This window comes from Lysobacter arseniciresistens ZS79 (assembly GCF_000768335.1).
GTDB classification, from domain to species: Bacteria; Pseudomonadota; Gammaproteobacteria; order Xanthomonadales; family Xanthomonadaceae; genus Novilysobacter; species Novilysobacter arseniciresistens.
The window spans coordinates 1-57,451 of record NZ_AVPT01000015.1 but is presented as its reverse complement, the minus strand read 5'-3'; the positions used below and the strand labels follow the sequence as shown (position 1 = coordinate 57,451).

The window sequence follows — 57,451 nt, the reverse complement described above, 5'->3', positions numbered from 1 at the left end:
CGACCGCGATCGGCGCGTCGGTGGCCAGGCACAGGGTGCTGACGAGGTCGTCGGCGAGGCCGTGCGCGAGCCTGGCCAGGGTGTTGGCGGTGGCCGGCGCGACCACGATCCGGTCGGGCCAGCGGGCCAGTTCGATATGGCCCATCGCGGCCTCGGCGGCCTCGTCCCACAGCGAACTGCGCACCGGGCGCCCGGACAGGGCCTGGAAGGTGGTGGCGCCGACGAAGCGCTGGGCGTTCGCGGTCATCGCCACCTGCACGGTGGCGCCGGCGTCGCCGAGCCGGCGCACCAGCTGGGCGGCCTTGTAGGCGGCGATGCCGCCGCAGACGCACAGCAGGATCTTCTGGTCTTGCAACGGGTCCACGTCAGGACTTTCCTACCGCCGGAGCGGCGCCCAGCTTACCCGAAGCCGCGGCGTCGCCCGATCGCCGGACCCCGCCGCGACGGGGACGATACGGCTCAGGAAGCGGGGCGGCGTGTCCGCCCCCGGCCCGCAAACCGATCCCGGACACCGGGTTCCTCCTTTCCCCGTCCTCCGCCCCGCTTCCGCCTTCCAACCGCCCATGCACATCCGCGACTGGCCCGCCGACGAACGTCCCCGCGAGAAGCTGCTGTCACGCGGCGCCGGCGCGCTGTCGGATGCCGAGCTGCTGGCGATCTTCCTCGGCTCCGGCCTGCGCGGCCGCGACGCGGTCGGCACCGCGCGCGAACTGCTGCAGGCGCACGGCCCGCTGCGACGGCTGCTGGAGCGCCCGGCGTCGGAACTCGCCAAGCTGCCGGGGCTGGGCCCGGCGCGTTCATGCGCGCTGGCGGCGGCGCTCGAGCTCGGTCAGCGCCACCTGTCGGCCGACCTCGAGCGCGGCGCCGCCCTGAGCGACCCGCAGGCGGCCGGCCGCTACTTCGCCCAGCGCCTGCGCGGACTGCCGCACGAGGTGTTCGCGGTGCTGTTCCTCGACAACCGGCACCGCTCGATCGCGTTCGAGGAGATGTTCCGCGGCACCCTCGACGGCACCGAGGTGCACCCGCGCGAAGTGGTGCGGCGGGCGCTGGCGCACAACGCGGCGGCGGTGATCGTCCGAGGTTAAGTTGTCAACATGGAAGTTGCATGCACCGTAGATCATTGATTCTTCTAATGATTTCTATTGCTTTTCACTATCAGACTGTTACACGAAAGGTGTTGCAGGAGGACCCGGTCTCCCGTGGGATAGCTTTCACGGTAGCCACGGGGTCGAATCCCCGTGGGGACGCCAACTAAAAATATTGAAAATCACGCATTTACGACGAGAGCCGCGCAAGCGGCCTTCTTCGTTTTTGGGACTTCGGTAACGGATCGGTAACTCTCCCCCGGCTCCCGCGCGCGGCGGCTCCGGGCGAGGCCCGAGTGCGGCTAGATTTGAAGGATGCGGCCCCGTGGCGCGCGGCTATTCGCGACAACCGAATCCCTACCGAACATGATCACTTGCGTCGTCGTCGGCGCTTCAAGGGTCAGTTCGTGCGGGATAGGTTCAAGGTCAACCATCACATCAATCACGTCATCCGGGTTGGACGTGAGGTAGATCGCAAGGTCGTGGTAACTCAGCCTCCATGCGTTCTCAGGCATCCAAACCGCGAAGGCCATCGGGTAGAACTTCATCAACCAGTACATGGCTTTTCCACCATTGCTGATGTCCAAAGACCCTGCGTCCCGGATCAATGCCTGTCGGCGGTAGGGATACGCCCAGTAATAGAAGTTGACCCCTGCCGGGACGGGCAGCGCCGCGTCTAGGAAGAAGTCGCGCCATTCCTCGGTGCGCGGCCCCTTCAAGTAACGATCGACCCCGACTGCTACCAAGTGGCCCCAGATGGCACGCATCAAGAGTGCGGGCTTTGTGGGCACTGTCATTGTGGTCGGCAACATCAAGTCAGAAGCGAGCAAGCTGCTCACGCGATTGGTGAAGTCGATCAGCACCGGATCGTACCTGCCGCCAAGCAGTGTGTTGTTGCACCGCGCGCACAGAGTCCGGTACTTCACGCCATCTTGGGCCTTCGTCTTGATCGCCTTCCCAGCGTCGAGACGATGCGTGACGTGCTGAAGCTCCATCGCCGTTGGGCGGACGCAGCCCTTGGGCGGGGTGTGATCCTCGGTGAGAGGGCCGTCAATGCCGCAGATATTGCAGGGGCCGGACTTCGCACCGCGAGTGACCATGTGCAGCGGCATGGCTAGGACTCCTGCTATGGAAGATCGCGCAAGAACGCCGCAAACAAGCGACTGTCCGCGCTGTTAGTGGCGAATCGGGTGAGCTGCTGAATGTTCTGCCGAGTCAGCAAGCGCCTTCCGGCAGCGACAATGCTGCGAAGCCGCTCAAGGTTCGCATCAAGCTCGCCACCTACCTTCGAAAGCTCCCGGAGTCGCTTGTCCTGCAGGCTCTCAATGTCAGCTTCCGCAAGAGCTGTCAGGAACGGCTCAATAGCCCCGAGAATCTCCCGAAGTCCATTGCCAGGGGCAAGCGCGGGGAATCCGTCGAGCTGACCCACGCGATCCTCTACAACAAATGGGACGTTCCGACGCAGGTGTTCAAGACCCTTGATGTCCACCGCAGCGGATCATTCTTCGCGCTCTTGCTTGGTCGCCGCGCGCTCAATAATGAGGATGCCATCGCCGCGCCGTACTGCTTGGCGAACCGCGTTGATGAGCGGCGTCGGAAGAGCGGTTGATTTGCCAGTGAGCTGACTAACACGGGTATTGATCCACGCCGCGCCATGTCGCTCAGTCCTGATGGTGGCGACTTCTGTCGTGATGCCGGGGAGTCGATTCTTCAGCTCTCCCAAGAACTCGCGGTTCTGCTGCGCCCTGACAGCGGCAAGGAAGACGCGGCTCATCTGTGTGAACTCTACGTCGAAGTGCTTCTTGCCGCAGATGCGCCCGATATTTGTAGCCCTTCCATCTGCCGCCACAACAAGGAATCCGTTGCCGTGGGGCTGGTGACAAGTCGAAAGACCGCATGGGATCAGAGCATCGAACGTGTAGCTGCCGATGATCTCTTTGAGCTTCACCGTCTTGGGGTCAATGTCCGCAGTGAATCCCGGGACAGACTCGATGTCATCCCAAGTCGCAATGCGAACAAGTCCCCGCTCGCTGTTGAGTGTGATCATGCGCTTACCAAGCCCCCGAAATCCGGGGAGCACTCAAGGTCAGCTTGTGCACTTCACCGAGGTCATTCAACAGACTCAGGCCATCCAACTTCTTTGGGTACTTCTTGAACCAACGATCAACTGCGTTCAGAAGATCCACGTTCCCAGCTCGATCAAATAGTGAGTCAACAAGTTCGTTAGTCAGCTCAATGTTGGGCATCGTGAAGTAATCGCCGGGCGCGTGCAGTTCGTCGATGGATTCTGATTCCACAGACAACGGGCGCTGAAACATTTTGCGCGGCACGCTGCTGGGATAGCCCTTGCCGTCCATGGATTCGTTGAAGATCGGCGCCATGAAGTCGATCACCTGGGTTTCGGTCTGAACCCACATATGGAATCCATCTCGATCAGACGTGACCATGCCATCTTCGTTCTTCGCAATGCTGATGACTGAAGGCGCAAGATCTGTGCACAGCAGGAAAGCGCCCGCTACCGCACGAGCTGGAATCTTGTAGTGCTTGTTAAGGATCAGCGCCCCAGCGGCAGCAAAGAACATGCACGCGAAAGGTGTGTTTGCCCTTCCTTCAAGCACGGAATAAATGATCTCGTAGATGCGGTTGTATTCAGGGAGCGTGAGTTGGAGCTTCGGCGAAGACGCCTTGTCCTTGGCCATGTGATCTTCCCCCCCGGTCGTGCCGCCCCCGGGCGGCATCAACCGAGTATTGGGGCTTGCCGGAATGGACTCAAGTCACCGCTCCCAAGTGATCTTGAGCTCATTCGCCCACTCCTGCCGCAGGCATCCATAGCCGAGCGCCCGCCCAGTGGCTTGGGGCCGCTCGTGTCCGCGGCGTTGATGCCCTTGGCGTCGCGAGCCAGCATCGCTGTGCCGAATGGCCGCTTCGGGTCGGGAGCGACCACTTAAACGAACGTCGGCTCCCGGCCAGAAGCAGACGTCAGACCGACCATAGGGAGTATCGGTTCTGAATTATTTTTTTTTCGGAGCTATCGTAGGACAAAGTGCTGACACAAGCGCTAGGGGAGCGGGTATATGGCAGCGCCACAAATCCGACGCTTTGAGCTGACTCGATTCCGAGGAATTGAGGCGTTGGTGTGGTGGCCCGCGCCGGGCGTCAATTTGATCCTCGGAGGGGGTGACGTTGGCAAGTCCACGCTGCTCGAGGCGATCGCGCTTCTGTTGTACCCGACCAATGGTTTTGTGCTGAGCGATACCGATTACTTCAATCGCCTGGTAGAGAACGAGCTGCTCATTGAAGCGGTGATGTCGCTGCCCGACGCTTCGGGGATACACGATCAATCTTGGACCGCGTGGCCATGGGAATGGGATGGCGAACAAGCGGTACTCCCCGACCCGGAGGCCGACGGGCCAGTCCGTGATCCGGTATACCGCGTGCGAGTTCGCGGCACCTCGGAATTGGATCTGGCGTATGAAGTGATCCAGCCCGATGGCAGCGTGGTCTCATTCCCTACCGCGCTGCGCAGACGCATCGGCCTGGTACGACTGGCGGCCGATGACCGCAGTGATCGTGACCTGCGCTTGATCCAGGGCGGTGCCTTGGATCGCTTGCTCGATGATCGAGCTCTCCGCGCAAGGCTGGGCCGGCACCTCGCACAGGACGGGCTGCAAGGTCAGCTAGTCGATGATGCGCGCGCACGCTTGACCGCTCTGGATGTCGACTTGACGAACCGTCATTTGCCGCACGGTTTGGGCTTGGGTTTTGTCGGCGGACCTGGTGTCTCGATCAACTCGCTGGTCGGGCTGACTTCAGACAAGGACGGCGTCGCCCTGCCGATGACGAGCTGGGGCGCGGGAACGCGCCGGCTTGCGGCGCTCACCATCGCCGACAACTTGCAGGATGGGGCGCCGATCATCCTCATTGATGAAATCGAGCGGGGCCTGGAACCGTATCGACAAGCTGCACTCATGCGCACGCTCGACGAGCGACCATCCCAGACAATGGTCACGACCCACAGCGGTTTTGCGATCACGGCAGCGACAGGGGCCACACTGTGGCATCTGGACGCTGCAGGCAGCATTGGAAAACTTCCGACCGAAAAGGTGAGCGCCCTTCAGCAGCGCGACCCTGCTGCTCTCTTGTCGCGGCTTACCGTCATTGTTGAAGGCATTACGGAGGTCGGCTTTCTCGAAGTACTGCTTGAGCGGCACGTAGCCCCCAACTGGGGGGCATATGGGTTGTACATCGCTGACGGGGGCGGCAACGATCGGGTCCTGCAGCTCTTGGAGGGCTTGCTGTCCGGGGGCGTGCGGTTCGCCGGCATGGCCGACCGAGAGGCTGGGAACCCGGCTCCAGAGCGTTGGGCGCGCGTCCAGCGGGCTTCGGGCGATCGTCTGCTCCGCTGGAATGAAGGCAACCTGGAATCCAACGTACTGCCTCTGTTTGGTGTCCAACGCCTACAAACGTTGATCACCGATCCCGACAACCGCAAGACAGGCCAACGCCGGAGATCGTTGATCGACCGCCTCGGGCTGGCCCCAGAAGCGACGCTTGAGCAGATATCAGTTGCCGCCGGCGATGGATTGATGCAGGTCGTGGTGGAGGCAGCGCTCGGCAACATACCTCCGGACATCGTGGGCGATGAACGAAGGAAGATGTTCAAGGGACACGCTTCGCAATGGTTCAAATCGCACGCCGGTGGGCGTGAGCTTGCGAACAAGGTTTTCGAGCTCGATCTCTGGCCAAGGCTGGAGCCACGCTTTGCGCGTTTTCTCGCCGTTCTCCGCCAGGCAGTCCATGACTGACCTGGACGTTGCGGCCGCGCTGAGGTCCGACGCGCAACTCGTCGTCATCGAAGCACCCGCTGGATGTGGCAAGACGTACCAGGCCGCAGACTACGCTCGCTGGCTTGGGGAGCAGCTGCCCATCCGGCGTGCACTGATCTTGACCCATACACATGCAGCCTGCGATGTGTTCCGTGCTCGCGCACCGGCTGATGCACGACGCTTGCAGGTGGGTACTTTCGATGGCTTCATCACGCAAATAGCCGCGATATACCACCAAAGTCTGAGGCTCCCTCAAGACGTTGCCCGATGGGCCATCGAGCAACCCCTGGAAGGCTTCGCAGCGCTGGGTGAGCTGGTCAGCCAGCTGTTGGCACGCTCTCACGCGATCCGGAGCGCGGTCGTGTCCCGATATCCCGTCATCGTCTGCGACGAACATCAGGATACCAACGCGGCGCAGCACCGCATCGCGCTGCAACTTCTCGATGCGGGAGCCAAGTTGCGTGTTTTCGGGGATCCTCGCCAAGCCATTTATGGAACGACCAATGCAGAGCGTTCGGCACATCGTGCGCGGTGGCAGTCACTGCGCGAACGCGCCACACGCTACGAGCCACTGGAATTCCCGCATCGCTGGACGGATGGGTCCCGCGCGTTAGGCGACTGGGTCCTTGCCGCACGGGCAGCGCTTGAGGAGGGGGTCCCAATTGATCTGCGCGGTGATCTGCCTCAAGGACTTCGGATAGTGGAGGCCACCAATGACGGGAATCGCGGCCAGTTTCGCCTGGATGCAGAAGCGGCAACGGTGCGAGCCCTCGTGCGGCAATCCGACTCCCTCCTGGTCCTCGCACCGACGCAGAATCTGGTTGGCAACCTACATGCCTTTTTTGGCAGGACCATTCGCATTTGGGAAGGGCATTCGCGCGACGCGCTCCGGGAACTATCTCAGACCTGCGCCGACAACCCTGGGAATGTGCAGGTCCTCGCCGGGGCAGCGTGCGACTTCATCCAGACCGTGACGACCGGGTTTACTGCCGAGCGGAGGCAACAATGTCTTCGCGAGATCGCCGATGGCACCCCAAGGGCACGCAGAGGCATTCCTGCCGAGATGCAGGCAATCGCACGATGCATCCTTGAGGCGCCGGTTCATGTGGGCGTCGCTCGTGCCCTCCAACGACTCATGCTGGCGGCTACGCCGCAGGGTGTACTGTCCAGCATCAAGGTCGACCATCACCGGGAACTCCGCGAGGCGTCCCGGCTCGATCAGTTTACGGATGCCATCCAAGGACAGACGGAGCTGACACGGCGCAGAACCTGCGCCGGCGCTAGCATGCCAAATCGTGTTATCTCCACGATTCATAAGGCCAAGGGCCTGGAGCGCCGTGACGTCGTAATCATGCCGTGTGACGCGAGCACCTTCTCTAGCACCGATTACAAACGCTGCGTGGCGTATGTGGCCCTGAGTCGGGCGACACATTCGTTGACCCTCGTCATCAGCCCCGTGCGCCCGCCGCCCTTCTTCGTGTTGCATTAGGACGGCTGGGAACGGACTAAAGCGTTCATCCTCAATCTAGATCGCAACCGGCATGGAATACAGACTAAAGATCAAGGCGCTCGGGGTTTTCCCCTCTGTAGAGATTGACGAGGGGAAGTTTTTCTCGCTTTGCCAGTCCCGACGTGCCTTGTCCAATGCCTTGCTGGGTGAAGAGGCATACGACCTGCTGGTCTCTAATCATGAAGAGTTCGAGCGCGAACTCGCCAGCCTCGCCGTAGGCCGAATGATGCGCAGCGAGTACAGCTACGAGGCGTTCTTTGCCATCAAAGCTGTACTTGCCAGACGCTTAGCGAACTTGGTCACGGCCGGTCGTATTTATGTCGACCAAGCCCCGCGGTATCACGCCCAAACGATGGGGCTCCGTTCAGAGCTTCGCCTTGCACGCACTTCGATGAATCGCGAGTACGATCGCAGCTTCGCGTATCGGTTCATGGAGACCTACCGAAACCATGTGCAGCATTACTCGTCGACCGTTGACTCAATTTCCCTCGGGGGCGCGCGCGACAAGGCGACACAACAACTTGCCTATGTAGTTGAGCCCTATGCCGAGAAGGCAAAGCTCGGACTGAACAGAAAATTCAAGAAGGATGTGCTCGACGAGATGCCCGACAAGGTCGATCTTCGCCGGATGGCGCGCGGCTACCTGGCCGCTTTGAGCGTAGTGCACGCCGAGTTGAGAAATCGATCAAAACCTGTCATCGATGAAGCGAAGACCGTCATCGAAACGGCGATCGCAGAGTACGAACGCGAACTAGGCAAGAAGCCGGCGGGGTTGTTTGCCATCCAGGAGGAGAACGGTAAAGAGCTGGCGTGCTTTCCCCTACTTACGGATTGGCACAGAGCGTTCGAGCTCCTTATCGAACGCAACCACGGCTACAAAGACCTGGAGCGGCACTACGTGACCACGCAATTTAGAGCTTGATGCAACTGCGTTGGATAGGTGTGGCGTTGTCGATTCCGAGAAGCAGGGGTCGGTACTGATTGGGACGTCCGCTGAGGGTCGGAAGCGGACCACGCGCGCGAGCGATTTGAAATTGTTATCGGGGGTAGGGAGGCGGAGCTGCGATCTTGACGCTCCTCGCTGCAACGGTACGCACCGAGCCTGACCGTTCGAGAGCTTCGGCTTGTCTTGGTGTATCCCGGCGCACTGGTTTTTGTGCGTGGATAGCACCGTCGGAGTCTTTGCTGTGGGCCGCTAGCACCCGGCGGCGACCGTGTCGGTTATGCCGCCCCCCAGAATCTGACGTAGTGCAGACGCTGGTGGGTGTGCGGCGCGATCGGGAGGAAGGTGCCGACATGGTTGAGGCGTGTCGGTCAGCGATCATCGCTTCCTGGCTCACATTGAGTCAGAGGACGCCGTTGTTATGGCACTGGTTCAGCGGAACTGACGTGGATCTTCTTCCTGCAAGGGCGGTCTTTGGTTCGGTGCCGCGCGCCCTGTGACGGCGAGCTGTTCGAATTGGTCGAAGACCCGGATGCAGACCAACACGCCCAGCATGGTTGAGCAGTGCTTGGCGTCCACCATCGCGGCGGTCCAGGCGCGGTGGAGCGTTGGGTGGCGCGTGTTCGCGGCCGGACTGGCGATCAGGTCGCCGCACTGGTCGTTCTCTCGCAACTCGACGCGATACTTCATGCCGGCGACCTTCGGATTTAAGGGACGCCCCGGCGCAGTCTTTCGATTCCGTTCGACCGGACTCCGCTGCGCTATCTGCAGCTTTAGTGGTGGCCTAGCGCCGGGGCAGGCATAGCTTGCCGGCGGCGCCCTGTTGGATCAGTCGGTCGAGGCCGCGCCGCAGGGTCAGGGTTTTCCTACCAACCCAGAACTACCGGTGCGGCGACCTCCTTTCGAATCCGGGTCTCCCACTTGCACGCCCAAGCGGTGACATAGCGGATCGCTGTCGCTTCGCTGGCGAAAAACTCGCTACGACGGTAAAGCACGAAGTCGATGCGCCAACCGTCCGTGAGGCGAGACAGTACGGCCAACATCCGGTCCCTTGCGTAGAGCGCAGGGCCGTTGAGGTAGGGCCGCCAGTCGAAGCCTTCGGGGAGCATGGATACACGATAGCGCCGGGAATCTCACGGGCTGAGAACGCCGCGGCGGAGCATGCTCCCTACCTCAGAAACCGCGCGGCCGCTCATCATGACCGAGATCCCATCAACCAGCTGGGCTGGCGTCCGCCAACAGATCGACACGCTCCGTCATCACGCCGTGGAGCTGAGGACCGCGAGTCCGGATCCCGCCGACTTCATGCCGGCGTTCTGCGGCGAAGCGGACGACATCGTCGATGCCGCTGCAGCGATCAGCGACGACGCGGTCGAAGGTGCGCATCAGGCGATCGACGAGATCCTGATGGAGCTGGGCTACATGGATGCCTCGGAGCGCCAGACGTAGACTCGGGCCAGCAGCCTGCAGGAGGTTTCCATGTGTTACTCGGCTCAGGTCTGGGCGGACTACGAAAAGTACGTTCGCCACTACGGTGCCAACATCGACATCCGTACCTTCCACGACCTCTACGTGCGCAAGCGCCAGGGCGACAAGCTGAAGACCCCCAAGGCCATGGACGTGGCATTCAAGGCCGGCGAGATCGCGGGCCTCGTGCGCGAGATCCACGGCTCCGAGGTCGCGGGCCTTGAGCAGGAACTGTTCAAGCAAAAGAAGCGACTGGCCGACGCCGAACGCACGCTTCAGACCAAGATCACGAAAAAGGCGGAAAACGACCAGCGCATTGCCGGCAACAAGGTCGAGCAGATCAAGGAACGCTTGGCCAACCTGAAGCGTACCGATGATCAGCCGCGCGACTCGCGCATCTACCCGGGCATGTACGCCCCGGTGATGGTCTGGGAGGACGGCGGACGCGTGATCAAGCCCATGCGCTACCAATGCCGGCCGGCGGGCAAGCCAGAGTTCTACGACCGCAAGTTCCCTGGCACCTACAACGCACGGCGCGATAGCCTCGAAGGCTTCTGGAAGCCGCTCTTCAGCCACTCCCACGCGGTGCTGATTGCGGACCGCTTCTACGAGAACGTCGAGACGACGGAGGGCAATGCTGTTGTGGAGTTCGCGCCCCGATCCGGCGAACCAATGCTGATCGCCTGCCTTTGGTCGCGTTGGTCTGCCGGTAACGACGAACTGCTGTCATTCGCCGCGATCACCGATGACCCCGAGCCGGAGGTGGCTGCGGCCGGGCACGACCGGACCATCATCAACATCAAGCCCGAGCACGTCGACGCTTGGCTGAACCCCAAGGCGGGTGAGCTGGAAGCGCTGTACGCGATCTTCGACGACAAGCAGCACCCGTACTACGAGCATCGCAAGGCCGCCTAGTCCTGGCCTTGAAAAGGAAGTACAAGCGTGAGATCCCTTCGAGGGTCGTGGCAAAGGCTATGCCCCGTCCTTACCGGCGATGAGGGCCATGCTTGTACCCGGAGCACCAGTCGGGGTCGATTTCCCTGTCCAGAATCGGGCCCAAGACGCCAACAGCGGTGTTGGCCAAGTTCTGGATATGCCCCACGGTCGGATAATGACGAAGCAATCGATGGGCCTCGCGGCGGACGTCTTCTGGGAGCCGCATGTCAGCGCGCAGCTCCTTGAGGAACGCGCCGGCTTGGACCAGGTTGCGCGTCAGTTCGTGGGGTCTGCTCATCGACGTTCCTTGCCTCCCATTTGGCGGCAGGTCATGGGGTCCCAGTATGTAACCATGTTTCGCGCGGTCAGTGACTGACACCCAGATTGGACGAGCTTCCCGCTGCTCCACCCCGCGTGTAGTAGCCAAGCAGTGGGCGGAGGTAGCCCGAACCGTCACTAGTGGTGTCGATCACTTCGGCCGCCGCCGTCTCTTGGAGCTACCAATGCGCCTGCTGATCCTGTCCGATCTCCACCGCGAAGTCTGGGGCGACACCCCCGTCGGCATCGATTTGGCGGTCAGTCGTCCTGACGTTGTGATCCTGGCCGGAGACATCGACAACGGTGCATCCTGCGTGCAGTGGGCCGAGCGCACTTTCCCGGGTATCCCCACGCTCTATGTCAGCGGCAACCATGAGGGCTACCGCCATCCTATCGACGAGGTCGAGCGCCGTATCGCGGAGGCCTGTGCGACGTCTTCGACGGTTGAGTATCTGCAGCAAAGAGAGGTCCTTATCGGCGGCGTACGATTTCTGGGCTGCACACTGTGGACGGACTTCGAGCTCTTCGGCGAAGACCGGCGCCACGAGGCCATGATGGCCTCGCTTCGTGCACTCAATGACTACCGTCTGATCCGACTCGCCAATCAAGGCAATCGCACTCTCCACCCGGCTGACACAGCCGAATGGCACGACAGACACGCGTTTTGGCTTCGTGAGCGGCTAGCAACACCGTTCGATGGGCCGACCGTCGTCATCACCCATATGGCGCCTTCATTGGGTTCCGTAGCGCCGCGCTACCGAGACGACGTACTCTCCTGCGCGTTCGCGTCGGGCCTTGAGGATCTCGTCTCGGAAGCGGACCTGTGGATCCATGGTCATATGCACGGCTCGTTCGACTACTCGGTTGGACCATGCCGCGTCGTGTGCAACCCACGCGGCTATCCTGGCCGAACCATGCAGGCAGAGAACACGCGGTTCGACCCGAACTACGTCATCCAGATGGGCACCCGATAGCGAGGGATGAGACCCCTTCTGGCTTAAAGGGGACATGGCAGTGGGCCGTGCGACGCTGGCAGGCCCAACCTTCGGACCAAGCTCGATGTGAGAAACGTCGAGTAACTGACCGAAAAATGGTGCCCGTCCGCGGTGCGCACCTTTGGCGGGCAAGGAAAATCAGTCCATAGCGCGCGACGGGGGCGGTTGCCGTTAGGAGGAATGAAGGAATCAGGCGATGGTGCAACCGTGGGCCTGCTCGACAAGCGGTGGCTCCCGAATTCCTGCCTTCCGGCAACCTCGTCGAAGATCTGCCGCACCGCCATCGCGGCGCATGGAGGGTCGGATCCAATGCCCCCTCAGTTGGCCGGCTCACCTGTCCAGGCCCGCACCTGGCCGAATCGCAGGGCATGCAGCTTGCGTAGAACACCTCCCGCGGGCGTGGCACGCTTCCAAAGGAAGCTTTGGAATCAATGGCCTACGTGCAATTACCCGGAATTATCCTGCCGAGGGATACATTACCCGGCCGGCCGATAATTGAGGGTAATTGGGCTAGGAAGCGGCTGCTTCCAACCCGCAGCGGGACACCTGATATCGACCGAGCAGGCCACTTGGCAGGGAACGCACAGGCGAGCAAAGGCGGGATGCGCGAACCGATCCGCCACAGCCTCCACTAGGTGCTCATCGGGGCACCAGCAATGTAGGCATCGAGCGTGATCGACTCATCCGATTAGCCGCTCAGATGTGCATCCAGGTACTCGACCACCGCAGCCTGCCGCCCTGCTCGGACCATTTCATCCGCCGTATGGCCGTCCAACTCAGCCATGGCGCAGTCCAGGTACCACGCGGCCGCGAGGCGCTCGTCGCCGTCATGGACGTCGATCGCCTTGACCAGCACTTCGACCACGGCCTTTAAATACGCATGCAGTTGAAGGCCGGGCGGCCACGCATCCAAGTCACGTACGGAGACCCCAGCCCGTTGTGCCAGCAGCTCGGGCCCCAGCCGCAGGAACACCCCGACGAGAGCCGGTGAATACCAAGCTTCTCCGGCCTCACGCAAGCGGACCGCCAGCGGCAACTCTTCCAGCCGGGGGCGCGGGCGCTCCCGCAACTCGTCCCCGACGCGCAGGCGGCCGTTTAGGCTGGTCCTGCTTTGGGCGGCCCACTCGATGGCCACGTTCATCGCCTCCTGGTCCCGGGACTGCATGCGTTCTAGGAATGCGGCCCGAAGCTCGTCGGCGCGCGTACGGGCCTCAAACGAGAGGACGTCTTGTTGGGTCGTCAAAGTGTGCGACGTATGCCGCGCCCGCTGCTGGCAGATGCCTCACTTTACGCCTGCCGACCGACGACAGTGGGACCTCCCCAATGGATTGACCCATCCACCGCACTGCCCGGCGGTCCGATTTGCAAGGCTAATCGAGAAAGGCTGCGCCACTTCTGGCCGATAGCGGACCAGAGCTTGCGACATGCGCATGAGCATGCCTCCATCTGAGCACAAGGGCCTGAAAACACGGCTAAGTTATTGAATTCGAACAATTAGCAGATCGCAAATAAAGAGTGCTAATTGAGATAGGGTGCGCTGGCCGCAAGCGGCTAAGCCGCCACTCCCGAGGTGGCCGAGGGCCTTCGGACGCTGTTTCCGATCTCCTCGTGTCCGCTTCCGACCCATAGCGGTCGTTCACCCGAATCAGGACATTCAGGCACTCGACCGACGTGCCAAATAGTGGCCCAATCAACATGGCGAGCCGGATACCCGCCACTCCTTCGGACCAAGGCAAGCCATGGCGACTTCGACTGGAAAAGAGCCATTGGCCAATGGTGACTTCCCTGGCTATGTAGTGCCACGGGACCCTTGGCTCCGGCTGTTCCTGCGCTTCCTGCGGTTCGGGGCGCTGGCCTGGGGCGGCCCGGTCGCGCAGATCGCGATGATCCGGCAGGAACTGGTCGACGAGGAGCGCTGGGTCAGCAGCGCGCAATTCAACCGCGTGCTCGCGGTCTACCAGGTGCTGCCCGGCCCCGAGGCTCACGAATTGTGCGTGTACTTCGGCATGCGCTCGCGCGGCCGCTGGGGCGGTGTGCTGGCGGGGCTGGGTTTCATGCTGCCCGGGTTTGTACTGATGTTCGCGCTGTCGTGGGCCTATGTGCGCTACGGCCTGCAGACGGAAGGCGTGGCCGCGGTATTCGCGGCGGTGCAGGTCGCGGTCGCCGCACTGATCGTGCGGGCGGTGGTGAGGATCGGCGAGCACGTGGTGACCGACCGCTGGCTGTGGGGCATCGCGATCGGCGCGACCGTGGCGCAGCTGGCCGGCATCCATTTCGGCATCGTCCTGACCGTCGCGGGCGCGGTCTACCTGCTGGCGCAACGGCAATTCCGGTGGCTGGCGTGGGCATCAGCTGCCGCGACCGCGGCCGGGGTGATCGGCTATGTGGTCGCCATGGGCGGACTGACCGGCTTGGCGGTACTGAGCGGCAGCGCAGCCGATGCCGAGCCCGTGCGCCGCGACGGCATGCCGCTGTTGGCGTTGTTCTGGTCCGGCCTGAAAGCCGGCCTGCTGACCTTCGGCGGCGCCTACACGGTGATCCCGTTCCTGCAGCGCGACGCAGTCACGCAGGGCGCGTGGATGAGCAACACCCAGTTCCTCGACGGGCTGGCGTTATCGGGCCTGCTGCCGGCGCCGCTGATCATCTTCTCGACCTTTGTCGGCTACCTGGGCGGCGGGCCATGGGGCGCGGTCATGATGACGGTCGGCATCTTCCTGCCGGCGTTCGCCTTCACCCTGGTCGGCCACGATGCGCTGGAGCGCGTGGTGCATCAACCCCGCATCCGCCTGTTCCTGGAAGGGCTCACCGCCGGTGTGGTCGGGCTGATCGCCGGCACCACGCTGGCGCTGATCAAGGTCAGCCTGACCGGATTGGAGGCGGTGATCCTGTTTGCACTGGTGCTGGCGGTGTTGTTCGCGTCGAAGGCGAAACTGGTGATTCCGGCGGTGATCGCGGCGGCTGCGTTGTGGGGGTGGCTGTAGTCCAGCGAACCCTGAATGGGATCAAATGCTCCACGCCGCTCCTTGAACCCACGCAATCTTTGCGGCATTCTGCCGCGATGTCGCTGCGAGCCCTCCACCGACGCGTGAGCCTCTGGATCCAGCGCCCGATCGGGCAACTGGCCGGCTTGCTGCTGCTGGTGGCGATGCTCTCGGCCGGCATCTCGACCGGGGAAGTCCACGCACACGCGGACGGCGACCACGCGCACGATCACGCCGCGCAACTGGCCGATGGGCTGTCCGATCACGACGATCCGCCCCGGGACCTGGATCCTGGCGACACCACGGTGCTGCACGCGCATGACGTCGGCACGACCGTTTCGACCCTGCCGACCATTCCCGTAGTGATGCTCAGCGCGCTGGTGCCTGTGGCGCCCGGCGTTCACCTGACCACCTCTCCACCGCCGTCTTCGGCGCGAACACCTCCGCACCGACCTCCGATCGCGTAACGCACCAGGCCGCCCATTGGGCGGTCCGCACTGCGTTGTCTGTCGATCACCCGGAGGTTATCCGTGAATCTGCGTTGGCTGATGGCCCTGGCGTTTGCCGGGACCTGTGGCGCCGTCCCGTCGGGACAAGCTGCTGAATTGTTGCGTCTGGAGGAGGCGGTCACCCGCAGCCTCGAATCGAATCCCATCCTCGCCGCCGAGTTGGCCGAAGTGCGCGCTGCGGAATCCCGTGCCGAGCGGGCGGCGCTGCCGACGCAGTTCGTTGTTGGGGGCGAGCTGGAGAACTTTGGCGGGACCGGCGCGGTAGGTGGCGCGCGCTACGCCGAGACCACGCTGCGGCTGAGCCGTGTGATCGAACTGGGCGGAAAGCGCGAGGCCCGGCGAGCCTTGGGCACCGCGGAGGTACTGCGTCAGCGCAACCTGGCAGACAGCGCCAAGCTTGAGATCGCCAGCCGCACGACCGCGCGTTATGTCGCGGTGGCGGCGGCCCAGCAGCAACTGGAGTTCGCCCGCGAGCGGGTGAAGCTGGCCGAGCAGACCCGGGCTGAAGTCGACCGGTGGGTAGAGGCCGCACGCAATCCCTCATCCGACCTGCGCGCCGCCGAGATCGCCGTGGCCGAGGCGGAACTGGCGGTCGAGGATGCCGAGCACGAGCTGGCCAGCGCGCGCATGACCCTTGCGGCCAGTTGGGGCGCGATCGAGCCCGACTTCACGGCCGTGACCGGAACCCTGCACGAACTGCCGCCAGTCGAACCATTCGAGATCCTCGCGGCCCGCTTGCCGATGACGCCGACGCAACGCGACGCCCTGTTGCAGGCCGACACCATCGCGGCCCGGCGGCGCGTCGCGATCACCAGCGCCACGCCCGACATCGACGTGAGCATTGGCGTGCGCCGCCTGGAGGCGCTCGATGACCAAGGCCTGGTGATGTCGGTGTCGGTGCCGCTGGGCAGCCGTCCGCGGGCCAACCTGGCGATTGCCGAAGCCGATGCGCAACTGGCGGCGGTGCAACTGCGGCGCGAGGCCCAACGTGCCGAAAGCCGTCAGGCGCTGTTCTCGCTGTATCAGGAAATGCGCCATGCCCGGACCGAGCACGATGCGCTGCTCGAAGAAATGGTGCCTAAGGCCGAACAAGCCTACGCCCTGACCCAACGCGGGTTCGAGGCTGGACGCTTCTCGTTCGTCACGCTCACGCAGGCGCAACGCACGCTGTTCGAACTGCGCGAGCGCAGCGTCGACGCGGCTGCTCGCTACCACACCCTTCTGGTCGAGGTTGAACGCCTGACCGCACTGCCTTCGGGAATTTCACCATGATGCTCAGAATCCTCGCCGCCTGCGGGCTCGCATTGATGCTTGCCGCCTGTGGCGGCGCCAACGAGCCGCAAGCAGAGAACGCCGAATCGGCCGCGGCCGCCGACTACGAACGCGGGCCGCACAACGGTCGCATGCTGCGCGATGGCAATTTCGCGCTCGAAGTCACGATCTTCGAGACCGGCGTGCCGCCGCAGTTTAGGCTGTACGCGTACGACGACGGCGAGCCGCTGGCGCCGGAAACGGTGCAGGCGCGCGTCGAGCTGCACCGGCTCGACGGGCAGGTCGATACATTCGCGTTCAAGCCGGTCGAGGGTTATCTGGTCGGCGACGGCACCGTGATCGAGCCGCACTCGTTCGACGTCAAGGTCAGTGCGACGCATGAAGGCGCGCAGCACCAATGGGAGTACGCCTCCTACGAGGGCCGCACCACAATCCGGGCGGCGGTCGCGCAGGACGCTGGCATTGAAGTGGAGGCCGCCGGACCGGCGGTGATCCGCGACACGGTGCGGCTGATGGGCCGCATCGCGATCGATGACAGCCGCCATGCCGAGATCCGGGCGCGCTTTCCCGGCACCGTGCGGGCCGTGCGCGTGCAGCAGGGCGATCGCGTGCGTCGCGGCCAGACCCTGGTCGTAGTCGAAGGCAACGACAGCATGCGCAACTATCCGGTGACCGCGCCGTTCGATGGCGTGGTGCTGTCGCGCGACACCAACGTCGGCGACTTCGCCGGCGACAACACGCTGGTCGAGATCGCCGACCTGTCGGAAGTCTGGGTGGAGCTCCATGCCATCGGCGAGGCCGCCGCGAAGCTGGAAGCCGGGCAGCCGGTGCGCGTGATGGCGGCGACCGGCGAGCTGGAAGCCGACACCCGTATCGACACGCTGCTGCCACTGGCCACCGCCGGGCAGAGCGTGGTTGCCCGCGCAAGCCTGCCCAACGCGGACGGACGCTGGCGTCCCGGCATGACTGTCAGCGCTGAGGCCACGGTCGCCGAACAACGGGTGCCGCTGGCGGTAAGGGAATCGGGGTTGCAGGGCTTCCGCGACTTCACCGTCGTGTTCGCGCAGATCGGCGAGACCTACGAGGTGCGAATGCTGGAACTGGGTGCTCGCGACGGCGAGTGGGTCGAGGTGTTGGGGGGACTCAAGCCGGGCACGAACTACGTGACCGAACAGAGCTTCCTGATCAAGGCCGACATCGAAAAATCCGGCGCCAGCCACGACCACTGAGGATCGCGCCATGCTTGAACGAATCATTCGCGCGGCGATCGCGCACCGCTGGCTGGTCCTGCTCCTTGTGCTCGGCACGGCCGGGCTGGGCATCTGGAATTACGGCCGCCTTCCGATCGATGCGGTGCCCGACATCACCAACGTCCAGGTGCAGGTCAATACCGAAGCGCCCGGGTACTCGCCGCTGGAGGCGGAACAACGCATCACCTTCCCGGTCGAGACTGCGTTAGCCGGTCTCGCCGGTCTCGATTACACCCGCTCGATCTCGCGCTATGGCCTGTCGCAGGTCACCGCGGTGTTCGAGGACGGTACCGACATCTACTTCGCCCGCCAGCAGATTGCCGAACGCCTGCAACAGGCCTCATCGCAGTTGCCGGAGGGGATCGAGCCGAGTCTCGGCCCGGTCGCCACCGGTCTGGGTGAGATCTTCATGTACACGGTCGAGTCCGAACCGGGTGCCACTGACAGCGAAGGCCAACCGTGGTCGCCCACGAGTCTGCGGACCTTGCAGGACTGGGTGGTGCGACCGCAGTTGCGGCACGTTGATGGCGTTACCGAAGTCAATACCGTCGGCGGCTACACCCGTCAGTTCCACATCACCCCCGATCCGGCCAAGCTGGTCGCCTACGGACTGAGCCTGCGCGACCTCGTGGATGCGGTCGGACGCAACAACGAGAACGTCGGCGCCGGCTACATCGAGCGCTCGGGCCAGCAGTACCTGATTCGCGTGCCGGGCCAGGTGGCCGATGCGGAAGGCATCGAGCAGATCGTGGTCGCGACCCGGGACGGTCTGCCGTTGCGGATCGGCGATGTTGCCGAAGTGGGGGAAGGCGAGGAGTTGCGCACCGGCGCGGCCACCAAGGACGGCGAGGAGGTCGTGCTTGGCACCGTGTTCATGCTGATCGGCGAGAACAGCGGCGCGGTCGCACAGCGATCCGCCGACAAGCTGGTCGAGATCGACGCCTCGCTTCCTGAGGGCGTCAACGCGACCGCCGTCTACGACCGCACCGACCTGGTCGGTCGCGCGATCGCCACGGTGCGTACCAACTTGCTGGAAGGCGCATTGCTGGTGGTGGTCGTGCTGTTCGTGCTGCTCGGCAACCTGCGTGCGGCGTTGATCACCGCGGCGGTGATTCCGCTGGCGATGCTGCTCACGATCACCGGCATGGTCGAGAATCGCATCTCTGCCAACCTGATGAGCCTGGGCGCGCTGGACTTCGGCCTGATCGTCGATGGCGCGGTGATCATCGTGGAGAACTGTCTGCGCCGCTTCGGCGAAGCCCAGCACCGCCTGGGTCGGTTGCTGACCCGCGACGAACGGCATGAGCTGGCCGCCTCCGCGGCGACCGAGGTCATCAAGCCAAGTCTGTTCGGGCTCTTCATCATCGCCGCCGTCTACCTGCCGATCTTCGCCCTGACCGGCGTCTCCGGAAAAATGTTCCATCCGATGGCGTTCACTGTGGTGATCGCGTTGACCGCGGCGATGGCCTTGTCGCTGACCTTCGTGCCGGCGGCGGTCGCGCAGTTCGTGACCGGCCGGGTCGCTGAGAAGGAAACCAAGGTGATGCGCAGCCTCAAGGGGCTGTACGCGCCATTGCTGCACAAGGCACTGGCGCTGCGCGTGGTGGTGGTCGCGGCGGCCGCGGTGATCACGATCGCGGCGGGACTGCTGGCCACGCGGCTCGGGACGGAATTCATCCCCGACCTCGACGAGGGCGACATCGCCCTGCATGCGCTGCGCATCCCCGGCACCAGCCTCACCCAGGCCCTGCACATGCAGGAGCAACTGGAAGCGCGGATCAGCCAGTTCCCGGAAGTGGACATGATCGTCGGCAAGATCGGTACCGCCGAGGTCGCCACCGATCCGATGCCACCGTCGGTCGCCGACACCTTCATCATGATGAAGGATCGTGCCGACTGGCCGGACCCGCGCAAGCCGAAGGAGGTGCTGATCCGCGAGATGGAAGCCGCGGTCGCCACCATTCCCGGCAACAAGTACGAGTTCACCCAGCCGGTGCAGATGCGCATGAACGAGTTGATCGCCGGCGTGCGTGCCGAGGTGGCGGTGAAGGTCTACGGCGATGACCTCGACCTGCTGGCGGAGCTAGGCGCGCAGATCGAGGCGGTCGCCAACGGCGTGGCCGGCGCGGCCGATGTGCAGCTCGAACAGACCACGGGCCTACCGCTGATGACCGTCACGCCTGACCGTGCGGCGTTGGCCCGGTACGGGCTTTCGGTGGCGGCCGTGCAGGACGCTGTCAGCATCGCGATGGGCGGCGCCGTGGCGGGCCAGGTGTTCGAGGGCGACCGGCGGTTCGACATTGTGGTGCGCCTGCCCGAAGGAATGCGCCAGGATCGAGAGGCGCTTGCGTCCCTGCCGATTGCGTTGCCGGACGGGCAGCGTGAGGTGCCCGATGCGAGTGCGTCGGAGGTGCCTTCGCCGACGCATGTTCCGTTGGGCGAGGTCGCCACGATCGAGGTCGCGCTCGGCCCCAACCAGATCAGCCGCGAGAACGGCAAGCGCCGCGTGGTAGTCACGGCCAATGTGCGTGACCGCGACCTGGGCTCGTTCGTCGAGGAGTTGAGGGAGCAGGTTACGCGCGAGGTGGAACTGCCGCCCGGCTACTGGGTCGACTACGGCGGCACCTTCGAGCAGTTGATCTCGGCCAGCAACCGGCTGATGGTCGTGGTTCCGGTGGTGCTGATCATGATCTTCGGCTTGCTGTTCATGGCGTTCGGCTCCGCGCGTGATGCCGCGATCGTGTTCAGCGGTGTGCCGTTGGCGCTGACCGGCGGCGTGCTGGCGCTGTGGCTGCGTGGGATTCCGTTGTCGATCTCGGCCGGCGTCGGCTTCATCGCGTTATCCGGCGTGGCCGTACTCAACGGCTTAGTCATGATCAGCTTCATCCGCAACCTGCGCGCGCAGGGCGATCCACTGCACGAGGCGGTGGTCGATGGCGCGTTGTCGCGACTGCGGCCGGTGCTGATGACGGCGCTGGTGGCCAGCCTGGGCTTCCTGCCAATGGCGCTGAATGTCGGCACCGGCGCGGAAGTGCAACGACCGCTGGCGACGGTGGTGATCGGCGGCATCGTGTCCTCGACGTTGTTGACCCTGCTGGTGCTACCGGCGTTGTATCGCCTGCTGCACCGGGATCGATCCGACCTGCGAGCGGCGGCATGATGCGACCGCCTCTTCCTGCCAGCAATCTGCGCGAGAACGCGGCTGTAACGGCCGCGCCGCTCGCACACCCCAACCCTGTTCCGGAGATCTGCATGCCCTTGAATTCACCTACGCACCGGCTGCTGGATGCAAGCCGAAAATGGCGCATTCCGCTGGCCTTCATTGCCCTGCTGCTGATGGCGACCACCGCGATCGCCCATGGCGTGGCGGAGGATGACGCCGCATTCCTGAAGAACAGCACCGGCACCCACCTGCTGGTGTTCATGTACCTCGGCGCCAAGCACATGGTGACCGGTTACGACCACCTGCTGTTCCTGTTCGGGGTGGTGTTCTTCCTGTACCGGATGCGCGACGTGGGCATCTACGTGACCCTGTTCGCGGTCGGTCACAGCCTGACGCTGCTGTACGGCGTGCTCGGCGGCGTCCACGTCAATCCGTATCTGGTCGACGCGATCATCGGCTTGTCGGTGGTCTACAAGGCGATGGACAACCTGGGCGGGTTCAAGCGCCTGTTCGGGGTGCAACCCAACACCAAGATCGCGGTCCTGATCTTCGGTTTCTTCCATGGCTTTGGCCTGGCGACCAAGCTGCAGGATTTCGAACTGTCGAGCGACGGACTGGTGCCCAACATCCTGGCGTTCAATGTCGGCGTCGAGATCGGGCAGTTGCTGGCGCTCGGCGCGATCCTCATCGCGATGGGCTTCTGGCGCCGCAGCGATGCCTTCGCTCGCCAGGCCTTTGCGGCCAACACCGTGCTGATGACCGCCGGCTTCATGCTAATCGGCTACCAGCTCACCGGCTTCTTCGTTTCGTAATTTCGAGGTAATTCCATGTCCGTTATCCATGCACAACCCCAGTCCCTTCCATCGACCGGGCGCCTGCTCAAGGCCACCGCGGTCGCCATTGCCGTGGCCGCGGTGGTCCTGGTCACCACCGTGTTGCCGGCCGAGTACGGGATCGATCCCACCGGCATCGGCACCCAGCTCGGACTGAACGTGCTGGGCGCGCCAGCGGAGGCAGCCGGGGGCGATGCGCCCGTCATCGAACCGGCGGCGGCCGCCACCGTGGCCAAGCACGATGCGAACTACCGCACCGACAGCATGTCGCTGATGTTGGCCCCGGGCAAAGGCGCGGAGATCAAGGCGCACATGAGCCAGGGCGACACCTTCGTGTTCCATTGGACCGCCGACGCCGCCGTGGCCGTCGACATGCACGGCGAGCGCGTGGATGCGGCCAAGGACGAATACACCAGCTACTGGATCGAGCGTGAGCAGAGCCAGGCATCGGGCACATTCACCGCACCGTTCGATGGCTCGCACGGCTGGTACTGGCTCAATCGTGGCGATACGCCCGTCACGGTCCAGCTCGATATCAGCGGCTTCCAGCAAGACCTGTATCGCCCCTGATCCACTTCGGTTCCAGCCGTTCCGTTCGCGCTGCAAGGCGCATTAACCTCTAGCACCAGGAGATATCCCATGAAGCATTCCGTTGTCCTGTCTCTCGCGACGCTTTCGACAACTCTGCTGTTGTCGCTGTCGGCCAACGCGCACGATCCCAAAGCGTTCGATCAGATGATGGAGGCCGAGCCGGCGGCCACGATCAGTGCCTGCGACGAGTTGGAAGTGAAGCAACATGAAAGCGCCTCCGCTGACACCGACATCAAAGACCTCAAGGCCCGTTGCGACGCCGAGAAGAAGGCCGAAAGTGCTTCGGATGCCGATCACGCTTCAGCCGGCAAGAAGTAGCGACAACCGTCAGTGCTCCGCCGGATATTAGCCGGCGGAGCTATTGACTTGAGCATGGCTACGATCAAAGTGACCGGAGAAATTTTTTTGATCGAGATCCTGCGCCACCGCAACTTCCGGCACCTGTTCCTGGCGCAGGTGGTTGCGCTGGTCGGCACCGGCCTAGCGACCGTCGCGCTGGCGCTCTTGGCTTACGACCTCGCCGGCGATCGCGCCGGTGCGGTGCTCGGTACGGCGCTCGCGATCAAAATGGCGGTGTACGTTGTGATCTCGCCGTTGGCTGGTGCGCTGGTGACGCCGCGGCATCGCAAGCGCGTGCTGGTCGTATTCGACCTGATCCGCGTGGTAATGGTGCTGGCATTGCCGTTTGTGACCGAGATCTGGCAGGTGTACCTGCTGATCGCGCTGCTGCAGACGGCCTCGGCTGGTTTCACGCCGCTGTTCCAGTCGGTGATCCCCGAAATTCTCACCGACGAACGTGACTACACCCGCGCTCTGTCGCTGTCGCGGCTGGCCTACGATCTGGAGAGTCTGCTGAGCCCGGCCTTGGCGGCCGTGCTGCTGATGGTGATCAGTTTCCACGGACTGTTTGCCGGAACAGCGGTGGGGTTCGTGCTTTCCGCTCTGCTGGTACTGGGGAGCACCTTGCCGGAACCGATCACCGTACGGGCGAACGACACGCCATACGCGCGTGCGTTGCGTGGCATGCGGATATACCTGCATACGCCCAGACTGCGCGCTCTGTTGGCTCTGAATCTCGTTGCCGCCGCTGGCGGTGCAATGGTGTTCGTCAACACCATCGTGATCATGCGTTCGACAATGGGCGGAAGCGAGCAGGACGTGGCCTGGGCGTTGGCGGCATTTGGTGGCGGTTCGATGCTGGCGGCCGTGTTGCTGCCGGGCCTTCTCGATCGCCAACACGATCGGCGCATCATGTTGTCTGCCGGCATGGTCATGGTGCTGGGCTTGGCGGCGACGGCGGCCGTGTGGCTCTTCCAGCACTGGAACTGGTGGGTGCTGGCGATCGCCTGGATCGTGCTGGGCATTGCCTATGCGGGCCTGATCACGCCCGGCGGTCGGTTGCTGCGGCGTTCGGCCAGCAGCGCGGATCTGCCGTTGCTCTTTGCGGCACAGTTCTCGCTGGTACACGCCGGCTGGATGGTCGCCTATCCACTGGCCGGTTGGCTGGGCGAAGCAGCGGGTTTCGGAACGGCATTGATCGCGCTCTGCGCTTTGGCGGCGCTTGGGCTCGTGGCCGCTTGGCTGGCGTGGCCCGCCGAGGATCCGGTAGTGCTGGCGCATCGTCATGACGATCTGCCAGCCGACCACCCTCATCTTCTGGAACACTTCGCCGACGCCGATGCGTTACGACATGCCCACCCGTACACGATCGACGACCTGCACCCGCGCTGGCCGGCCTGATCGGTTGTATCAAGTCCCGGCCTAGATGCCCGCAATACTTCCATTGGTGCGGGGTGGGTCGGCGAACAAGTCATCCGAGCCGATGCTGCCCTGTCAATCAGTTCAGTGACGTTCCAGCGAATGACCGCTTCTGGCCGGAAGCGGACGTCTGCTTTGGAAGGTTCTGGTCCTTCGCTTGTGCAGCACTGGGATAGGCAGCCCGCACGTCATCGGGCGCTGTAGGCTGTCTGCACGTCATTACCTTGGAGAAGCGCGTGGCCGACTTGCTTGATCGTTCGAAGCAGAGAGATCTGCTGTGGAAGCTCGCCTCCGCTTACCCGGAGACGGTGGATGCTGGCGACCTCGACCCCATCTGCCCGGGCAACGGTTTGCGGGTCAACATTGCATATCTGCAAGAGCACGGGCTCGTAGATGCGAAGTTTCAGCAATACATCGACCTCGGCACCCAGCTCACCTGGGGCAAGATCACTGCGAAGGGAATCGACTTCATTGCGGACGATGGCGGCCTAGGTGCGATCCTCAACGTGCAGACGATCCGCCTGCACGAAGATTCCGTTCGGGCGTTGCTGATCAAGCAGGTCGAGGCATCTGACGTTAGCCAGTCGGTTAAGGAGCGACTTGTCGACAAGCTTAAATCCATGCCGGCCGATGGCATCGGGACAATCACCGAGAAGGCCCTCGAGGCCGGACTGAAGGCGCTTCCTAACGTCGCGCATTGGCTCCAAGCGCTGCTCTAACCCCGAGACGCGACGATGCGTTCACCTGCTCTTCTGCACCTCGCCAGATTGTTTGCGGGGCGGAGGTTGTGGCGGATGCGAGAAGCCTGGACTGGCTCGCCGTCGGGACACTGGTGCGCCAATCTGCGCCTCCGACACACTCGGTGTCGGTGACCTAAGGACGTGTTCTGGGCCGTCGTATGATTGCTAGGTCCAAGGGGTGGAACATGACACCGAATGAGTTCATCGCCAAATGGCGAGGAGGCGGGAAGGAGCGTGCCGAGGCGCAGTCCTTCTTCAATGACATGTGCCTGCTTGTCGGGCACAAGACGCCCAGAGAGGCAGATCCCACCCGGTCTTGGTTCGCCTTTGAATACGGGGCGGAGAAGACGGTAGGCGGCAAGGGCTTCGCCGACGCCTGGAAGAAAGGCTTCTTCGGCTGGGAGGCCAAGGGCACCGGGCGTAGTCTTCAAGACGCCTATGCCCAGTTAAAGATGTATTCCGATGATCTGCAGAACCCCCCTCTGCTGGTTGTCTCCGACCTTCAAACAATCGAGATCCATACCAACTTCACCAACACGGTGAAGGAAGTTCATCGCTTCGTGGTGGAGGACTTGGTCCAGCCCGAGGTCCTGCGCAAGGTCCGGGCGATGTTCCACAACCCCGAAGAGTTGCGTCCCGGGACCAAACGATCCGACATCACCAAAGAGGCTGCACAGAAGTTCGCGGACCTGGCTTGGACGTTGAGACGCCGAAGCCATGCTGCCCAGGAAGTCGCCCACTTCCTCAATCGCTTGGTCTTTTGCATGTTCGCCGAGGACATCGGCCTGCTGCCGGACCAACTGTTCACACGGATGGTAACGGCGTCCCAAGACGATCCTGCCGCGTTCCAGTCGAACGCAGCCCAACTGTTTGAAGCCATGCGTACGGGAGGGCAGGCAGGCTTCGTCAAGGTTCACTGGTTCAACGGTGGCTTGTTCAACGACAACACCACCTTGCCACTGCACCGCGAGGAGCTGCGGACGCTTCTGGCTGCCTGCCATCTGTCTTGGGACCAAATCGATCCCTCGATCTTCGGCACACTTTTCGAGCGAGGCCTCGACCCGGAAAAGCGTTCCCAGTTAGGCGCTCACTACACCGACCCCGAGACGATCATGAAGGTCGTGCGACCTGTGGTCAGCCAGCCTTGGCTGATGGCCTGGGAAGAGGAAAAGGCAGTGCTGGCCGAGCTGATGAATAAGGCCAATCTGCACGGGTCTCGGCAGGGTCTGAGCAGAGCTGAGAAGAGTGCGCGCACTCAGGCCCACAACCAGGCCAAGCAGCGTTTCTCTGACTTCCTAGATCGTCTGCGTGCCTTCACGATTCTTGACCCGGCTTGTGGTTCCGGCAATTTCTTGTTCATGTCGCTGAGGGCTCTGAAAGATCTCGAGCACCGCGTCATGATTGAAGGCTCCGAGTTGGGGCTGGAGCGGCAGATCCTCGGAGTCGGGCCTGCTCAGGTCACGGGCATTGAGCTCAATGAGTACGCCGCCGAGCTCGCTCGCATCACCGTATGGATCGGTGAGCTCCAATGGATGGTTCAGAACGGCTACGGCGCGAGGAAGAACCCCATCCTCCTTCCGCTGGATCAGATCCAGTGCCGGGACGCATTGATCACCGGAAAAGTTCCTGCCGCCTGGCCGCAAGCCGATGTCATCGTGGGCAATCCGCCCTTCATCGGGAACAAGAAGCTTCTACGCGAACTAGGGGAGGAATACGTCCAAGCCTTGCGCGAAGCATACGACGGCCGTGTGTCCGAAGGGGCGGATTTCGTCTGCTACTGGTTCGAGCGTGCGATGGATGCCATCGAGAGCGGCACAACCCACCGTGCTGGCTTGGTCGCCACCAACAGCATTCGAGGCGGCGCCAATCGCCTCTCGCTAGCCCGCATCGTCGATCAGTCGCGGATTTACGACGCCTGGAGTGATCAGGAGTGGTGGGACAAGGGCACAGCGGTGCGGGTCTCACTAGTCGCCTTCGGTCAGTCCAGTGCGCCCGCGCGGCTAGATGGCCAGGAAGTACAGACGATCTATCCGGACCTCCACGCACAGGCTTTCGGTGGGGTGGAACTGGATCTAACCCAAGCCAAGTCCTTGGCTCAGAACAAGGGACTTTGCTTCCAGGGGGTGAAACTCGGTGGTCCGTTCGAAGTCCCTGCCGAGACAGCGCGGGAGTGGTTGACGCTACCCAACCCGCACGGCGAACCCAACAGCACAGCCCTGCGCCGTTGGCTCAACGGTATGGACCTTGTTCGCAGGCCAACTGATGCTTGGTTGATCGATTTCGGCGTTGAGATGGAACTGAAGGAGGCGATGCTCTTCGAGGCCCCATTCAAGCATCTGAAATCCGCAGTGGCGTCAGCTGACAAGCGCAGAGAGGTAGCCGCGCAAGGCACATGGTGGAGGCACCAGCGGCCGCGTCCCCAGTTGCGCAAGGCGATCGACGGCCTGAAGCGATGGATCGCAACGCCAGAAGTCTCCAAGCATCGCGTATTCGACTTCCAGCTGCCGTCCATGCTGCCCAGTGGATCTGTCTACGCAATCGCCCGCGATGACGATTTCATGTTCGGGGTTCTTCAGTCGAAGATCCATGAGGTGTGGGCCCTGCGGATGGGAACCACTGGAGTTACCAGGATTTAGTGGACACCTGAGCGGCGGGACCGATGTGCCGCTTCGAACTCGATGGGACTAACGCCACCGAGGTAGCTGTGCCGACGGATCGGATTGTAGAAGCCTTCGATGTACTCGGATACGTCCAAGGCAGCCGTTTGGCGGTCCGCGTAGATGCGCTTCTTGATGCGCTCCTTCTTCAGGCTTCCGAAGAAAGACTCGGCAACTGCGTTATCCCAGCAGTTCGCCCGCCTGCTCATGCTTGGCTCAAGATGGTTGGCCTTGCAGAAGCGTCGCCACGCGTCGCTTCCATACTGCGTTCCCTGATCCGAGTGGATCAGGGTCTTTCTTGGGCGCCGAGCACGAACGGCCTTCAAGACGGCTTCTAGGACCAGCTCTCGATGAATCGTCGGCTTGACGGCCCAGCCTACGACCTTGCGCGAGAAGAGGTCCACGACGACGGCCAAATAGAGCCATCCTTGCCAGGTACGGATGTAGGTGATGTCCGTAACCCAGGCCTCGTTGGGCCTCGACACCGTGAACTGACGCTGCAGCACGTTAGGGATCAATGCGTGCGGCTTTGCAACCGGGATATGACGTATTCGGTAGCCGTGTAACGCCTGGAGGCCGTTCTCGCGCATGAGGCGTGCAACCCTGTGCTTGCTGCATTTCTCACCGCGTTCGCGTAGATCCTGCAGCACCCTGGGGGCGCCATAGATCCCGTGACTTGCGGTGAAAGATGATCGTATGAGACGTAGCAGGCGCGCATCTTCCTGGGCTCGATCGGACACCGGATGATCGAGCCAAGCGTAGTAGCCAGCACGAGCAACTCCAAGCAGCCGACACATCATCTGAACGCTGAACTCATTCCGATGCGACTCAATGAACTGATAAGCCCGCCGAGTCCGGCTTGGAACCTTCTTCGAAGACATGATGCTTGCCTCCCGCTGATCGCATGGATGCTAGACCTGTCCACAAGATGCTGGTAACTCCACACCTTAGAAGACCGGCCTAGGTATACCTCCACGACCACGTTCGAGACGTTTCCTTTCCCCGATGGCATCACGCCCAACCTGCCGCTGAAGAAAGTGTTGGCCGATCCCCGAGCCAAGAGGATCACCGAGCTGGCCATTACCCTCGCGAAGCGTCGTAATGCTTGGTTGAATCCTGCTCAATGGGTCGATTGGGTTGATGAGCCAACGCCGGGGTATCCCAGTAGGCCAGTGGCCAAGTCTGGGTTCGAGAAGCGACTGGCCGCTCGTACCATCACCGCTCTGTACAACGAGCGGCCTGACTGGCTTGTGTCTCTCCACAATGAGCTCGATGAGGCCGTAGCTCATGCCTACGGGTGGAGTTGGCCGCTGAGCGATGAGCAAGTGCTTGAACGCCTGCTGGCGTTTAACTTGGCAAGGTCAGCATGATCGAGCGCACCGTCAACCGCGGCACTCGGGATCAAGAACAGGGAGGGCGCATGAATCAGGATGCACTTTCAAGTCGACGCTCGCCTTGCGACGTTGCTGAGCCAAGAATACGCGTCAACTGAGAAAGCTATAAAGGAACTCGTGGATAACGCATGGGATGCTGCACTTCGGTGGATGTCCGCTTCTGGCGACCGACATCCAGGTCTACTTCTGCGACCCGCAGAGCCCTTGGCAGCGTGGATCGAACGAGAGCACCCACGGTCTTTTGCGGCAGTACTTCCCGAAGGGCATGGACCTGTCAGGCTTTTCCCAAGCCAAGCCAAGCTGTTGCGTTGACCGGTTGAAACCGCCCCGCGGAAGTGGACATTTGCCCATTGAGCAAGCCTAGTCCAGTAGGCCCATTAGCCCCGGGACGAAGATCATCGACGAGTGACCCGTGACTCCAGCACTGCGAACAGCTGACGAAGACCTACATCAGCCAGCGAGTAGGGATGATGGAATTGCTCTACCCGAACCCATTGATCCTCCTGCCCAGGATGGACATAGCCTTGGAAATCATCGGCTAGGAGCACCTCATCTACGGATGCTCCGACGACGAAAGAAAGGTCCTTGGTTCTGCCGTGCCAACGCACACACTCGATGTCGACGAACCATGGCGGAACGGTTCCCTCCTGACTCATCCGTTGAGCAATCACCCTGAACTTCTCCTCTGCGACCGTGGTGAAGACGACAATTCGCGGGAACGTCGCGGAGGCGTCGACAAGGAACTCGAACAGACCAGGTCTCGCGATCTGGCTAACAGCGTTCGAGATCAGCGTGCCTTCAAGGTCCAGGGCGAGTACGACGGGGGTTTTTTTCACCAGTACGGCTTCCATATTCTGTGCGTAACGATCGAAAGCATGCCGCGACCTGAGAGCAGTGGTGCCTTGCGTTCAGTTCCTCCACTCCTTGGGCGTACAGCTGGTAGCCGCCATGTATAGGGGGAGCTTCGGACCGTTGAACATGCGGTTCAGCCGCCTCCAGTCTCGCCCTACGAATAGCCAAACGTGGTTCTCGTCGAACTGAAATTCGGAGCGGAACGGGTATGTGGGCACGTCGTTCTCGGACCCTTCGAGCAGATCGAAACCTCGAAGGATCAACAGCTTTATGTCGGCTCCTTCCGAGCGGGTCCCGTGCCACCTGGCATCAGCTAACCGGGCGGTCACGTGGTTCAAGCGATCCGCCGGCGCAGGACGTAGGTCCACGACTTCGGCTATCACGCCTCTCTCCGATGCTGATCGGGCAATCGCTGCAAGCACCGCCTGTTCAATGAGTTCGTTGGGGCACCCCAAGTACGCGGGTCGACGAAAACTCGGAAACAGGCGATGGACAAACAATGAGGCGACGTTGCGGATCAACGCGTCATCAATGCCGTTGAAGCCGTTGGAGTCATTGCTCACTGGTGTACCTGGAGGCCGTTGACAGCCATTTCATCTCGGCGATCCAACGATGATGCGATCTCTTCATGGAGGTGCCGCATATCGATCATCGCAGAGCCGGTCGCAAGCCGTTCGTTCGCCGAAGTGCGCTTGAGGGAGCTCAGTCCAGTACGCATGCCCTAAGGGGGGCCCAATAGCCAAGAAGACCTCAAGCAGGACCGGCCGCTTCCATTGAGGATCTGGCACGAAGCAAAAGTCCTCTCTTGGAAGCGCATTAGCTGCCGCCTTTACCGTCAGCCAGCGCGATCGGCGACGCATTTCCTCAAGCATGGCGTTTCGCGCAGCTTCCTGATCCATTCCAGACCGTAACAACGCCGCGGCAGCCCCCCGTACTCCGAACCACGCGAGATAGCGCTTACGGGCCAAGCAGTGGCTGGCCCAGTCTTCAGCCATTGTGTGCACGACATGCCTAGCACCGGAAGCATCCAGCGTATGACGGCGCAGGAGGTGGCTCAAGTACGTCTCGATTTCGGCAGTCGCCAAGGCTTCCCAAAGCTCCAACTTCGCGCCGCTAGTGTCGGGGCGAGCCGACAGCTCTGTTAGGGCAGTTCGCAAGATCGACTGCAGCTGACTCGGATCACTCCATTCGACGGGGTAGTACCACGCCAGGGGCTCGTAGATCGCGCGGCGCGCTCCCGGCTCCGCAGCCCGCGATTCCCGCAAAACGCCGGCGTCTTCCAGACGACTAAACAGCGTTTGGGTTAGAGCAGTGCCGGTGCTAAATGGGGCTTGGACCGAGGTCGATCGCTCAAGCGCATACCATGTGGCTAGGCGCACCAAACCTAGCGATTGCGCGTAATGCGCCAAGTCGCGGTGGCTGGCTGGCAGAGTCAGTTGGGTGCCGGTACATACCATCGCACCTCTCACGGTAGACGAGAAAGCCTACCAGTCATGTGCAAGATTGGCTACACGTTTTTCATGTACTCGGTAGGCAAGGCATAGATTTCTGGTCGCCCAATGCTGATGGCGACCATGGCGTCCAAGACCATCTACCGCGCTGAATACCGAAAGCTCGTCGAGCGACTCCGCGACCGTCGTGAGGAGCGGGGACTGTCGCAGAGCGAGGTCGCGCGTGCGCTAGGCTGGCCTCAACAGCGACTGTCCGCTGTTGAGGCGGGAGCCCGGCGCTTGGATGTGATCGAGTTCTTTCAGCTTACTTCGGTGCTGGGATTGACGCCTCAGCGAGCGGTCAATCTCATATTTTCGTGACGTTCCGATCGACAGGTGACGATGCCCGTTGATGCGTATCGGTAAAGTGATCACGTTGACCGGCCCCTGTCCTCACCGGGGCCGGTGATCACGATCAGGCTCCAGTGCTACCAGCTTTTAGCCGCATGGAGTCGCCCTTCAGCTCGATCGCGTGCTTTTGGTGCAGGATTCGATCAAGGATCGCATCTGCGATGGCTGGCTCGCCCAAGTAGTCGTGCCATGCTTTGGTCGGCAACTGAGAGGTGATCAACACCGACCCGCCTCTGGTGCGGCTCACGCACTTCGCGTAGGTCCATTTTTCGCACAGCATCCTAAGAGCCACCCTTTGGCACAACGCCAGTTGTTTGGTTCAATAATCGCTTCGGGCCAGGCAGCGTAATGGCCCGCCGGCTACCGAAAGCGATCACGGCGAAGCAGCACAGGTTTCTTCTGCTCAATGCTGCTTATGGACGTTAGCCGCCCCTCCCCAGCACCCATTTCCGATCAATACGTGCAGCTACTTCACGTGTCATCCCACTAGCGTCTAGTCAATGCGTCTTTTTGCAATTCTCCGATTACGGCTCGTGGCTCTACTTCACTAAAAATGGCTACTGGATCCACGCCTCGATGGTGCATGGCTTGCCACATTCCGACTGTGGCCGCCAGAAGCTCCTCGTACCGGCGGCGAGCTAGAGCTAGTTGAGCTTCAAGTTTCGCGATACGCCCCTGAGTTCCGCCCCCGCGCTCCCTCGATGGAAGAGCGTCGCGGATTCGCTCCAAAAGCTCCTTGTCGCGCCAGATTGTCTGACGCGAAACGCCCACGGCCGAGGCAAACTCCGCGACTGTCTCGATTTTTGTCGGAACGCCAGCCGCAAACTCAACCAGCAGCAAGTCAGCTCTCTGTCGCCATTTCATGACTTTTCTCCGCCTTAGGGGGCGCCATCACGTCAAGCGCTGCCTCGCAACTGCGAACCATCTCACGCATCATCGCGACATGTTGGTCCAGAGGTTCCGCTGACTCAATCTCATCCTGAAGCAAGCTACTCAAGTCAGCCAGCTTCGGCTCAACGGCGTTCAACATGCGCAAGTAATTGTCTCGAAGATTGAGCACTTGTAAGCGCGCGCCCTCGTCGTTGACGTCAAGGTGAAACGAACTGCACGCACTGTCAGTACCAAAGCCCTTGAGACACATGAGACCGCGATCGCAAGGGCTAATGTACAGTTCCCGCGAGCACGCACCCCATGGAGTGAAGTGCAGCACGCGCAGCTTCTCAGCGATCAGATCTTCAATGGTCGCATCCGTTAGCCCTTCCTGACGCCAGTATTCGACCTTTCGACCGAGAAAGTCTGGTGGCGGTACTGTAGCCAAGTATCGATCGCGAACGAAGTCTGCCCTTTCCCTCGCAGTTCTGTAGTCGTAGTGCCTGGATTGGCGTGGAGATCGGCCCATCCATACATCTACAGCTGTCTCATTCGGCCCGCTTCGAAGTAGCGCTGTCGTTACCCAGCGGCGAATTGCGTGCGGGGAAAAGCTGAAAATCTCGCCAGTCGAGTCTCTAATATCCAGTCTTTCAAACACTGAGGGCTTCCCCGCCGAGCTCGATAAATAGTTGTAGATTTCAGCGCGCAATAACGGCTTCGGAATAAGGCCTTTGCATGCACCGTTATGAAACTGGTTCTCCCACACTACGATCAAATGATCGCTTAGACGGGCCGCCACGCCAGACCGCGGCGATTGGCTAATGAACCCCAACTCAGAGCCCTCGTCGTACATATTTTCCTTAAAGTGCACGGAGAGGTACTTTCTGTATCGAGTATCTAGCAATCGCTCAAGAGCAGCGATGTCAACAACTATTCCGTTGTTACCACCACGCCGTGCCAACGCCAGCGCGCGTAATGCCGGCCATTTTTTTCGAAATTTTTCCGCCTTCTTGGCGTCTGGCTTTGCGGATGGCTCGAATTGTCGACTCGCCGACAGTTCCGCCAGCAATGAGCGAAGGCCGTCGAGGAACGACGACGGCTTCTCGAGACTTGGCCGCGGCACCTGCGCGTACATTGCCACCTCCCCGACTAGTAGGCTCCAGCCCCCGCGCTTCTTCGTGAGCCTCCCGAACTCAGACCAGTCCCAGCGCTCGAAACGCTTGTCTAGCCAAAGGACAGCTCCTGCTCGTGCCGGCGCCGGCAAGCGAACTGTGGCGGCATGGTATCTGCCGCCTGCGCAGAACTCCTTGTAGGAGACGTCAAACGCGGCGGTCAGTTCGCCAAGCAGAAAGTGTGCGTCCCTATCTAGCCCAACTGCCTCTAGTTGCATCTCAAATTTCTTGGCACAAGGGCGCGATCGGCGCGCGGCAAGTAGCCTTTCACGCAGAAATGCGAAACCATCCGTCTCAATTTGCTTTGCCCGAGCACGGGCGCCTTGGCAAGCCTCGATAAGGTATGCGTTTGCTTGCATAAGGGCTTCAACCCAGACGTCTGGTACGGCGCGTGCCCCTGCCAATGCGGTCTTCTCAGTGGCAACTTTGACGAAATAAGCATCCACATCTTTGTCAAATTGCATGGCGTCGATCGGAAGCGTGGTGACTTCGCCGACTCTCAGACCAAGTGCCATATTGAACGCAAGAGATTCAAGCCGAATTCGATCGTACCCTGGAATACGTTCATCGTCGGGCCGGGTCAGGAAATGCGCCCTTACTGTCGCTAGTCCAATGTGTAGCTCTTCTCGGTAATTTTTACGTCGGCGCTCTTTAAATTCGCCGGACGTTTGCTCGAGTGCAGAGCGAATGGGGTTGGGGACGCAGTGCTTCCAGCGAATATGTCGCGGCAAGAACTGCTGAGATCTCCCCCTGTTGGAAACGTGCAGCTGGTGTAGAAACTCAACAACCCTCGTGAGATCGTTAGCCCGGTGATATACAGTTGACTTTGCGTGCCCATCCTTCCACGACGCAACGAGGCTATTAAGCACGGCCGCGTTTAGCTGCTGCCAAGCTATACCCTTTAGTACGATCCACTTACACAACAGCTTGAATACACGCACCCGACCAATAAGCGCTTCATGGCCCAATTTGGCCCGAATCGTCGATAATGCGAAGCATCTGATAAGGGTGTGGGACGAATCCCCAATGTCGTCAGAAGGCTTCACGGACAGGGATACCCGTTTACCCTGGTAGATCCAATGATCGGCATCAAACGAGCCTATAATGATACCGGCCTGCAGCAACTGCATGTGAAGCTGCACGGCAAGCTCGTAGTGATGATCCAGTACACCCTTTGTTGTGTCGCGCTGGGGATTAGGCATTCGTAAGGCCTGTCTCAATCGCCTTGATCAATCCGCTCGCACTAACTAGAGCAGCGTCTAGTTGTCTCTTAACAGGTCCGCTACTATGTGTCGTAACTAGCTGGGTAAGCAGCTCAATGGCTTTCTGTGCACCCCGATGATCGCCATCAACGGACGGTTGGAAGCTGGGGCAGGTGTAGCAGGTAACGGTCGGATGGTACGGACATGGCGATTGGCGCGCGCAACTTCCAATTCGTCCAATAGGAACCCCGGCGATATCCGCAGGACGCTCTCCGCTTCGAAATCGACCTGACCACATATTTGCCGCATCAGTAATTTCCCGGGTTCTGTTGTGTAGCTGGTTGACGTAGTCGTGCAAGTCTTTGGAGTACGAAAAATAGTGACTGACAGAGTCGACCCCTTGGTGGTCCAGCGCTTCTGCTACTTCGTCGGGCGAACAGCCGGAAATGACCATACTGGCAGCTTTCGTCCTGCGAAGACGATAAGCAGTCAGAATCATGAGCTGGCCTTCTTCGGAAGGCAGTCCTACTCGGGCGGGAATGGAGAGGGCGAGTGAGAAGTCGCGATACTCGTTCGTGATGGCTTGCGCATCCACGTGAAAGAGGTAGGTTGTAATCGACGGATTTGCAAGGAAATGGGTAGCTCGCCTCGGCGCGCGCCGCGCAGGGAACATAGGACACAACTGGGAACTCGCAGTCGATCGAGACCCCTCAAGAAGTTGTTCCAGCTCATCAACCAGGGTCTTGAGCTGCTCCTTCGCATCTGATACTTGCGCCTCCAGTGCGGCAGCGGTGTCATCGGCAATATGTCGCTTGACGAGGTTATGTGGCTCACGACGTAAACGAGATCGCCTGATACCTTTAACGCTTGGAACCATTACGAAAGGTCCAAGTTCGTCAGTCCCAAAATCCTGGACTTTGAGAAGCGCAAGTTGAATTGGTCGCAGACCCCAGTCACGCCCAAGCAAGAACATAGCGCGCCATCGAGTCCACTCTTTTTTGGAAGTTTCGAGGCGGCGCTGCACATCGGCAACTTCGGCAGAGGTTAGCGGCCCGTAACTGGGGTCCCTGAGGGTAACCAGCTCTCTGCCACTTCTCATTTTCAAACCCACTCGCTCGAGATCTACCAAGCGCCGCTCGCTGAAATGTGGCAGCTCTTCCTCGAGGCACCAGCGGTAGAACAGACGCGCCCCGGAGGGCACGGCCGGCTGACCTGCCAAGGCACCGGACTGTGCGACAGACTCCAGCCAAGTAGCCAGCTGGGGTTCTAGGTTGTCTAGATCTTCATCCCAAGAGAATGAGTAGATCCGTTGTGCGATTTCTTTTGCGGGACGCAAGTCGATGCGTAGCTGCACGCGCTCGATCAGCCAAGTTCGGACGATCCATTCAATAAATGGTGTCGAATGGAAAGGCTTGTTCCATCGCATTGACCACTCTCTCGACCCGACGTGTTCGAATCTAATCTTATCGACCCAGGCTTTTCCAGAGTGTTTGATGGCTACTGATTGGCCGAAAACGGAAGCGATTTCGTTCGGGAACGGATCGATCTCTGCGTCCAGAACAACGCTTGCTGCATCCGTAAGCTCGTCGGGTGACCAGAGTTTCATGAGCCGTTCGCTCGGATCAATTTCGCTACGCGTTCCGAAATCGCTGCCCGAGTGTAGTGCTGAACCATTGGGCTACCAGGTGACCAACCCCCTAGGTAGGTGAGACACTCAGCCAGTTCGTCATGGGTGGCACCGTTAGACGTGATTGTCCGGCGTGCAGCAGTGGCCCCCGCGTGGCGGAGCGCGTGCGGATGCAACCGCTTCCCTAACCGCTGAATTTCCGGAAGATTTGCGGCTTTTCTAAGAATCTGATTGAAAGCTCCGCTACTTAAGCGTCTGCCGTCGCGGTCACTTAGGAACAGAGATGTTGAAGGGCGTCCATTTTTTAGGAGCAACGGTCGAAATTCGTAGACATAGCATCTAAGCAGCTCCGCCAGATTCGCCGATATCGGAACTTGCCTACCCTTCGTTTTCAGGGCCGCGCCATCTCGTCTGCGCCGGGACATGGCCAGTGTAGGCATTTTGATTAGTACGGATGGGCTCGCGCCGAGGTCCAAGTCCATCAGCTCGAGCAGCACTGCTTCCGATCTGCGCGCCAGCACTGCGATTGTCACATGGAACAAGCAGTAATTGCGTACTTTGATCGCCATCGCCTTGAACGGATTTAGGTCGGAAGTCGGATGAAGCACTGCTTCAATTATTTGAAGCTCTTCGGAATTGAGTATTTCCGAGCTGCGGGGATTCCGCGTCAAACTGGCGCTTATGCGAGTTAGCTTTGAAAGCTTACTAATTGTAGAATCAACATTTCTGTTCAGTTGGCCCTGCTCTATGAGAGATAGATTATCGACCTCTGCGCGATATTCGGAAGCGAATCTGATATAGTTTGTTATGGATGCAATACGACGCTCTACTGTACTTTTGCTACATGGCTGGTTTTCATTACTCTTGCACAGATGATTGGCAAGCGAAGAAAGCTCAGTGCGAGTAAATCGCAGACGAAATGTTATTTTTTCTTCTAGCGCGATATTTTTAGCGATGGCCCAACGGCAGACTTGAAGCACGTCATTTAAGTATGAAGTAGCGGTATTCGGCCTGCACGTGGCGAATAGGTCGCACATCCATAGATTAGGTAGTACAAGTGGCACTCCATCTTGCGCCACGCACTTGCGCGAGGAGCCATCGGGGAAACGCACGGAGATCAGCGAGAGGTGCCGCATGGCGTGCTCCTGCAACATAGACCCGTATACTACATAACGGCCACAACCACCCCAGCGGGAACCGCGAGCCGTCGGCCGCCGACCGCGCGGTGACGGCCCGCCTGAAACAGGCGCTGGCGCTGGTGGACCTGCGGTTGCTCGACCATTTCGTGATCGCCGACGGGCCGCCGGTCTCGCTGGCGGCGCGCGGGTGGGTTTGAGTCGCGGCCGCAGCCGGCAGCCGCCCCCGCGGCCGGGTAAAATGCCCGGTTCCGCCGAATCACCCGCAGGACTCCCGTGAAAGCCTCCATCCGCGCGCTGGTCGCGCAGGCCATTGATGCGCTGCGCGCCAACGGCACCGTCCCCGCCGACCTCGAACTGCCCGACTTCGTCATCGAGCGGCCGAAGACCCGCGCGCAGGGCGACTTCTCGACCAACGCCGCGATGCTGCTGGCCAAGCCGGCGCGCTCCAACCCGCGTGCGATCGCGCAGGCCATCGTCGACGCCCTGCCCGGCAACGACGACATCGCGAAAGTCGAGATCGCCGGCCCCGGCTTCATCAACTTCCACGTCGCCGAAGCGGCCTGGCGGCGCCAGCTCGGCGAGGTGTTCGCGCGTGGCGAGGCCTACGGGCGCAACGACGCGGGCAAGGGCCACCGCGCCGGGGTCGAGTACGTCTCGGCCAACCCGACCGGCCCGCTGCACGTCGGCCACGGCCGCGCGGCGGTGATCGGCGACTGCATCGCCCGGGTGCTCGGCGCCAACGGCTGGGACGTCGCGCGCGAGTTCTACTACAACGACGCCGGCGCGCAGATCAACAACCTCGCCATCTCGGTGCAGGCGCGCGCGCAGGGCCGCACGCCCGACGACGCCGGCTGGCCCGAGGACGGCTACCGCGGCGACTACATCAAGGACGTCGCCCGCGCCTACCTCGACGGCGCCAGCGTCGAGATCGAGGGCCACACCGTCACCGGTGCCGGCGACGCCGACGACCTCGACGCCATCCGCCGCTTCGCCGTCGCCTGGCTGCGACGCGAGCAGAACGCCGACCTGGAGGCGTTCGGGGTCGGCTTCGACGTCTACTTCCTCGAGTCCTCGCTGTACGCCGACGGCAAGGTCGAGGAGACCGTGCGCGAGCTCATCGCCCACGGCCACACCTACGAGGAAGGCGGTGCGCTGTGGCTGCGCAGCACCGATTTCGGTGACGACAAGGACCGCGTCATGCGCAAGTCCGACGGCACCTACACCTACTTCGTGCCCGACGTCGCCTATCACCTGTCCAAGTGGCAGCGCGGCTACGAGCGCGCGATCACCGAGCTGGGCGCCGACCACCACGGCAGCCTCGCCCGCGTGCGCGCCGGGCTGCAGGCGCTCGACGCCGGGATCCCGCAGGGCTGGCCGGAATACGTGCTGCACCAGATGGTGACGGTGATGCGCGGCGGCGAGGAGGTGAAACTGTCCAAGCGTGCCGGCAGCTACCTGACCCTGCGCGACCTGATCGACGAGGCCGGCCGCGACGCCACCCGCTGGTTCCTGATCGCGCGCAAGCCCGACTCGCAGCTGACCTTCGACATCGACCTGGCGCGCAGCCAGTCGCTCGACAATCCGGTCTACTACGTGCAGGTCAGCCACGCGCGCATGTGCGGGCTGATGCGGCAACTGGCCGAGCGCGGGCTGGGCTTCGACCGCGACCACGGCCTGGCCCAGCCGCTCGACCTCGACGACGGCGCCGCGCACGAGCTGGTCACCGCGGTCCTGCGCTACCCCGACGTGGTCGAGGCGGCCGGGCGCGACCTGGAGCCGCACCAGCTGGCGGCCTACCTGCTCGAACTGGCACAGACCTTCCAGACGTACTACAACGACCACCAGTTCCTGGTCGACGACGACGCCACCCGCCACGCCCGGCTGGTGCTGGCGATGGCGACGCGCCAGGTGCTGGCGAACGGTCTCGAACTGCTGGGCGTGAGCGCCCCCGAGGTGATGTAAGTGGCAGCACGACGCGGCAAATCCCAGGCACGGCGCAACGGCGGCAGCGGCGGCCTGCCCGGCTGGGCGTGGATGGTGCTGGGCATCATCCTGACGATCATCGTGGTGCTGTTCGCGCCGAAGCTGCTGAAATCCGACGGCGACGGCTTCTTCCGGCCGCAGCCCAACCCGGACGCGCGGCCGGCGCCGGTGTCGGGCAGCGACGGCGACCTCGACGGCATCGCCGGCGAGGTCGCGCCCGCACGCGAGGATGAAGGCCCCGACTACGACTTCTACACCCTGCTGCCGGGCAAGGAAGTGCCGATCAGCGACGCCGAACTGGCCGCCACCGAGCGCGCCGAGGCCGAGCGGCTGGAAGCGCGCCGGCGCGCCGAAGAGCAGGCCGCCGCCGAAGCAGCCGCGCGCACACTGCCGCAGCCGGTGGTGGTCGAACCGGCGGCGACGCCGGCACCCCGCGCACCGGACGCCAACGCCACGCCATCCCGGCCGGTCACCGGCACGGCCACCGCCGCCGGCGCGGGCGACGGCCGCCGCTACCTGCTGCAGGCGGGCGCGTTCCAGGCGTCCGGACAGGCCGAGCAGCTCAAGGCCCGGATCGCCCTGCTCGGGCTCGGTGCGCGCGTGGAGTCGGCCCAGATCGACGGCAAGACCATCTACCGCGTGCGGATGGGGCCCTACGGCACCGCCAGCGACCTCGCCGACGCCAAGCGCACGCTCGAGCGCGGCGGCCTGCCGGCGATGGCCATCGAGGTCAAGTGACGCTCACCCCGCCGGCGTGGCGGGGGGCCGCTTGAGGGCGATCAGCGCCGACGTGTCGGCATCGCCGCGGCCGCGCTCGACCAGCTCGGCGTAGTCGGCCAGCGCCTGCTCCAGCACCGGCGCGCGCACCCCGGCATCGCGCGCGACTGCCTGCACGATGCGCAGGTCCTTGAGCATGTGCGCGCTCTTGAACCCCGGCGTGAACTCGTCGCGCAGCATCGTCGCGCCGCGCTTGTCGAGGAACCAGTTGCCGGCGGCGCCGGCCATCAGCGTCGGCAGCAGCGTCGCCGGGTCGAGGCCGAGCTTCTCGCCCAGCGCCAGCCCCTCGCAGACCGCCTCGTTGATGCCGGCCACCAGCACCTGGTTGACCGCCTTGGTCGCCTGCCCGCTGCCGGTCGCGCCCATGTGGCTGATCCGCGCGGCGTAGGCCTCCAGCACCGGGCGCAGCTTCTGCAGCGCGTCCGCCTCACCGCCGGCCATCACCGACAGCTTGCCGTTGCGCGCGCCTTCCACGCCGCCCGACACCGGCGCGTCGACGAAGCCGATGCCGTGGGTGGCCAGCGTCGCCGCGGCGCGCCGGGCGGTCTGCACCGACACCGTCGAGTGGTCGACCACCACCGAGCCGGCCCGCAGCACCTGCGCCAGCGCGTTGACGTTCTCCAGCACGTCGGCGTCGATCGACACGCACAGCGCGACCACGTCGCAGTCGGCGAAGTTGTCGGCCGATCGCGCCGCGCGGACCTTCAGTTCGGCCGCCAGCGCATCGGCCTTGGCCTGGGTGCGGTTGCCGACCACGGTCAGCAGGCCGCGCGCGTGGAGGTGTTGCGCCATCGGCGCGCCCATCGCGCCCAGGCCAATGAATCCGACTTTCACGAACTTCTCCTTCAGCCGCGCCTGGCGGCAGGGTGCCGGCAACGGCCGGCATCGAATGCAAACGCATGGAACGGCCGGGAACGGCGGCCGTCGGACCGGAACCCGCCGCCGTCAGTCCAGCGGCGCGTCGTCGAGGTAGGTGTAGCCGGTCAGGCCGGCCTCGAGCGCCGCGTTCAGGCGGGCGGCCTCGTCGTCGGGCAGGCCGGCGGCGGCGACCTTCGCCCGGTACGCCGTGCGCAGGTCGTCGACCCGGTAGCCGACGTAGTCGAGCATCACGTCGGCGGTGTCGCCGCGGCGCTGCTGGACCAGCCGGTAGCCGTCGCCGTCGACCTTCACCTCGACCGCGTCGGTGTCGCCGAACAGGTTGTGGATGTCGCCGAGGATCTCCTGGTAGGCGCCGACCATGAAGAAGCCCAGCCGGTAGCTCTCGCCCGGCCGCAGCGCATGCACCGGCATCGAGGTGTTGAGGCCCTCGGCCTCGACGTAGGTGTCGATCCGGCCGTCGGAGTCGCAGGTCAGGTCGGCGATCACCCCGCGCCGCTGCGGCGCCTCGTCGAGCCGCTCGATCGGCACGATCGGGAACACCTGCTGGATCGCCCAGACGTCGGGCATCGACTCGAACACGCTGAAGTTGACGAAGTACTTGTCGACCAGCCGCTGCTTGAGCTCGTCCAGCACGCTCTGGTGGCTCTTCTCGCCCGGGCTGAGGCGCTCGCGCACGCCGTGGGCGATCAGGTAGAACAGGTCGTCGATACGGGCGCGGTGGACCAGGTCGACCTGGCCGAGCGCGTAGGCGGCGAGGCCCTCGTTGTGGAAGTGCACGGCCTCGTGGAACAGCTCCACCGCCGGGCGCTCGTCGAGCTCGGCGTGGATGTCGCGCAGGTGGCGGATCACCGCCGGCTCGTCATCGTGCGCGTCGGGCACGCGGCCTTCGGGCGCGCGCTCGACCTCCGACACGTTGGCCACCAGCACCGCGTGGTGCGCGGTCATCGCGCGGCCGCACTCGGTGATGATCCGCGGCGGCGCCAGCTCGTTGGCGGCACAGGCCTCGGCCAGCGCCTGGACGATGGTCGAGGCGTACTGCTTCACGCCGTAGTTGATCGAGTAGTAGCTGCGCGAACGGGTGCCCTCGTAGTCCACGCCGAGGCCGCCGCCGACGTCCATGAAGCGCACGTTGGCGCCAAGCCTGGACAGCTCGACGAAGTAGCGCACCGCCTCGCGCATGCCGCTGGCGATGTCGCGCACGTTGGAGATCTGGCTGCCCATGTGGAAGTGCAGCAGCTCCAGGCAGTCGCCCATGCCGGCGTCGCGCAGGCGCTTCCAGACGTCGAGCACCTGCCGCGGCGACAGCCCGAACTTGGCCTTGTCGCCGCCGCTGTTCTGCCACTTGCCGGCGCCGAGCGAGGCCAGCCGCATGCGCACGCCGAGGCCGGGCCGGACGCCCAGCGCCTGCGCCTCCTCCATCACCAGCGCCAGCTCGGACGGCTTCTCGATCACGATGAAGGTCTGAAGGCCGAGCTTGCGGCCGATCAGCGCCAGCCGGATGTACTCGCGATCCTTGTAGCCGTTGCAGACGATCACGCCGCCGGGCCGGCTCAGCGCCAGCACCGCCATCAGCTCGGGCTTGCTGCCGGCTTCCAGCCCGAAGCCCTCGCCGGCGTGCGAGGCCAGCGTGCCGGCCACGCCCTGGTGCTGATTGACCTTGATCGGATAGACCGCGGTGTAGCCGCCCGGGTAGCCGGCCTCGTCCATCGCCTCGGCGAACGCCGCCTGCAGCTTGCCGAGCCGGTTGCCGAGGATGTCCGGGAAGCGCACCAGCAGCGGCAGCTTGGCGCCGCGCGCGCGGGCCTCGTCGACCACCTCCGGCAGCGCGATCGACGGCCCGTGCGCGCCGAGCGGGCGCACCACGACCCGGCCGCCGCCGTCGACGTCGTAGTACCCCTCGCTCCAGTACGGGATCGAGTAGGTCTTGCGGGCCTGATCAATCGACCAGTCGGACATCGGCGGGCTACCGGAACGTGCGGGACGCGCATTCTATCGCCCCGCGCGGGCCGGGGCCGTCACGGAGCGGTCGGGCGCACCGACGCGGATCACGGTGCGTTGCCGGGCGTTGGTTACAATTCGCGCCCCTTCCCACCCGTCACGGCACCGGCATCCACCGAGCCGGGCGTGGCCGCCAACACAGGACCCACCGGAATGAACGCTGCGACGTCGTGGCACTACGAGAACTTCGACCCGTCCGGCTCGGCGATCGGCTACCGGATCACCGGCAAGCTCGACGAGGTGCAGTCGCCGTTCCAGAAGATCGAGATCTACGGCAGCACCGACTGGGGCAACCTGATGCTGATCGACGGCGCGATGATGCTGACCGCGCGCGACAACTTCCTGTACCACGAGATGATGTCGCACCCGGCGCTGTTCACCCACGCCGCGCCGAAGAACGTCGTCATCATCGGCGGCGGCGACTGCGGCACCCTGCGCGAGGTGCTGCGCCACCCCGGGGTGGAGCGCGCGGTGCAGTGCGACATCGACGAACAGGTCACCCGCATGGCCGAGAAGTGGTTCCCGGAACTGTGCGAGTCCAATGGCGACCCGCGCGCGCAGCTGCTGTTCGACGACGGCATCGCCTACATGGCCAACCGCGAGCCCGGCAGCCTCGACATCGTCATCGTCGACTCGACCGACCCGGTCGGCCCGGCAGAGGGGCTGTTCAACAAGGCGTTCTACGAGAGCTGCTTCCGCGCGCTGAAGGACGACGGCATCCTCGTGCAGCAGTCCGAGTCGCCGCTGGTGCTGCTCGAACTCATCAAGGAGATGCGCGGCGAGATGGGCAAGGCCGGCTTCACCGCGTTCCAGACCCTGCCGTTCCCGCAGCCGTGCTACCCGACCGGGTGGTGGTCGTGCACGCTGGCGCGCAAGTCCGGAGGCTTCGACTTCCGCGAGACCGACGCGCGGGCAAAGGCGTTCGACACGAAGTACTACAGCGCCGACATCCACAAGGGCGCGCAGGCGCTGCCGCCGTTCGTCGCCGCGGCGCTGGGCGGGTAACGGACCCGGGCGGGCGCCGCGCGGCTACAGCGCGTCGGCGTCCAGCTCGCCGGTGCGGATGCGCACCACCCGGTCGAGGTCGGACACGAAGATCTTGCCGTCGCCGATCTTGCCGGTGCCGGCCGCCTTCATGATCGCCTCGACCACCGCGTCGACCTGGTCGTCGGTCACCGCGACCTCCAGCTTGATCTTGGGCAGGAAGTCGACCACGTACTCGGCGCCGCGGTACAGCTCGGTGTGGCCCTTCTGGCGGCCGAAGCCCTTGACCTCGGTGGCGGTGATGCCGGCCACGCCGGCCTCGGCCAGCGCCTCGCGGACGTCATCGAGCTTGAACGGCTTGATCACCGCCATGACCATCTTCATCGCACTGCCTCCGGTTCGATGGCGGCAGGATAGCCGAGCGCGACGCCCCGCTGGCGGCGTGCACGCCGGCCCCGGCGCGGATGGTTTACAGTGCCGCCCGCGCGGGTCGGAATTTTCCGACAGCGCGACGCGGACGCCGCCGACGGCGCCGCACCGGCCGGCCGACCATGCTGGCGGCACTGCCGGAGGAGCCATCCCATGATCGACCTCAACCACATCGACGAACTCGCACGCCGCCTCAGCGGCCTGGTCCCGCCGGGCCTGCGCGAGAGCCGCGACGAGCTGCAGCAGAACTTCAAGTCGGTGCTGCAGACCGGCCTGGCCAAGCTCGACCTGGTGACGCGCGAGGAGTTCGAGGTGCAGCGCGCGGTGCTGCTGCGCACGCGCGAGAAGCTCGAACAGCTGCAACAGGCCGTCGCCGAGCTGGAGGCGCAGGTCGAAGGCCGCGCCGCGGCCGCGCCGGCACCGGATACCGACACCCCCCTGCCGCGCCACTGAGGCGCCGCCATGAACCTGGCGCTCGTGCACAGCCGTGCACGGACGGGCGTGCGTGCGCCCGAGGTACGGGTCGAGGTCCATCTCGGCGGCGGACTGCCGACGATGTCGATCGTCGGGCTGCCGGAGGCCGCGGTCCGCGAGGCCAAGGACCGGGTGCGCGCGGCAATGCAGTGCGCGCAGTTCGAGTTCCCGCAACGGCGGATCACGGTCAACCTGGCGCCGGCCGACCTGCCCAAGGGTGGCGGCCGTTTCGACCTGCCGATCGCGCTGGGCATCCTCGCCGCCAGCGGGCAGGTGCCGCTGGAGGCGCTCGGCGAGTACGAGTTCCTCGGCGAACTGGGCCTGACCGGCGAGCTGCGGATGGTCGACGGCGTACTGCCGGCGGCGCTGGCCGCGGCCGACGCCGGGCGCAAGCTGATCGTGCCCGCCGGCAACGGCGCCGAAGCCGCGCTGGCGAGCCGGGTCGAGGCCTACACCGCGCGCACGCTGCTGGAGGTCTGCGCGATGCTGACCACGCGCAAGGCGCTGCCGGCCGCCACCGCGCCAGCCAGTGTCGCCGTGCCCGGCGCCGACCTGCGCGACGTGCGCGGCCAGGCGCATGCCCGCCGCGCGCTGGAAGTTGCTGCGGCCGGAGGCCACCACCTGTTGCTGATCGGCCCGCCGGGGTGCGGCAAGAGCCTGCTGGCCTCGCGCCTGCCGGGCCTGCTGCCGGAGGCCAGCGAGGAGGAAGCGCTGGAGTCGGCTGCGATCGCCTCGATCAGCGGTCGCGGGCTCGACCCGTCGGCGTGGCGCTCGCGCCCGTTCCGCGCGCCGCACCACACCGCCAGCGCGGTCGCCCTGGTCGGCGGCGGCGCCGAGCCGCGGCCGGGCGAGATCTCGCTGGCCCACAACGGCGTGCTGTTCCTGGACGAGCTGCCCGAGTGGGAGCGTCGCGCGCTGGAGGTGCTGCGCGAACCGCTGGAGTCCGGCGTGGTCACCGTCTCGCGCGCGGCCCGCAGCGCCGAGTTCCCGGCCCGCTTCCAGCTGGTCGCCGCGATGAACCCCTGCCCCTGCGGCTGGGCCGGCGACCCCAGCGCGCGCTGCACCTGCAGCCCGGACGTGGTCCGGCGCTACCGCGGCCGCGTTTCCGGGCCGCTGATGGACCGCATCGACCTGCACGTCGAGGTGCCGCGGCTGCCCCCGGTCGAGCTGCGCCCCGACGCGCCCGAAGGCGAACCGAGCGCGGATGTACGCCGCCGCGTGCTGCACGCCCGCATGCTGCAGCAGACCCGCGCCGGCAAGCCCAACGCGCAGCTCGGCCAGGCCGAGACCAGCGCCACCTGCCGCCTGTCCAACACCGACCACGCCCTGCTGGAACGCGCGGTCGAGCAGCTGCAGCTGTCGGCGCGGTCGATGCACCGCATCCTGCGCGTCGCCCGCACCGTCGCCGACCTCGCCGACAGCCCGCACATCCGCACGCCCCACCTCACCGAGGCGATCGGCTACCGGCGGATGGACCGCGCGGCTATCGCCCAGCCGGCCTGACCCGGCCCGGCCGCGGCCGGGTCCGAAAAATGGCTCAGCGGTTGCAGCCGGCCCCGCAGATCACCTTGCCGTGCAGCAGGTCCTGCGCCTTTTCCCGCTCCTGCCGCCTTTGCGCCACGGTCTTGCAGATCCGCGTCTTCATGTGGGTGCCCACCCGCTTCTCGTATTCGCACACCATCTTGTCGTCCTCATCGGTGCTGAAGGTGACATCCGTTGTCCTGGCGGCGTCGTCAGCCGGTGCAGCCTCGGAGGGCTCGTTCGCGTGCGCCGCGCACACGGTGAACATCAGACCCGCGAAGGCCAGCGCAATCAGTTTCGAAACTCGCATCGTTTTTCCCCTTGGACCATGTCCCCAGCGCCGGATCATGCATCAATGCCGGGGCGATTTCACCCCGGCCCTGTCGCCAGTCACGCGGGTCTCCTCGAGCCGGTTGCAGGGGGGAAGGCCGTGGCCGCGGGTACGGGCATGGGCGGGCATACTCGCCGTATGCGAATACGACGACGTAACCCCTGCCTGGTCGAGTTCGAGGACGTACTCGTGCCCGATCTATCCGCCCTGCTTCGCGGCCGGGCACGTCTGGATTCGTCGATATCAGCCTCGCTCCTGTGTCCCGTGGCGGGGAGGAAGCTTCCGTTGTCGGCTGACGAAGTGGGCGTTATCGCTTCGCTATCGGCGGACCGCTGGCATCCCGTCGCCGACGTGGCGGAAAGCCGGGCCCTCCCGATCGCGACGATCCACTCGATGGTCGATCGGCAACTGGTGTGCAGCGACGGCGATGACCCCGCGGCGACCCGGTTGCGCGAGGCCGAGGCCCGGCTGGAGTCCATCGGCTGGCACCCTCATGCCGCGGTCTACCATGCACTCAGTGGCTGGCAGGGCGTCAGCGGGGAAGAGGGTTCGCGCTGCCACGCCGCGATCGCCCAGGTGGAACGGCTGCAGAGGCATGCTTCGAGTCATGGCCGGTTGCCCTCCCATTTCCATCGGCGGGACGACGCGCTGGACCGGGTCCGGCTGCCGCCGGAGCCATTCGATGATGATTTCGCCCGGGTGTTGCGCAACCGCCGCACCACCCGCCACTTCCGCAAAGGGGTGCCGCTCCCACTGGCCCATTTCACAAGGTTGCTGCACGGCACCTTCGGTGCCATGGGCACCGAGACCCTCGCACCCGGGATGGTCGCCATAAGGCGCACCAGCCCTTCGGGCGGCGGCCTCCACCCGATAGAAGCCTATCCGCTGGTCATGGATGTCGAAGGCCTGCAGCCCGGGTTCTACCACTACGAACCCGCCACCCACATGCTGGCGCTGCTCGAATCAATCCCCTCGAACCCGGCCAGGGAGCTGGCTGCGACGCTCCTGATCGGCCAGACATACTTCGCCCAGGCCAGTGCGCTTGTATTCCACGTCGCCCGGATCGATCGCCATCACTGGAAATACCGACGGCATCCGAAGGCATACAAGGCGGTCCTGCTTGATTCGGGCCACCTCAGCCAGACGTTCCATCTGCTGGCGGCGGAGCGCGCGCTCGGCGCTTTCTACACCGCTGCAATCAACGATGTCGACGTATCCAGACGGCTGCACCTGGACCCTCTGCGCGAGGCCGTGATCGCAGCAAACGGCGTCGGCGTCATCGATCACCGGCAGAACGAGCTGCACCTCAATCCCGAACCGTATGCCCCGCGCCCGGATGCGCTTGCGTGTTAATCGTTTTCCCCGTAGAACACCGTCTTCACGACGCGAGGAAAGGGGATCCCCATGACCGGTCAGGATAATTCCCGGAAACTGCTGGAGCGGCTGTCAAGCGACGATGACTTTCGCGCAAGGATGGAGTCCGACCCGATTTCCGCCCTCGCCGAATATGGCTTCAAGGTGGACCCGTCCATCGCACCGGGCGCGGTGCAGCTTCCCTCCAAGGAAGAGATCTCGAAGAACGCCGAACTGTTGAGCAGGCAACTGGAAGCGACCAGCGGCTGGATCGTTTTCTGCCGCTAGCGCTCCGGGGGCGGTGGAGGTGAAAGAACCTCCAGCACCGGTGGACGCTCGGGCGACCATTCCCCAAAGGCGCGCGCGCGCCACGACAGGGTTTCGGTCGCGGGTCGATCGTCCTGCCGCGTGGTCCGCGCACGCACCATTTGCGTCAGCAACAGCGCCGGATCCCCGCCGAAGCGTTCGATTCGCCCGCGTGCCGCCTCGGGGTCGCCGAATTCCAGATCCATCTGCGCCCGGACGATCGCCGCCATGTTCGCGAGGACCGGCGCGGGCGCCTGATCGATAACCGGACGGGTCAGCGCCAACGCCTGCCGCGCGGTGTCCTGGTCCCCGGCTCCCGCTGCCACGTAACCGGCATACAACGCCGCGTTGGAGAGGGATTCACGGAGTCGACCCGGGGCTTTCACCAGGCCGAGGGCCGCTGCGTCGACCAGCGCCTGCGCGTGCCGCCGGATCTCCATGGTCGGCCGGGTGTGCCTGTGCACGGCGAGCGCCGCTGCCCGGGCCGCCCACTGGGACGGCGACTCGGGCTCCCCGAACGATGCGACGATGCCATCGGCCATCTGTCCGGCCTCGGCCCACTTGCCTTCTTCGGCAAGAAGGGTCATGCGCAGGATCCTTGCTTCAATCGCAAACTGTGGTGGGCCGTCCACCCCCGCCAACATCGTGCCGGCGCGTTCAAAGTCGCGCCGCGCCGCGGCGACCAGCGCCGGTTCCACGAATGCGTCCGGAAAGCCCGCGGAAGCGGCGGCCGCAAAAGAGCGTTCAGCATCATCGGGACGGCCCAATGCCAGTTCCGAGATCGCGCGGTAGAACAACGCGGCCGGACGCGTGACCGCCAACGTGGCCGATGCCCGGCCCGCGTAGTCGCGCATCTCGGAATACCGGTTCGCGTAGCGCAGGGCGTTGGACGCGTTGAACGCGGCGACGTGGTAGTCCGGGTAGAGGTTGCTCAGCGCCACGGCCCGCTCGACAAATCCGGGCTCCCATCGATACATCAGCCTCTGGGCCTGAAGGTAGAGCTCTTCGCGGTCGGAAAGGCGGCGCGGCTCGGCCAATGCTTCTTCCATGTGCTGCAGCGCCGTGCCCGCATCCATCCGGGCATATGCAACCCGCGCCAGCCCGATGCGTGCCAGGGCGAACCCGGGGTCGAGTTCAAGCGCCTGGTTGAAGTGCTCCTGCGCCTCTCCCAGTTGCTGGCGGGCGTAAGCGCTCTGGGCCAGGGTGAATGCACGTAATGCATCGAGATTCCCCGTTGTCACCTGCGCCAGCGGTTTCGAGTTGGCCTGGATTTCGTCAAGCCCTTCGCCCAGCCGTACCCGCAGCGCCTGGCTCGCCTCATCAAGCGAGGTGATGGCCGAGGAAGCCCCCCGTCCCTGCGCGGATTCCGTATATACGGTCGCCTGCGTATGCGGATCGATGACCTCGATGTTCACCCGCACGGGGCCGGTGGCGTCCGAGATCGTCGGCAGCAATACCGCCCGGATCCCGCCGCGCAGCGCCACCTCGGAAGCAATGTCGCGGTCAACCGCGACCTTTGCCGGGTCATGCCCCATCTGGGCGATCATGCTCATCACCCGTGTGTCCGAAACGACATTCACGTATTGCGATTGTTCCAGGCTGGCGCGTAACGCCGCTTCCAGCGCATCGTCGTAGCGCGTATCACCGGTGAGGTTGTTGAGGTCCGCAACCATCACCCAGTCGCGCTCGTTGAAGGCGATCGCCGGTTGCGGGCGGGTGACGAACCACATGCCGACGGCGATCGCGGCGACCAGCGCGACTTCCGCGGCCAGCGCCATCGGCCGCCGCCACAGCGGCACGTCGCGCCAGGCCTTGGGAGTGCTCGGCGGGGTGCGCAGCGGCGCGATGCCGGCCTCGCCGACCTCGAAGATCTGCTGCGGCTCCGGCACGCCCTTGAAGCGCCAGCGGCCGTGCGGCTTCCACAGCAGGTGCTGGCCGCGCTCGCCGAGTTCGCGCGCGGCGCGGTGGGCCAGCGGCTCGGCCACCGCCGACAGCAGGATCTGGCCGGGCCGGGCCATCGCCATCAGGCGGCCCGCCATCGGCTTGGCCAGGCCCTCGACCTCGACCGGCTTGGCGCCGACGCGCACCGCTTCGTCGCTGTTGCGCCAGGTCAGCACTTCGCCGACGTGGAGGCCGGCGCGGGCCTTCAGCTGGACCCCGTGCGGGTTGCCCAGCTCAAGCAGGCCGCGGTTGTAGTCGAGCGCGAAGCCGAGGCCGTCGATCGGCCGTTCGAACAGCAGCAGCAGGCCGTCGGAGCGGTCGATCAGGCGGCCGCGCCAGTGCTGCTGCAGGCCCAGCACGAGGCGGTCGTGGGCGCGGAACAGTTCGGCCGCGGCGCTGTCGCCGAGACGCTCGACCAGGGCGGTCGAATCGACCAGGTCGGTCAGCAGGATGGTGCGCAGCTGCGGGCCGCTGCGTTCGGCGGCGTCGGAGCGGGCAACGGCGGTCTCGACTGCGTTCATCGACTGCAGGCCCTCAGGCCGGGACGCGGGCGTCGTCCTGCCACTCTACCCGGTTGCCGCCCAGGCGTTTTGCGCGGTACAGGGCGGCGTCGGCGCGGGCGTACCAGTCGTTCCACTCGCGCCCGGGGTCGACCAGGCAGGCGCCGAGGCTGAGGTTGCAGATCAGCGGCGGCACCTGCGGCATCTGCATCAGGCCGTGGGCGGTGCCGACCACGAAGTCGGCGTAGCGCATCACCTCGTCGCGGGTCTCGGCTTTCACCAGCAGGCAGAACTCGTCTCCGCCGAGGCGGCAGGCGAGGTCGCCGGGGCCGGCCACCGAGCGCAGGATGTTGGCGACGCCCTGCAGCACCCGGTCGCCGACAAGGTGGCCGTGCTGGTCGTTGACGTGCTTGAAGCGGTCGCAGTCGACCAGCAGCAGGCCCAGCCCGTACGTGGCGCCGTTGCGCTTGCGCTCCTGCAGGTGCTGGATCAGCCCGCGCCGGTTGTGCAGGCCGGTCAGCTCGTCGGTGCGGATCAGCGCCTCGGTCTGGCTGAGCTGGTGGGCGGTGGAGCGCAGGCTGTCGAGCGCGGTCTGCAGGTCCTGGTTGCGGCGGCGCAGGCGGCGGATCAGGCCCTGCTCGTTGAGCACCACGCGCATGATCGCGCGGCGCAGGAAGAACGACACCACCTCGGGCCTGCGCTCGACCAGGCGCTGGAACTCCTCGTGGCGCAGCTCCAGCAGCTCGCCATCGGCCGCCACGCTGGCGTCGGCGCTGCGGGCATGGTCGCCGATCAGCAGGCCGAGCTCGCCGAAGAACTCGCGCGGGCCGAGCGTCTTGCCGACCAGGTCCTCGCCGAAGTCGAGTTCGACCGCGCCGCTGGCGATGACGTACATGGTGGTGCCCAGGTCGCCGCGGCGGAACAGCGCCTCGCCCGCATGGATCCGGCGCGAGCGCGCGACGGAAGCGAACAGGGCGTACTCGTCGGCGGAGAGTTCGGCCATGTGGGAATCGGCCGCGGCCGCTCTCTGATCGTGGTTTTCACGTTCGCAGGCCGTGCCCGCCCCCGCGCTCTCGTCCTTCATCCCACCGACCCCGGTCGCGGAAATTCAGGATGGTACCGCTCCCGTGGACAACGGCGGTGACCGCCCGGACCGGCCATCCGGCATTGCGGTGCGGCGCGGGCACGCTCAGGACTTCAGCTTGCGCAGCACGCCGCCGCGGTGGGCGGCGACGTGGTCGGTCGTGTCGCTGCGGATCTCGTACTGCGGGTCGTCGACGCTGGCGCGGTGGGTGTGGCCCTTGTAGTCGAAGTCGCGCTCGTGGACCTTGATGATCCGGCCGCGCACGCGACCGGCCTCGGAGTTCCAGCTGACGTGGTCGCCCACCTTGTAACGGGCCATGGCGGCATCCTCGGGACGGGGACACCATCCAAGCGCATCGCGTGTACCGCCGGGGTGATCGCCGGCGCGGCGCGCGTGGCGGGCCGGCGATCGGGGCGCCAGGATTGCGGCCGTCAGGCGGCGGCGCGACGGCCTTCGAACTGCTCCTCCTCGGTCGAGCCCTTCAGCGCGACGGTGGAGGACTGGCCGCCCTGGATGACCTGGGTGACCGCGTCGAAGTAGCCGGTGCCGACCTCGCGCTGGTGCTTGACCGCGGTGAAGCCCTGCCCGGCCGCCCCGAACTCGGCCTGCTGCAGTTCGACGAAGGCGCTCATCTGCCGGCGTGCGTAGCCGTGGGCGAGCTGGAACATCGAGTGGTTGAGCGCGTGGAAGCCGGCCAGGGTGATGAACTGGAACTTGTAGCCCATCGCCGCCAGCTCCTTCTGGAAGCTGGCGATGGTGGCGTCGTCGAGGTTGGCCTTCCAGTTGAAGCTCGGCGAGCAGTTGTAGGCCAGCAGCTTGCCGGGGTATTGGGCGTGGATCGCCTCGGCGAAGCGGCGGGCGAAGTCGAGGTCGGGCTTGCCGGTCTCGCACCAGACGAGGTCGGCGTACGGCGCGTAGGCCAGGCCGCGGCTGATCGCCTGGTCGATGCCCTTGCGGGTCTTGAAGAAGCCCTCGACGGTGCGCTCGCCGGTGGTGAACGCGCGGTCGTTGTCGTCGATGTCACTGGTCAGCAGGTCGGCGGCCTCGGCGTCGGTGCGGGCGACGATCAACGTCGGCACGCCCATGACGTCGGCGGCCAGGCGCGCGGCGACCAGTTTCTCGACCGCCTCGCGGGTCGGCACCAGCACCTTGCCGCCCATGTGGCCGCACTTCTTGGCGGACGCGAGCTGGTCCTCGAAATGCACGCCGGCGGCGCCGGCCTCGATCATGCCCTTCATCAGCTCGAACGCGTTGAGCACGCCGCCGAAGCCGGCCTCGGCGTCGGCGACGATCGGCTGCAGGAAGTCGATGTCGTCCTTGCCTTCCGAATGCTGGATCTGGTCGGCGCGCAGCAGGGTGTTGTTGATGCGGCGCACGACCGCCGGCACCGAGTCGGCCGGGTACAGCGACTGGTCGGGGTACATCTGGCCGCCGAGGTTGGCGTCGGCGGCGACCTGCCAGCCGGACAGGTAGATCGCCTTGAGCCCGGCCTTGACCTGCTGCATCGCCTGGTTGCCGGTGAGGGCGCCGAGCGCGTTGACGAAGGGCTCGGTGTTGAGCGAGTTCCACAGCTTGTCGGCGCCGATGCGGGCGAGGCTGTGCTCGACCGCGACGGTGCCGCGCAGGCGCACGACCTCCTCGGCGGCGTACGGCCGGGTGACGCCGGCCCAGCGCGGGTTGGTGTTCCAGTCGTGGCGGAGCTGGTCGGCGGTTGGCTGCGTGGTCATGGCCTTGGTCCTCGGGTGGGTGGTGGTGCGGCGATCGGGGCGGAATGTTCGGGGGTGGTGTTGGGACGCCGGGACGGGATGGTTCGAGGTGTCGGGTTCCGGGTGTGTAGGAGCGACGTCAGTCGCGACCGCGCAGGGAAGCGGGGCGATGTACAGGTCGCGACTGACGTCGCTCCTACGGCGAAGCGCTGCGGGCTTAGGCGGGTGGGTTCGTTTGGGGAAGGGGCGGCTTCGCTGGTCGGCGTCGGCGGCGTGGCGAGCAATCGGCGGCCACGGGATCACGCCGCCCGCAACCCGCCGCGTCCTTCAATCAAGCCGGCGATAGGCGGGGATCGTCAGGAATTCCGCCAGTTCCTCCGCGTGGCAGAGCCGGTCGAGCATCCCGATCGCCTCGTTGATCCGGCTGCCACCCGGCAGCCGCATGCGGTCGGCGAGCTTGCCGGGCAGTCCGATCAGCGCGCGCTCGAGCAGGGCGAAGTCGATCGGCTCGCCGTCGTCCAGGTACAGCGGGCCGGCGGCGTCGCCGCTGCGGCCGGCGGCGCGGGCGATGGCCGGGTGGTGCAGCCACTGCCACAGCTGCGCGCGGGCGATCTCGGCGGTCGCGGCGTCCTCCATCAACCAGTGGATCGGCACGCAGCCGTTGCCGTCGAGCCAGGCGGCGAGGTAGCGCACGCAGACCTCGACGTTGTTGTCGAAGCCGGCGCGGGTGACGGTGCCGACCGGCGCCTGCAGCAGGTCGGCGCGGCCGACGCAGACGTCCTCGCGGCCGACGTGGTGCTGGTGCGAGGTCGGCATGCGCTCGTCGAACACCCGCCGCGCGACCGGGATCAGCGCCGGGTGCGCGACCCAGGTGCCGTCGTGGCCGGCGCGCACCTCGCGCAGCTTGTCGGCGCGGACCTTCGCCAACGCCGCGTCGTTGGCTTCGGCGTCGCCGCTGATCGGGATCTGCGCGGCCATCCCGCCCATCGCGTGGGCGCCGCGGCGGTGGCAGGTCTGGATCAGCAGGTCCGAATAGGCGCGCAGGAACGGCTGCGCCATCGTCACCTGGCCGCGCTCGGGCAGGACCCGGTCCGGGTGCGCGCGCAGGGTCTTGATGTAGCTGAAGATGTAGTCCCAGCGGCCGCAGTTCAGGCCGGCGACGCGGCCGCGCAGCGCGTGCAGGATCTCGTCCATCTCGAACGCCGCCGGCAGCGTCTCGATCAGCACCGTCACCTTGATCTGCCCGGCCGGCAGCCCGAGCACCTGTTCGAGGTGGCCGAGCACGTCGTCCCACAGCGCGGCCTCCTCCATCGACTCGAGCTTGGGCAGGTAGAGGTACGGCCCGCGGTCGCGCGCGGCCAGCGCGGCGGCGTTGTGGAAGGCGAACACGGCGACGTCGAACAGGCCGGCCGCCAGCGGCGCGTCGTCGACCAGGACATGCTTCTCGTCGAGGTGCCAGCCGCGCGGACGCACCAGCAGCACCGCCTGCTCGTCGGCCGGGCGCAGGGTGTAGTGCTTGGCGCCGTCGGGCGCCATCCAGTCGAGGGTGCCGGCGACGGCCTTGCGCAGCGCGCGCTGGCCCAGCACGAGGTTGGCCCAGGTCGGCGAGGTGCTGTCCTCGAAGTCGGCCATGAAGCAGTTGGCGCCGGAGTTGAGCGCGTTGATCACGGTCTTCGGCTCGACCGGCCCGGTGATCTCGACCCGCCGGTTGCGCAGCGCGTCCGGCAGCGGCGCGACCTGCCAGTCACCGTCGCGGATCGCCCGGGTGTCGTCGCGGAAATCCGGCAGCTCACCGGCGTCGAACCGCGCCTGGCGCTCGCGGCGTGCGGCCAGCCGGGCCTGCCGGCGCGACTCGAACCGGCGGTGCAGGTCGGCCAGCAGGTCCAGCACGGCCGGCGTCAGCAGCTGCGCCTGGCCGTCGGTGGTCGCGGCCAGCACCACGTTTTCGACGGGGTCGTTACCGGGAAGGGTCATCACTGCCGACATGCGGTGGCTCCGTACGGGTTGGGAGCCGACCATGCGCCGCGGTGTGGTATACGACAATCTAGTTTTGGCAATACGAAGTATTTGCCTCTCTTATAAGTAGACGGAAACCACCCGCCCACGGGACTTTCGCGATGGCCACCAGCCCCCGATTCGCCTACAAGGGCGACCGCCTCAAGCCGCTGCGGGCGTTCTGCCAGACCGTCCGGCTCGGCTCGGTGTCGCGCGCAGCGGAGGCGATGTTCCTCAGCCAGCCGGCGGTGACGCTGCAGTTGCAGGCGCTGGAGCGCGAGATGGGCGCGCGGCTGCTCGAACGCAGCGGCCGGCGGCTGGTGATGACCCGCGAGGGCGAGGCGCTGTACGAGCTGGCGCGGCCGCTGGTGGAGGGCTTCGAGGGCCTCGACGCGGCGTTCCGCGAGCGCGTGCGCGGGCTCGACGGCGGCGAGCTGAACGTCGCCGCCGGCAGCTCGACGATCCTCTACCTGCTGCCGCGCATCGTCGAGGCATTCCGCGCGGCGCACCCGGAGGTGCGGCTCAACCTGCACAACGTCACCGGCGCCAGCGGGCTGGAACTGCTGCGTTCGGACGCGGTCGACCTCGCGGTGGGCTCGATGCTCGACGTCCCCGCCGACCTCGACTACGCCCCGCTGGCGCGCTTCGAACCGATGCTGATCACCCCGCCGGACCACCCGCTGGCCCGGCGCAAGGCGCTGGAGCTGCAGGACCTGTCGCCGTACGGACTGATCCTGCCGCCGCAGCGGCTGACCACCTACCGGATGGTCGACCTGGTGTTCCAGCGCCACCGGGTGCCGTACACGGTCGCGCTGGAAGTCGGTGGCTGGGAGGTGATCAAGCAGTACGTGGCGATGGGGCTGGGGATCAGCATCGTCACCGCGATCTGCCTGACCGAGGCCGACCGCGAGCGGCTGGCGGCGCGGTCGGTGGCGGCGTGGTTCCCGGAGCGGTCGTACGGCGTGGTGGTGCGCAAGGGCAAGTACCTGTCACCGCAGGCGCGCGCGTTCACCGCGCTGTTCCGGCCCGGGTTGTTCGCGCGCAGCGGGCATTCCGAACGCTGAGCCGCGGCTCAGGGCCGCCGCACCGGCATGCCGTCGACCCGGCGCCGGACATGCCAGGGCAGGCGTCGCGCCGGCCACAGCAGCACCGCGAAGGCGACCGCCGCCAGCACGCCGGTCGCCAGCATCGCGTAGCGCAGCGGCGCGGCCAGCAGCGCGCGGCCGGCGCCGGCGAGGCGGGAGCCGCGTGGCTCGATC

51 protein-coding genes and 4 pseudogenes (1 of these 55 cut by a window edge) are annotated in these 57,451 nt (G+C 64.6%); 29 read left to right on the top strand and 26 right to left on the bottom strand.

Annotated elements, in window-relative coordinates:
- Positions 1–340 (bottom strand): annotated as a pseudogene (gene coaBC, locus N799_RS09110) (bifunctional phosphopantothenoylcysteine decarboxylase/phosphopantothenate--cysteine ligase CoaBC); it reaches 841 nt to the left of the window's first position.
- Between the two features lie 223 nt (positions 341–563).
- Between coaBC and N799_RS09105 the strand changes: the two are divergent.
- Positions 564–1,076 (top strand): annotated as a pseudogene (locus N799_RS09105) (JAB domain-containing protein); the annotation flags it as partial.
- A gap of 311 nt (positions 1,077–1,387) precedes the next feature.
- On the opposite strand, the gene N799_RS09100 reads toward N799_RS09105, so the two are convergent.
- The 4 genes from N799_RS09100 to N799_RS14765 are packed head-to-tail and all read right to left on the bottom strand — an operon-like array spanning position 1,388 to position 3,784.
- Positions 1,388–2,197, bottom strand: coding sequence for a hypothetical protein (locus tag N799_RS09100; protein ID WP_036211170.1), 810 nt, complete (start codon positions 2,195–2,197; stop codon positions 1,388–1,390).
- 14 nt (positions 2,198–2,211) lie between these two features.
- Positions 2,212–2,574, bottom strand: a complete 363-nt coding sequence (locus N799_RS15330) for a hypothetical protein (protein ID WP_152597881.1) — start codon at positions 2,572–2,574, stop codon at positions 2,212–2,214.
- Between the two features lie 9 nt (positions 2,575–2,583).
- Positions 2,584–3,132: a hypothetical protein gene (locus tag N799_RS14440; RefSeq protein WP_052101407.1), complete on the bottom strand. Its 549-nt coding sequence runs from the start codon at positions 3,130–3,132 to the stop codon at positions 2,584–2,586.
- 4 nt (positions 3,133–3,136) lie between these two features.
- Complete coding sequence (locus N799_RS14765) at positions 3,137–3,784, bottom strand: DUF2026 family protein (protein WP_160279962.1); 648 nt, start codon at positions 3,782–3,784, stop codon at positions 3,137–3,139.
- A 375-nt stretch (positions 3,785–4,159) separates the two neighbouring features.
- Here N799_RS14765 and N799_RS09085 point away from each other — a divergent pair, with 375 nt between their 5' ends.
- From N799_RS09085 to N799_RS09075, 3 genes are read left to right on the top strand one after another with little or no spacing between them, the layout of a single operon-like run.
- Positions 4,160–5,890, top strand: coding sequence for an ATP-dependent nuclease (locus tag N799_RS09085; protein WP_036211167.1), 1,731 nt, complete (start codon positions 4,160–4,162; stop codon positions 5,888–5,890).
- Positions 5,883–7,400, top strand: a complete 1,518-nt coding sequence (locus tag N799_RS14760; protein WP_036211164.1) for a UvrD-helicase domain-containing protein — start codon at positions 5,883–5,885, stop codon at positions 7,398–7,400. Before N799_RS09085 ends, N799_RS14760 begins: the two co-directional genes overlap by 8 nt.
- 52 nt (positions 7,401–7,452) lie before the next feature.
- Positions 7,453–8,343, top strand: coding sequence for a hypothetical protein (locus N799_RS09075; protein ID WP_036211161.1), 891 nt, complete (start codon positions 7,453–7,455; stop codon positions 8,341–8,343).
- A 453-nt stretch (positions 8,344–8,796) separates the two neighbouring features.
- Here N799_RS09075 and N799_RS09070 read toward each other — a convergent pair whose 3' ends face one another.
- Both N799_RS09070 and N799_RS15655 read right to left on the bottom strand, forming a co-directional pair.
- Positions 8,797–9,054 carry a hypothetical protein gene (locus tag N799_RS09070; protein WP_036211158.1) on the bottom strand — a complete coding sequence of 86 codons (258 nt, stop codon included), beginning with the start codon at positions 9,052–9,054 and terminating at the stop codon, positions 8,797–8,799.
- A 176-nt stretch (positions 9,055–9,230) separates the two neighbouring features.
- Positions 9,231–9,473, bottom strand: a complete 243-nt coding sequence (locus N799_RS15655; RefSeq protein WP_036211155.1) for a hypothetical protein — start codon at positions 9,471–9,473, stop codon at positions 9,231–9,233.
- 88 nt (positions 9,474–9,561) lie between these two features.
- Between N799_RS15655 and N799_RS15325 the strand changes: the two genes are divergently transcribed.
- Both N799_RS15325 and N799_RS09060 read left to right on the top strand, forming a co-directional pair.
- Positions 9,562–9,813 (top strand): hypothetical protein, encoded by a 252-nt coding sequence (locus tag N799_RS15325; RefSeq protein ID WP_152597879.1) that lies wholly within the window; start codon positions 9,562–9,564, stop codon positions 9,811–9,813.
- 30 nt (positions 9,814–9,843) lie between these two features.
- Positions 9,844–10,746 (top strand): SOS response-associated peptidase family protein, encoded by a 903-nt coding sequence (locus tag N799_RS09060; RefSeq protein WP_036211152.1) that lies wholly within the window; start codon positions 9,844–9,846, stop codon positions 10,744–10,746.
- 70 nt (positions 10,747–10,816) lie between these two features.
- On the opposite strand, the gene N799_RS14755 is transcribed toward N799_RS09060, so the two are convergent.
- On the bottom strand, positions 10,817–11,065 hold the full coding sequence (locus N799_RS14755; RefSeq protein WP_081974876.1) for a BPSL0761 family protein: 249 nt from the start codon (positions 11,063–11,065) through the stop codon (positions 10,817–10,819).
- Positions 11,066–11,270: 205 nt separating this feature from the next.
- Between N799_RS14755 and N799_RS09050 the strand changes: the two genes are divergently transcribed.
- Complete coding sequence (locus N799_RS09050; protein ID WP_036211146.1) at positions 11,271–12,059, top strand: metallophosphoesterase; 789 nt, start codon at positions 11,271–11,273, stop codon at positions 12,057–12,059.
- A 709-nt stretch (positions 12,060–12,768) separates the two neighbouring features.
- On the opposite strand, the gene N799_RS09045 is transcribed toward N799_RS09050, so the two are convergent.
- Positions 12,769–13,221: a hypothetical protein gene (locus tag N799_RS09045; protein WP_152597878.1), complete on the bottom strand. Its 453-nt coding sequence runs from the start codon at positions 13,219–13,221 to the stop codon at positions 12,769–12,771.
- Between the two features lie 655 nt (positions 13,222–13,876).
- On the opposite strand from N799_RS09045, the gene chrA reads away from it, so the two are divergent.
- The 11 genes from chrA to N799_RS08990 all read left to right on the top strand — a co-directional run bounded on the left by chrA (position 13,877) and on the right by N799_RS08990 (position 27,813).
- Positions 13,877–15,061 (top strand): chromate efflux transporter, encoded by a 1,185-nt coding sequence (chrA, locus tag N799_RS09040; protein ID WP_036211140.1) that lies wholly within the window; start codon positions 13,877–13,879, stop codon positions 15,059–15,061.
- Positions 15,062–15,165: 104 nt separating this feature from the next.
- Positions 15,166–15,528, top strand: coding sequence for a hypothetical protein (locus N799_RS09035; RefSeq protein ID WP_152597877.1), 363 nt, complete (start codon positions 15,166–15,168; stop codon positions 15,526–15,528).
- Positions 15,529–15,591: 63 nt separating this feature from the next.
- Positions 15,592–16,842 (top strand): TolC family protein, encoded by a 1,251-nt coding sequence (locus N799_RS09030; protein WP_036211133.1) that lies wholly within the window; start codon positions 15,592–15,594, stop codon positions 16,840–16,842.
- Positions 16,842–18,071, top strand: coding sequence for an efflux RND transporter periplasmic adaptor subunit (locus N799_RS09025; RefSeq protein WP_036211212.1), 1,230 nt, complete (start codon positions 16,842–16,844; stop codon positions 18,069–18,071). Before N799_RS09030 ends, N799_RS09025 begins: the two co-directional genes overlap by 1 nt.
- Positions 18,072–18,081: 10 nt before the next feature.
- Positions 18,082–21,252: an efflux RND transporter permease subunit gene (locus N799_RS09020; protein ID WP_036211129.1), complete on the top strand. Its 3,171-nt coding sequence runs from the start codon at positions 18,082–18,084 to the stop codon at positions 21,250–21,252.
- 92 nt (positions 21,253–21,344) lie between these two features.
- Positions 21,345–22,067 carry a HupE/UreJ family protein gene (locus N799_RS09015; RefSeq protein WP_052101403.1) on the top strand — a complete coding sequence of 241 codons (723 nt, stop codon included), beginning with the start codon at positions 21,345–21,347 and terminating at the stop codon, positions 22,065–22,067.
- 15 nt (positions 22,068–22,082) lie between these two features.
- Positions 22,083–22,658 (top strand): hypothetical protein, encoded by a 576-nt coding sequence (locus N799_RS09010; protein ID WP_036211126.1) that lies wholly within the window; start codon positions 22,083–22,085, stop codon positions 22,656–22,658.
- A 69-nt stretch (positions 22,659–22,727) separates the two neighbouring features.
- Positions 22,728–22,997, top strand: coding sequence for a hypothetical protein (locus N799_RS09005; protein WP_152597876.1), 270 nt, complete (start codon positions 22,728–22,730; stop codon positions 22,995–22,997).
- Between the two features lie 54 nt (positions 22,998–23,051).
- Entirely contained in the window at positions 23,052–24,419 is a 1,368-nt protein-coding gene (locus tag N799_RS09000; RefSeq protein WP_425476981.1) for an MFS transporter, read from the top strand.
- 254 nt (positions 24,420–24,673) lie between these two features.
- Positions 24,674–25,156 carry a hypothetical protein gene (locus N799_RS08995; protein WP_152597875.1) on the top strand — a complete coding sequence of 161 codons (483 nt, stop codon included), beginning with the start codon at positions 24,674–24,676 and terminating at the stop codon, positions 25,154–25,156.
- 206 nt (positions 25,157–25,362) lie between these two features.
- Positions 25,363–27,813, top strand: coding sequence for a class I SAM-dependent DNA methyltransferase (locus tag N799_RS08990; RefSeq protein ID WP_052101402.1), 2,451 nt, complete (start codon positions 25,363–25,365; stop codon positions 27,811–27,813).
- On the opposite strand, the gene N799_RS08985 is transcribed toward N799_RS08990, so the two are convergent.
- A complete protein-coding gene (locus tag N799_RS08985; protein ID WP_036211117.1) occupies positions 27,810–28,715 on the bottom strand; it encodes an IS3 family transposase in 906 nt (301 codons plus the stop codon). The genes N799_RS08990 and N799_RS08985 overlap by 4 nt on opposite strands.
- 673 nt (positions 28,716–29,388) lie before the next feature.
- On the opposite strand from N799_RS08985, the pseudogene N799_RS14750 reads away from it, so the two are divergent.
- Positions 29,389–29,592 (top strand): annotated as a pseudogene (locus tag N799_RS14750) (transposase); the annotation flags it as partial.
- Positions 29,593–29,623: 31 nt separating this feature from the next.
- Here the strand turns inward: N799_RS14750 and N799_RS08980 are convergent.
- Positions 29,624–30,079, bottom strand: coding sequence for an NIF family HAD-type phosphatase (locus tag N799_RS08980; protein WP_036211115.1), 456 nt, complete (start codon positions 30,077–30,079; stop codon positions 29,624–29,626).
- A 57-nt stretch (positions 30,080–30,136) separates the two neighbouring features.
- Complete coding sequence (locus N799_RS15320; RefSeq protein ID WP_152597874.1) at positions 30,137–30,643, bottom strand: hypothetical protein; 507 nt, start codon at positions 30,641–30,643, stop codon at positions 30,137–30,139.
- Between the two features lie 996 nt (positions 30,644–31,639).
- On the opposite strand from N799_RS15320, the gene N799_RS08975 reads away from it, so the two are divergent.
- On the top strand, positions 31,640–31,891 hold the full coding sequence (locus tag N799_RS08975) for a helix-turn-helix domain-containing protein (RefSeq protein WP_238978866.1): 252 nt from the start codon (positions 31,640–31,642) through the stop codon (positions 31,889–31,891).
- Positions 31,892–31,985: 94 nt separating this feature from the next.
- Here N799_RS08975 and N799_RS14745 read toward each other — a convergent pair whose 3' ends face one another.
- The 4 genes from N799_RS14745 to N799_RS16125 all read right to left on the bottom strand — a co-directional run bounded on the left by N799_RS14745 (position 31,986) and on the right by N799_RS16125 (position 37,361).
- Positions 31,986–32,201, bottom strand: a complete 216-nt coding sequence (locus N799_RS14745; protein WP_203225041.1) for an ATP-binding protein — start codon at positions 32,199–32,201, stop codon at positions 31,986–31,988.
- A gap of 561 nt (positions 32,202–32,762) precedes the next feature.
- Positions 32,763–35,165 carry a hypothetical protein gene (locus tag N799_RS15315; protein WP_036211113.1) on the bottom strand — a complete coding sequence of 801 codons (2,403 nt, stop codon included), beginning with the start codon at positions 35,163–35,165 and terminating at the stop codon, positions 32,763–32,765.
- Positions 35,158–36,771, bottom strand: a complete 1,614-nt coding sequence (locus N799_RS15310; protein WP_036211111.1) for a hypothetical protein — start codon at positions 36,769–36,771, stop codon at positions 35,158–35,160. The genes N799_RS15315 and N799_RS15310 overlap by 8 nt, the downstream gene beginning before the upstream one ends.
- The gene (locus N799_RS16125; RefSeq protein ID WP_425476982.1) at positions 36,768–37,361 is read right to left on the bottom strand and encodes a tyrosine-type recombinase/integrase; all 594 of its coding nucleotides are present in this window, start codon (positions 37,359–37,361) and stop codon (positions 36,768–36,770) included. The genes N799_RS15310 and N799_RS16125 overlap by 4 nt, the downstream gene beginning before the upstream one ends.
- 605 nt (positions 37,362–37,966) lie before the next feature.
- Between N799_RS16125 and N799_RS14735 the strand changes: the two are divergent.
- The 3 genes and pseudogenes from N799_RS14735 to N799_RS08950 form a co-directional block, all read left to right on the top strand.
- Positions 37,967–38,128, top strand: a pseudogene (locus N799_RS14735) (JAB domain-containing protein); the annotation flags it as partial.
- A 76-nt stretch (positions 38,129–38,204) separates the two neighbouring features.
- On the top strand, positions 38,205–39,893 hold the full coding sequence (argS, locus tag N799_RS08955; protein WP_036211109.1) for an arginine--tRNA ligase: 1,689 nt from the start codon (positions 38,205–38,207) through the stop codon (positions 39,891–39,893).
- Positions 39,894–40,652, top strand: a complete 759-nt coding sequence (locus N799_RS08950; RefSeq protein WP_036211107.1) for an SPOR domain-containing protein — start codon at positions 39,894–39,896, stop codon at positions 40,650–40,652. It abuts the gene before it with no gap.
- A 3-nt stretch (positions 40,653–40,655) separates the two neighbouring features.
- Here the strand turns inward: N799_RS08950 and N799_RS08945 are convergent, their stop codons facing one another.
- Together N799_RS08945 and speA are read right to left on the bottom strand one after the other, a co-directional pair.
- Positions 40,656–41,525: an NAD(P)-dependent oxidoreductase gene (locus N799_RS08945; RefSeq protein WP_036211197.1), complete on the bottom strand. Its 870-nt coding sequence runs from the start codon at positions 41,523–41,525 to the stop codon at positions 40,656–40,658.
- Between the two features lie 111 nt (positions 41,526–41,636).
- On the bottom strand, positions 41,637–43,526 hold the full coding sequence (gene speA / locus N799_RS08940; protein ID WP_036211106.1) for an arginine decarboxylase: 1,890 nt from the start codon (positions 43,524–43,526) through the stop codon (positions 41,637–41,639).
- A 195-nt stretch (positions 43,527–43,721) separates the two neighbouring features.
- Between speA and speE the strand changes: the two genes are divergently transcribed.
- The gene (gene speE / locus N799_RS08935; protein ID WP_036211105.1) at positions 43,722–44,573 is read left to right on the top strand and encodes a polyamine aminopropyltransferase; all 852 of its coding nucleotides are present in this window, start codon (positions 43,722–43,724) and stop codon (positions 44,571–44,573) included.
- A 24-nt stretch (positions 44,574–44,597) separates the two neighbouring features.
- Here speE and N799_RS08930 read toward each other — a convergent pair whose 3' ends face one another.
- The gene (locus N799_RS08930) at positions 44,598–44,936 is read right to left on the bottom strand and encodes a P-II family nitrogen regulator (RefSeq protein WP_036211104.1); all 339 of its coding nucleotides are present in this window, start codon (positions 44,934–44,936) and stop codon (positions 44,598–44,600) included.
- Positions 44,937–45,134: 198 nt separating this feature from the next.
- Here N799_RS08930 and ubiK point away from each other — a divergent pair, with 198 nt between their 5' ends.
- Positions 45,135–45,434, top strand: coding sequence for a ubiquinone biosynthesis accessory factor UbiK (ubiK, locus tag N799_RS08925; protein WP_036211102.1), 300 nt, complete (start codon positions 45,135–45,137; stop codon positions 45,432–45,434).
- Positions 45,435–45,443: 9 nt separating this feature from the next.
- Positions 45,444–46,958, top strand: coding sequence for a YifB family Mg chelatase-like AAA ATPase (locus N799_RS08920; RefSeq protein WP_036211100.1), 1,515 nt, complete (start codon positions 45,444–45,446; stop codon positions 46,956–46,958).
- A 34-nt stretch (positions 46,959–46,992) separates the two neighbouring features.
- Here the strand turns inward: N799_RS08920 and N799_RS08915 are convergent, their stop codons facing one another.
- Positions 46,993–47,286: a hypothetical protein gene (locus N799_RS08915; protein ID WP_036211098.1), complete on the bottom strand. Its 294-nt coding sequence runs from the start codon at positions 47,284–47,286 to the stop codon at positions 46,993–46,995.
- 18 nt (positions 47,287–47,304) lie between these two features.
- On the opposite strand from N799_RS08915, the gene N799_RS14420 reads away from it, so the two are divergent.
- Positions 47,305–48,660 (top strand): putative peptide maturation dehydrogenase, encoded by a 1,356-nt coding sequence (locus tag N799_RS14420; protein WP_081974867.1) that lies wholly within the window; start codon positions 47,305–47,307, stop codon positions 48,658–48,660.
- 51 nt (positions 48,661–48,711) lie between these two features.
- Positions 48,712–48,948 carry an NHLP-related RiPP peptide gene (locus tag N799_RS14730; protein WP_081974865.1) on the top strand — a complete coding sequence of 79 codons (237 nt, stop codon included), beginning with the start codon at positions 48,712–48,714 and terminating at the stop codon, positions 48,946–48,948.
- Here the strand turns inward: N799_RS14730 and N799_RS08905 are convergent.
- The 5 genes from N799_RS08905 to aceB all read right to left on the bottom strand — a co-directional run bounded on the left by N799_RS08905 (position 48,945) and on the right by aceB (position 56,183).
- Entirely contained in the window at positions 48,945–51,428 is a 2,484-nt protein-coding gene (locus N799_RS08905; protein ID WP_052101399.1) for a putative peptide modification system cyclase, read from the bottom strand. The two genes, N799_RS14730 and N799_RS08905, sit on opposite strands and share 4 nt — an antisense overlap.
- Positions 51,429–51,441: 13 nt before the next feature.
- Complete coding sequence (locus N799_RS08900) at positions 51,442–52,410, bottom strand: GGDEF domain-containing protein (RefSeq protein WP_338038902.1); 969 nt, start codon at positions 52,408–52,410, stop codon at positions 51,442–51,444.
- Positions 52,411–52,596: 186 nt separating this feature from the next.
- The gene (locus N799_RS08895; RefSeq protein WP_036211092.1) at positions 52,597–52,809 is read right to left on the bottom strand and encodes a hypervirulence associated TUDOR domain-containing protein; all 213 of its coding nucleotides are present in this window, start codon (positions 52,807–52,809) and stop codon (positions 52,597–52,599) included.
- A gap of 113 nt (positions 52,810–52,922) precedes the next feature.
- Entirely contained in the window at positions 52,923–54,218 is a 1,296-nt protein-coding gene (aceA, locus tag N799_RS08890) for an isocitrate lyase (protein ID WP_036211089.1), read from the bottom strand.
- A gap of 306 nt (positions 54,219–54,524) precedes the next feature.
- Entirely contained in the window at positions 54,525–56,183 is a 1,659-nt protein-coding gene (aceB, locus tag N799_RS08885) for a malate synthase A (RefSeq protein WP_036211085.1), read from the bottom strand.
- A gap of 131 nt (positions 56,184–56,314) precedes the next feature.
- On the opposite strand from aceB, the gene N799_RS08880 reads away from it, so the two are divergent.
- Positions 56,315–57,256, top strand: a complete 942-nt coding sequence (locus N799_RS08880) for a LysR family transcriptional regulator (protein ID WP_036211082.1) — start codon at positions 56,315–56,317, stop codon at positions 57,254–57,256.
- An 8-nt stretch (positions 57,257–57,264) separates the two neighbouring features.
- Here N799_RS08880 and N799_RS15650 read toward each other — a convergent pair.
- The coding region (locus tag N799_RS15650; protein ID WP_036211079.1) for a hypothetical protein at positions 57,265–57,451 on the bottom strand (187 nt) is incomplete at its 5' end.

Coding starts and splice junctions, on each gene's coding strand:
- N799_RS09100 (WP_036211170.1), bottom strand. CDS start 2,197: ATGCCGCTGCACATGGTCACTCGCGGTGCGAAGTCCGGCCCCTGCAAT.
- N799_RS14440 (WP_052101407.1), bottom strand. CDS start 3,132: ATGATCACACTCAACAGCGAGCGGGGACTTGTTCGCATTGCGACTTGG.
- N799_RS14765 (WP_160279962.1), bottom strand. CDS start 3,784: ATGGCCAAGGACAAGGCGTCTTCGCCGAAGCTCCAACTCACGCTCCCT.
- N799_RS09085 (WP_036211167.1), top strand. CDS start 4,160: ATGGCAGCGCCACAAATCCGACGCTTTGAGCTGACTCGATTCCGAGGA.
- N799_RS14760 (WP_036211164.1), top strand. CDS start 5,883: ATGACTGACCTGGACGTTGCGGCCGCGCTGAGGTCCGACGCGCAACTC.
- N799_RS09075 (WP_036211161.1), top strand. CDS start 7,453: ATGGAATACAGACTAAAGATCAAGGCGCTCGGGGTTTTCCCCTCTGTA.
- N799_RS09070 (WP_036211158.1), bottom strand. CDS start 9,054: ATGAAGTATCGCGTCGAGTTGCGAGAGAACGACCAGTGCGGCGACCTG.
- N799_RS15655 (WP_036211155.1), bottom strand. CDS start 9,473: ATGCTCCCCGAAGGCTTCGACTGGCGGCCCTACCTCAACGGCCCTGCG.
- N799_RS15325 (WP_152597879.1), top strand. CDS start 9,562: ATGACCGAGATCCCATCAACCAGCTGGGCTGGCGTCCGCCAACAGATC.
- N799_RS09060 (WP_036211152.1), top strand. CDS start 9,844: ATGTGTTACTCGGCTCAGGTCTGGGCGGACTACGAAAAGTACGTTCGC.
- N799_RS14755 (WP_081974876.1), bottom strand. CDS start 11,065: ATGAGCAGACCCCACGAACTGACGCGCAACCTGGTCCAAGCCGGCGCG.
- N799_RS09050 (WP_036211146.1), top strand. CDS start 11,271: ATGCGCCTGCTGATCCTGTCCGATCTCCACCGCGAAGTCTGGGGCGAC.
- N799_RS09045 (WP_152597878.1), bottom strand. CDS start 13,221: ATGAACGTGGCCATCGAGTGGGCCGCCCAAAGCAGGACCAGCCTAAAC.
- N799_RS09025 (WP_036211212.1), top strand. CDS start 16,842: ATGCTCAGAATCCTCGCCGCCTGCGGGCTCGCATTGATGCTTGCCGCC.
- N799_RS09020 (WP_036211129.1), top strand. CDS start 18,082: ATGCTTGAACGAATCATTCGCGCGGCGATCGCGCACCGCTGGCTGGTC.
- N799_RS09015 (WP_052101403.1), top strand. CDS start 21,345: ATGCCCTTGAATTCACCTACGCACCGGCTGCTGGATGCAAGCCGAAAA.
- N799_RS09010 (WP_036211126.1), top strand. CDS start 22,083: ATGTCCGTTATCCATGCACAACCCCAGTCCCTTCCATCGACCGGGCGC.
- N799_RS09005 (WP_152597876.1), top strand. CDS start 22,728: ATGAAGCATTCCGTTGTCCTGTCTCTCGCGACGCTTTCGACAACTCTG.
- N799_RS09000 (WP_425476981.1), top strand. CDS start 23,052: ATGGCTACGATCAAAGTGACCGGAGAAATTTTTTTGATCGAGATCCTG.
- N799_RS08990 (WP_052101402.1), top strand. CDS start 25,363: ATGACACCGAATGAGTTCATCGCCAAATGGCGAGGAGGCGGGAAGGAG.
- N799_RS08985 (WP_036211117.1), bottom strand. CDS start 28,715: ATGTCTTCGAAGAAGGTTCCAAGCCGGACTCGGCGGGCTTATCAGTTC.
- N799_RS08980 (WP_036211115.1), bottom strand. CDS start 30,079: ATGGAAGCCGTACTGGTGAAAAAAACCCCCGTCGTACTCGCCCTGGAC.
- N799_RS08975 (WP_238978866.1), top strand. CDS start 31,640: ATGCTGATGGCGACCATGGCGTCCAAGACCATCTACCGCGCTGAATAC.
- N799_RS14745 (WP_203225041.1), bottom strand. CDS start 32,201: ATGCTGTGCGAAAAATGGACCTACGCGAAGTGCGTGAGCCGCACCAGA.
- N799_RS15315 (WP_036211113.1), bottom strand. CDS start 35,165: ATGCCTAATCCCCAGCGCGACACAACAAAGGGTGTACTGGATCATCAC.
- N799_RS15310 (WP_036211111.1), bottom strand. CDS start 36,771: ATGAAACTCTGGTCACCCGACGAGCTTACGGATGCAGCAAGCGTTGTT.
- N799_RS16125 (WP_425476982.1), bottom strand. CDS start 37,361: ATGGCGATCAAAGTACGCAATTACTGCTTGTTCCATGTGACAATCGCA.
- speA (WP_036211106.1), bottom strand. CDS start 43,526: ATGTCCGACTGGTCGATTGATCAGGCCCGCAAGACCTACTCGATCCCG.
- speE (WP_036211105.1), top strand. CDS start 43,722: ATGAACGCTGCGACGTCGTGGCACTACGAGAACTTCGACCCGTCCGGC.
- N799_RS08930 (WP_036211104.1), bottom strand. CDS start 44,936: ATGAAGATGGTCATGGCGGTGATCAAGCCGTTCAAGCTCGATGACGTC.
- ubiK (WP_036211102.1), top strand. CDS start 45,135: ATGATCGACCTCAACCACATCGACGAACTCGCACGCCGCCTCAGCGGC.
- N799_RS08920 (WP_036211100.1), top strand. CDS start 45,444: ATGAACCTGGCGCTCGTGCACAGCCGTGCACGGACGGGCGTGCGTGCG.
- N799_RS08915 (WP_036211098.1), bottom strand. CDS start 47,286: ATGCGAGTTTCGAAACTGATTGCGCTGGCCTTCGCGGGTCTGATGTTC.
- N799_RS14420 (WP_081974867.1), top strand. CDS start 47,305: ATGTCCCCAGCGCCGGATCATGCATCAATGCCGGGGCGATTTCACCCC.
- N799_RS14730 (WP_081974865.1), top strand. CDS start 48,712: ATGACCGGTCAGGATAATTCCCGGAAACTGCTGGAGCGGCTGTCAAGC.
- N799_RS08905 (WP_052101399.1), bottom strand. CDS start 51,428: ATGAACGCAGTCGAGACCGCCGTTGCCCGCTCCGACGCCGCCGAACGC.
- N799_RS08900 (WP_338038902.1), bottom strand. CDS start 52,410: ATGGCCGAACTCTCCGCCGACGAGTACGCCCTGTTCGCTTCCGTCGCG.
- N799_RS08895 (WP_036211092.1), bottom strand. CDS start 52,809: ATGGCCCGTTACAAGGTGGGCGACCACGTCAGCTGGAACTCCGAGGCC.
- aceA (WP_036211089.1), bottom strand. CDS start 54,218: ATGACCACGCAGCCAACCGCCGACCAGCTCCGCCACGACTGGAACACC.
- aceB (WP_036211085.1), bottom strand. CDS start 56,183: ATGTCGGCAGTGATGACCCTTCCCGGTAACGACCCCGTCGAAAACGTG.
- N799_RS08880 (WP_036211082.1), top strand. CDS start 56,315: ATGGCCACCAGCCCCCGATTCGCCTACAAGGGCGACCGCCTCAAGCCG.